The sequence below is a fragment of the Vibrio sp. S/42/10 genome (assembly GCF_029890535.1).
Lineage (GTDB): Bacteria > Pseudomonadota > Gammaproteobacteria > Enterobacterales > Vibrionaceae > Vibrio > Vibrio cyclitrophicus.
The window spans coordinates 1-57,671 of sequence record NZ_JAKMZC010000010.1 but is presented as its reverse complement, the minus strand read 5'-3'; the positions used below and the strand labels follow the sequence as shown (position 1 = coordinate 57,671).

Genomic DNA, 57,671 nt, shown 5'->3' with positions numbered 1-57,671 from the left:
CTTAACCAGCCATTCCCCAAAACCATCAAGAATCCCTATTACCGAACGTTTAGGAATCGGTTTACCAGAAAGTAAAATGCCTAACCTGTGGATTTCGACGTCTTTATCTGGGTGATACTTCAAGAACTGTTGACCACACTCTATTGGGTCATCGAACCAATATTTGTCACGATACATCACCAAAGAATAACTCGCTCGCAGTAGCTTTTTAGCAATGACCACTTGCGCGGCCACTTGTTGTTCTGGCGTTGTTGCTCGGGCGATCTTATTGCGATACACCGCTAACCAGTTTTCCGCATCCATATTCCAGTGCTTAGCGATTTCCCAACTTGTTTCAAAATCACCATAACAATCCGATAAGTCTTCACCATGCACGCACACAGCTAAATGTTTCAGCATAAAGCCCCATGTGAATATGTTGTCGAAATCAACGATCTCGCTCACCAAGGTGGTTTTGATCGCCACTTGTGTGACCTGAGGGAAGCTCTTTTGAAAACGCCACTTAATGGTGTTTAACAACGTGGTTCGTTGGTCTGGGAAAGGACGATGAGTAACCACAACAACATCAAGGTTCGACCGACCGACGACGGCTTGCTTACGCGCTACACTGCCATAAATATAGACACTGTGTAGATTAGAACCTAACCCACCTTTTAGAAAGGTAATCAGATCGTTAACCACAGGTTGGAATTCAGGTTGAAAAGGCTGTGTTGGGTCAATAACAGGTAGCTGCATAGGTCGTTTCGGTAAATAAAATAATGATTTAACTGTCTCTCTATGATCGCTTAGGTGACTTTATGATTCAAGCTATTCCTATTTATAGCGTCTACGAGATATAATCACCGGATAGACCCAATAAGGACAAACACAAAATGCCTAGAGCAAGTGAGATTAAAAAAGGTTTTGCGATCAATGTTGATGGTAAAACAATACTCGTAAAAGATATCGAAGTAACAACACCAGGTGGCCGTGGTGGTCAAAAGATTTACCGCTTCCGAGGTCACGATGTAGCAACTGGCGTTAAAACAGAAGTTCGTCACAAGGCTGACGAAATCGTTGAAACTATCGACGTGACTAAGCGTGCAGTGATGTTCTCTTACGTTGATGGCAACGAGTACATCTTCATGGATAACGAAGATTACACACAATTCATCTTCAACGGTGAAATGATCGAAGACGAACTGCTGTTCATCAATGAAGAAACGCAAGGTATGTACGCTATTCTTATCGATGGTAACGCAGCTACTCTTGAGCTTCCTTCTTCAGTTGAACTAGTGATCGAAGAAACTGACCCTTCAATCAAAGGCGCGTCTGCTTCAGCTCGTACTAAACCAGCTCGTTTATCTACCGGCCTTACTGTTCAAGTTCCTGAATACATCGCGACTGGCGACAAAGTTGTAGTGAACACCGCTGAACGTAAATACATGAACCGCGCAAGCTAAGATACTTATTATGACCGAAGCTAACGACCTTATGTCTTACGACGATGCAATTGATACTGCATATGACATCTTTCTAGAGATGGCACCTGACAATCTTGAACCTGCAGACGTGATTCTATTCACAGCGCAGTTTGAAGATCGTGGCGCTGCAGAACTTGTTGAAACTGGCGATGATTGGGTTGAACATGTTGGCTTTGAAGTCGACAAAGAAATCTACGCTGAAGTGCGCATTGGTCTTGTGAATGAAGCTGATGACGTTCTAGACGATGTATTTGCTCGCATGCTAATCAGCCGTGACCCAGAACATAAGTTCTGTCACATGCTGTGGAAACGCGACTAATACCACTGTCGACGCTCATCTGCATGAGTAAACAAGTATTCATGTAAGCGAGTTAAAAGTTAGCCGAGCCGATTGCTCGGCTATTTTTATCACGCTATCCCCATCGTGATTACTCACTTTCATCATCAACTTTAGATTCACTGATTATGACCAAAGCAAAAACAGACACACAATCAAAAGGCTACGCCTGCATTGGCCTAGTTAACCCAAAGACACCTGAAAACGTAGGCTCAGTTATGCGAGCGGCTGGCTGCTACGGCGCCAACTCTGTGTTTTACACCGGCACACGTTACGACCATGCGCGAAAATTCCACACAGATACCAAAGAAAAGCACCTAGCGTTGCCTTTAATTGGTGTTGAAGAGCTAAAAGATATTATTCCAGTAGGCTGCGTGCCTGTTGCTGTTGATCTGATTGAAGGTGCTAAGCCTCTGCCTGATTACAAGCACCCACCACGCGCGTTTTACATTTTTGGTCCAGAAGACGGCACGCTAAAGAAAGAGATCACCGATTTCTGTCGTGACACGATTTACGTTCCAACTAACGGCTGCATGAATCTAGCGGCCTCTGTGAATGTTGTGCTCTACGACCGATTGGCGAAAGGCGATAACTTCTCGAATCACAAGTAAATAGAACGAGATACGAAGAGATTTGTAGCTTCACGCAAGAAAAGCGCAAGGCGCAAAGCACAATTGCTGTCGATTACTTCTGCGCTTTTCTCTACTCGATTACTCGCATCCCGCATCTTTTATTTCTTCTAGACGTAAAAAAACCTGCTCAATGAGCAGGTTTTTTAGTATTCAGTATTTTCAACTAATAAAGCTTTAAGCTTAAAAACTGAAGTAACTACTTGCGTAATTACTGACGTGTTCTTGGCTTAGCTGGTTTAGCCGGACGTCCATTGTTCAATTTAGGCTTGCTCTTGTTAGTCTGAGGCTTGCCTTTGCTTGCTGTTGGAGTGCTACGACCTGATTCTGGAGTTGTAGTACCGCGAGTTGCAGGCTTCTTACGCTTAGTCTGGTTACTACGGCCTTTTGGTGCATTTGCACGCTCTTCGTGACGCTTAACAGCACGACGAATTTTTTGGCTACGAGAACGCTCACGCTTACGAGAAGTATTTGAAGGATCAAGATCCAACAATGTTTCTTTCTCTGGATTTAGCTCAACCAACTGACGTAGGTAGTTAACTTCTTCAAGGTCTAGCTCTTTCCAACCGCCGCGAGGCAGTTTCTTATCAAGGTAGATATCACCGTAACGTACACGTTTTAGACGGCTTACTGTCGTTTCTTGTGATTCCCAAAGACGACGAACCTCGCGGTTACGACCTTCGTTAATCGCTACGTAGAAAGTATGGTTCATACCTTCACCACCAGCGTAAACAACATCTTCGAAACGAGCCATGCCATCTTCTAGTTCAACGCCGCGCACAAGGTTCTTAACCTTCTGCTCGTTCACTTCACCAAATACACGTACTAGGTATTCACGTTCAACCTGACGGCTTGGGTGCATTAGGCGGTTTGCAAGTTCACCATCAGTAGTGAAAAGCAAAAGACCCGATGTGTTTGCATCAAGACGACCAACTGAAATCCAACGAGAACCACGGATCTTAGGTAGACGATCGAAAACAGTACGGCGACCTTCAGGATCGTGACGAGTACACAGCTCACCTTCTGGCTTGTAGTAAGCCAGCACGCGACAAACTACTTCTTCAGAAGCTTTACCAGTAATAGTGTGACCATCGATACGAATCACTGAGTTCTCGTCTTCAAGACGCTCGCCCAGTTTCGCAACTTGACCGTTAACACTTACACGACCAGATTTGATTAAACCTTCTAGTTCACGACGAGAACCGTGACCAGCTCGCGCTAAAACCTTCTGTAATTTTTCGCTCATTTACTCTTTTCTACCTAATTGTCGTCTTCACAGACGTCGAATGAATTTTTTCGCGACCAAATCGCGGTCGCGTATTATCGCAAATAACCTGCCAAAAAGCACTTGTTATTTACTCAAGCAAGTTTGCTGTTTCGTTACAGACTGTTAATCAGTAACGCTATTATTCAAACGGTGCTGGATCGCCGGCACCACGACGTAAAACAACGGCGTCATCGTCGCTGAAGTCAATAACTGTGGTTGGTTGCTCACCTAAGTAACCGCCATTCAAAATGACATCAACCGCATGCTCTAGGCTGTCACGAATTTCTTCAGGGTCCGATTCAGTTGTCTCGTTCCCCGGAAGAATCAGTGACGTCGACATCAATGGCTCGCCCATCGCTTCCAACAAGTCGAGTGCAATCTTGTTGTCTGGGACACGAATCCCAATCGTTTTACGCTTGGCGTTCATCAGACGCTTTGGCACTTCTTTGGTTGCTTTAAAAATAAACGTGTAAGCACCGGGCGTATGCGCCTTAAGCAGGCGGAATGCGACGTTATCTACTCGTGCGTACAGAGACAATTCAGAAAGATCACGGCATAACAACGTGAAATTGTGTTTGTCATCGATTCGACGGATCTTACAGATACGTTCAAGTGCTTGTTTATTTTCAAGCTGACAGCCCAGCGCATAGCCGGAATCTGTTGGATAAACCACCACACCGCCATTGCGAATAATCGCAACCGCTTGGGTAATTAAGCGTGCTTGTGGGTTATCTGGATGTACATAAAAAAACTGGCTCATTGTTGATCCTCGTTATCGAATCTCTCGACTCTATCATCAGAAGGAGCTGGTTCACCTAAATACTGTCATCGGTATCAGATGGTGGAACCGTTTGAAACTCCCAATCTTTCCATACTTCTTCGACCCCAGAAGGTAGCCAGAGATTACGTCCAAGTTCCATCCACGGGGATGGATAATGGAAGTCGCTGCCTTGGGAGGCTAATAGTTTGTATTGTATAGCATAATCCGCAAGTGTGCGTCTTTCTTGTTGTGCTTGTTGAGGTTGAGCTACTTCCATAGCGTCACCTTTTGCTTCAACAAATGCGGCTAACAAACGCTTAACCCACTTTGCTGTAAGGCCATATCGCGCAGGGTGTGCTAATACAGCCTGTCCGCCGGCTGCATGAATTGCCGTGACAGCATCGCTCATAGAGCACCAAGTTGGCGGCACGTAGCCTGGGTTATTGCGAGTTAGAAACTTTTTAAACACCTGCTGCATGGTTTTCGCATAACCGTTATCAACTAGCCACTTAGCAAAGTGAGCGCGAGTAATCGGCGCATCACCAGCAATCAACTTAACCTCATCGAGAACCCCTTCTCGGGTCGCTTTCTCAAGGCGCTGAGCAATCATCTCTGCACGTCCGACACGGTGTTGCTTCTGTTGTTCAATTAACGCTTTCAATTCTGGTGATTCAGGATCGACGTTTAACCCAACAATATGGATATCTTTGTTTTGCCAAACGGTTGAGATCTCGATGCCGTTAATCAACTGAATAGGAAGATTGTTATCAGCAATATAGCTGCGTGCTTCTGCAAGCCCATCAGTCGTATCATGATCTGTAATCGCTAACGCTTCGATGTTAAAGCCTAGCGCTCGGTCAATCAGTTCAGGTGGAGTAAGTCGGCCATCTGAGGCTGTTGTATGACTATGTAGATCAATTCTCATATATTCTTTTTCATTGTTTTCAATTTTTATCGTTATATTTGTGTCAACGCACTTGACCTGCAAGCACAAAACTAGTTAACTAGTACGCAAATACGAAGTATCACATTTGATAGGTTCACTATGTTACAAGAATTTAACCAAAACCATAAAGATAAAGTTTTAGAACTTTCTTCAGTAGAAGCAAGTTCAGAGCTTAATTGGTGGCGCACTTGGACAAGTTCTTGGTGGGCTAACGTGTACTTCTAGTTAAACAGTTTGTTTATAAAAAAGTTATCACTAAGCCCGCTTTCATAGCGGGCTTTTTAATTTGTCGAACATCTCACATTCAACTGACTAACAAATCAACGAATTGACCATATTCTAGATTGGGTGAACAGTATCTTTATGCGACTATGTACGACAGGAAATTTAAAGAATCATAAAGGAGGTCTTGTGAACAAGGCCATTGAAATCAAAAAGCTGGGAACCATTGAGGTCATCAATTCTTCCGTTCCTTACTCGCAAGATCCAACCAGCGTTTTTCATACTTTGTGTGAAAACAAAACAGACAGTCTGTTGTTGGAATCTGCTGAGATTGAATCTAAACAGAACCTGACAAGCCTACTCCTTATCGACTCTGCTGTTCGCATCGTATGTCGCGGACATGAAGTAACCTTTCAAGCATTGACTGAAAACGGTCAAGCGCTTATCGAACACCTAACTCAAAATGTGAAAGCAGAAATTAAATCTGACCTGACTGATAACGTTTTGACGCTGACTTTTATCGAGCCAAGCAACGAAGTAGATGAAGACTCACGTTTAAGAGAAGCCTCTTCATTCGATGCTCTACGTTTAGTGCAGCACAGCTTTGAGCAAGACGCAGATAACAAACACGCACTATTCATGGCGGGCTTATTCGCTTATGACATCGTGGCGAACTTTGAACCGCTAGGTGATGCTGAAGCAACCAACAATTGTCCTGACTTTGTCTTCTACGTAGCTGAAACACTATTGCGTTTCGACCATCAAGAGAACGAAGGCCTACTTCATGCGAGCTTGTTCGCTCAAGATGACAGCATCAAAGTACGGCTAACTGAGCGCTTAGCCGACATTCAAACTCAGTGTCAATCACTGAAAGCCATCACAGAAGTAACACCGCTCAACAACGTTGAAGCGGTACCAAGCGTTTCAGATAAAGACTTCTGCCAAACGGTTCGTGACTTAAAAGAATACGTAGTAAAAGGTGACGTATTCCAAGTGGTACCTTCACGCCGCTTCACACTGCCTTGCCCTGCTCCACTGGCTGCTTACAAAGAACTCAAGCAAAGTAACCCAAGCCCTTACATGTTCTACATGCAAGACGAGCTGTTTACTCTGTTTGGTGCTTCTCCTGAAAGTGCTCTGAAATACGAAACAGAAACTAATCAAATCGAGATTTACCCAATTGCCGGTACTCGTCGCCGCGGTAAGCGCCCGAATGGCCAAATCGATTTCGATCTAGACAGCCGTATTGAGCTTGAACTGCGCACCGACAAGAAAGAAAACGCAGAACACATGATGCTAGTAGACCTAGCGCGTAACGATGTGGCTCGTATTGCTGAAGCAGGCACTCGCCACGTAGCAGACTTGCTAAAAGTAGACCGCTACAGCCATGTGATGCACTTGGTTTCTCGTGTTGTAGGTCAGCTACGTGAAGATTTAGATGCCCTACACGCTTACCAAGCTTGTATGAACATGGGTACGCTAACGGGCGCACCAAAAATCCGTGCAATGCAGCTTATTCGTGACGTAGAAAAAACGCGCCGTGGTAGCTACGGCGGTGCAGTCGGTTACCTAACCGGCGAAGGTACTTTAGATACTTGTATCGTAATTCGCTCTGCTTACGTTGAAGATGGCATGGCACAAGTACAAGCAGGCGCGGGCGTGGTGTTCGACTCTGACCCACAAGCAGAAGCTGACGAAACTCGCGGCAAAGCTCAAGCGGTCATATCTGCGATTCAAGCAGCTCATACTAAAAACCTAACAAGTAAGAAGGAGTCGTAATCATGGCTGATATTGTATTCATCGATAACTTCGACTCGTTCACTTACAACCTTGTAGACCAGTTTCGTTCATTAGGTCACAGTGTGAAAATTTACCGTAACAACATTCCTGCAAAAGTAGTTGAAGCGGCGATCAACGAACTAGACAACCCTGTTGCACTGCTTTCACCAGGCCCTGGCGCTCCGGCTGATGCGGGCTGCATGCCTGAGCTGATTCAGCTGCTAAAAGGCAAAGTGCCAATGATTGGCATTTGCTTAGGCCACCAAGCGATTGTTGAAGCCTACGGCGGCACCGTTGCAGGCGCTGGCGAAATAATTCATGGTAAGGTGTCGATGATGGAACACCAAAACCATGCGACTTACCAAGGCTTACCTTCGCCACTGGCTATCGCTCGCTACCACTCTTTAGTAGCAACGCATGTATCTGATAGCCTAACGGTGACAGCTGAAGTCGATGATTTGGTCATGTCTGTGGTTCAAGAACAAGACAAGGTGTGTGGATTCCAATTCCACCCTGAATCAATTATGACAACTTACGGTGCAACGCTTCTTGCGAACGCTATCGAATGGGCTCTTGAGAAAAAGACGATATAGGAAACGATCATGGAACAGATTAATAAACTTTACGAACAGCAGTCTCTTACTCAAGAAGAAAGCCAACAATTATTTGATGTCATCATCAAGGGCGAACTAGACCCAATCCTGATGGCTTCTGCACTGACTGCACTTAAAATCAAAGGCGAGACGCCAGACGAAATTGCTGGCGCGGCGAAAGCACTGCTTGCCAATGCAAACCCGTTCCCACGCCCTGATTACGATTTTGCAGACATCGTAGGTACAGGTGGCGACGGTCATAACACCATTAACATTTCGACGACTTCAGCATTCGTTGCAGCCGCTTGTGGCCTAAAAGTCGCGAAGCACGGTAACCGCAGTGTATCGAGCAAATCAGGCTCTTCTGACCTACTGGATTCGTTTGGCATCAACCTAGCAATGACTGCGGAAGACACGCGTACGGCTGTCGATGAACTTGGCGTCGCATTCCTATTTGCTCCGCAATACCACGGTGGCGTGCGTCACGCGATGCCTGTTCGCCAAACCATGAAAACACGTACTATCTTCAACATCCTTGGCCCACTGATTAACCCTGCTCGCCCTAACATCGAGCTAATGGGTGTTTACAGCAAAGAGCTTGTACGCCCTATCGCGGAAACCATGCTGCAAATGGGCATGAAGCGCGCGGCGGTTGTTCACGGTAGCGGACTTGATGAAGTAGCGATTCACGGCGAAACCATCGTTGCTGAAATCAAAGATGGTGCAATTCACGAATACACAGTGACACCGGCAGATTTTGGTTTAAACACTCACCCTCTTGAAGCTATCAAGGGCGGCGAGCCAGAAGAGAACAAAGCCATCACAACCGATATCCTGACGGGTAAAGGCACTGAAGCTCAAGTTGGCGCAGTAGCCGTGAACGTTGCTCTGCTGATGCGCCTATTTGGTCACGAAGATCTAAAAGCTAATGCACAGCAAGCGATTGACGCAATGAACTCTGGCAAAGCATACGAGCTTGTACAAAAGCTTGCTGCACACGCCTAATGAACGACGGAGTTGAGACAAAGAACATGACACAGACTACCGATAAATTGTCGACCCACGTTTCAGTCAAAGAAGCTGAAATGGCGGAAGTATTAGCAAAAATCGTTCGTGATAAATACCTATGGGTTGAAGCGCGTAAGCAGACTCAACCATTGGACGAGTTTAAAGCGTCACTAACTGCAACAGACCGCAGCTTTTATGACGCTCTGAGCGGCGAGCAAACTGCTTTCATCACTGAATGTAAGAAGGCATCACCGTCAAAAGGTTTAATCCGTGACGAGTTTGATTTGGACTACATTGCATCGGTTTACAACAACCACGCAAACGCAATTTCAGTGCTGACAGACGAGAAATACTTCCAAGGTGACTTCGAGTTTTTACCTAAGGTTCGTAGCATTGCTAAGCAACCTATCCTGTGTAAAGACTTCATGGTTGATACCTACCAAGTCTACTTAGCTCGTCACTACTCAGCTGACGCAATTTTGCTAATGCTTTCGGTATTAGATGACGAAGAGTACAAAGCGCTGGCTGAAGTCGCTCACTCACTCAACATGGGTGTGCTTACTGAAGTCAGTAACGAAGAAGAACTTCACCGTGCTGTGGCTCTAAACGCTAAGGTGATCGGCATTAATAACCGTAACCTACGTGACCTTTCGACGGATCTGAACCGTACTAAAGATTTGGCTCCGCTGATTCGCGAACTGGCTCCAAACGCAGTCGTGATTTCAGAGTCTGGCATCTACACACATCAACAAGTTCGTGACCTTTCAACATTTGCAGACGGCTTCCTAATCGGCAGCTCTCTAATGGCTGAAAAGAACCTAGAATTAGCGGTTCGTAAAGTAACACTGGGTGAAAACAAGGTGTGCGGTCTAACGCATTCAGATGACGCGGCGAAAGCGTATCAAGCGGGTGCAGTATTCGGTGGTTTGATTTTCGTTGAAGCGTCTAAGCGTCATGTTGATATCGAAGCAGCTCGTTTAACCATGAGCGGCGCACCTTTGAACTACGTGGGCGTGTTCCAAAATCATAGCGTTACTGACGTTGCGAAAACGGTTTCTGAGCTAGGCCTGTTCGCTGTGCAATTGCACGGTGATGAGTCTCAAGCATATGTCGATGAGCTAAAACAATCATTACCTGAAAGCGTTGAGATTTGGAAAGCTTACGGTGTGGCTTCTGGTGATGAAAACGGTGCTAAAAGCTCGCTGCCAGAATTGCTGGAAAGCAACGTGACTCGTCATCTGCTAGATACTAAAGTGGGTTCTCAAACAGGTGGCACAGGCCAAGTGTTCGATTGGAGCCTAATCAACAACCAAAACGCAATCATGTTGGCGGGTGGCCTAAACCCAGAAAATGCTAACCAAGCGGCTAAGTTGGGCTGTTTAGGATTAGACCTCAACTCTGGCGTTGAATCCGCTCCAGGTAAAAAAGACGCAGACAAGCTGCAGCGTGCTTTTGCAGCGATTCGCAATTACTAGTCCAAACTCGGCGCTAGAAATTAGAAAGCTGAAACTAAAAACATATTTGTGAGCGTTGCCTTTTGCGAAGCTCAAGCAAGATTAAATGACTTGGTGTTAATACACACCAATAGAATTGAAGGAATAACACAATGGCTAAACTCGATGCCTACTTCGGTGAATACGGTGGTCAATACGTACCGCAGATCCTAGTGCCAGCACTAGACCAACTTGAACAAGCATTTATCGATGCACAAGCCGATCCTGAGTTCCGTAGCGAATTCATGACGCTTCTGCAAGAGTACGCAGGTCGTCCAACGGCACTAACGCTAACGCGTAACCTGACTAAAGGTACAAAAACCAAACTGTACCTAAAGCGTGAAGATCTACTTCACGGCGGTGCTCACAAGACAAACCAAGTACTTGGTCAAGCATTGCTAGCAAAACGTATGGGCAAGCAGGAAATCATCGCTGAAACTGGCGCAGGCCAACACGGCGTTGCAACCGCTCTAGCTTGTGCTCTATTAGGTCTTAAGTGTCGTGTTTACATGGGCGCAAAAGACGTTGAGCGTCAAAGCCCGAACGTGTTCCGCATGAAGCTAATGGGCGCAGAGGTTATCCCTGTTCATTCTGGCTCTTCAACACTAAAAGACGCATGTAATGAAGCACTACGTGACTGGTCTGCAACTTATGAAGACGCGCACTACCTATTGGGTACTGCGGCGGGTCCTCACCCATTCCCAACCATCGTTCGTGATTTCCAACGCATGATCGGTGAAGAAACTAAGAACCAAATTCTAGCTCGTGAAGGTCGCCTTCCTGATGCGGTTATTGCTTGTGTTGGCGGTGGTTCAAACGCTATCGGCATGTTCGCTGATTTTATTGAAGAAGAGTCTGTTCGCCTAATCGGTGTAGAGCCTGCTGGTAAAGGTATTGATACCGACCAACATGGCGCGCCACTTAAACACGGTAAAACCGGTATTTTCTTCGGCATGAAAGCGCCACTGATGCAAGATGAGAATGGCCAAGTAGAAGAGTCTTACTCTGTTTCTGCGGGTCTAGATTTCCCATCAGTTGGTCCTCAACACGCTCACCTAAATGCCATTGGCCGTGCTGAATACGACAACGTGACCGATGACGAAGCGCTAGAAGCGTTCCAATTGATTGCACGTAAAGAAGGTATTATCGCAGCGCTAGAGTCATCTCATGCTGTAGCTCACGCTGTCAAAATGGCTCACGAAGACCCTGAGAAAGAACAGCTATTAGTGGTTAATCTATCTGGTCGTGGTGACAAAGATATTTTCTCTGTACACGACATTCTTAAAGAGAAAGGAGCATTATAATGGATCGCTATCAATCACTCTTCACTCGCTTAGCTGAAAAGAATCAGGGCGCATTCGTACCATTCGTAACGGTTGGCGATCCTACCCCAGAGCAGTCTCTTAAGATCATGGAAACGCTAGTTGAAGCGGGTGCTGACGCACTTGAGCTTGGTATCCCATTCTCAGATCCGCTTGCAGATGGCCCAACAATCCAAGGCGCAAACATTCGTGCTTTAGATTCTAAAGTAACGCCAGATGTATGTTTTGATCTTATTGGTCAAATTCGCGCTAAATACCCAGAACTACCAATCGGCCTACTGATGTACGCAAACTTGGTTTACGCACGTGGTATCGAGAACTTCTACGAGCGTTGTGCTAATGCAGGTATCGATTCAGTATTGATTGCTGATGTTCCAACCAATGAAAGCGGCGAATTTGTTGCTGCTGCGAAGAAGTTTGGTGTTCACCCAATCTTTATTGCCCCACCAACAGCAAGCGATGAAACACTTCAATCAGTTTCTGAGCTAGGTGGCGGTTACACTTACCTACTTTCTCGCTCAGGCGTAACGGGTGCTGAAACAAAGGCAAATATGCCAGTAACAGCGCTGCTTGACCGCTTGAACAAGTTCGACGCGCCACCAGCATTGCTTGGTTTCGGTATCTCGGCACCAGAGCAAGTAAAAGAAGCCATTGAAGCAGGCGCTGCCGGTGCCATCTCTGGCTCAGCTGTCGTGAAAATCATTGAGAGTAACGTAGAACAACCTGAAGAAATGCTAAAAGCATTAGCTGAATTTGTTACACCAATGAAAGCTGCGACGCAAAAATAATAAATAGACTCCCACTAGTGCGATAATTTGCGCTGTGGGAGTTTTTCTCCGAGAACACGTCCAAACCCTCTAAATTGTTAAATTTATGCTAAAAACAACACTTCATACAAACCTGTAGCACATCTATAACACCTCACCAAAACATCACTATTATTTATAAAAAATAATGGCAAATTAAAAAGCAATCGTTTGCCTTAGTGCAAAAAATCATCAAGTGACATTTGATTACTGCTTTTTGATAGACTTTCACATCCGCTCATATTGATAAATGTAAAGGATACGTGTAAAACTCTTCACGAAATAATTCGCCAATGGTACATCGTACATTGGTGGGTAGTTCTGGGATTTTTATATTTAGTAGCACAGAGGTTATGGAAGTGTTAAAAGAAAAGAGTTTACTAAGCAACATCGGCGTTCAAGTCGTTATTGCAATGATCATCGGTACCCTAGTCGGAGCGATGATGGGTGAGAGTGCAACAATGTTCGCTCCACTGGGTGCTATCTTCATCAATTTGATCAAGATGCTGGTTATCCCTCTAGTAGCAGTTGCACTAATTTCAGGCGCTGCTGGCTTAGGCAATAGCTCATCTGCAGGTAAAGTTGGTGTAACTACACTGGGTTACTTTGCACTAACATCTGCACTTGCTGTAGCACTAGCACTTGTTATGGGTGAAATATTCGAACCAGGTCGTGGTATCGATGTGACTGGCGTTGAAGGCATGTTCTCTTCTGAATACGCTGCGAAGGGCGAACTTCCAACGTTCTGGGCAACCATCACTGGCATGATCCCTACCAACGTTTTCCAATCACTGAATGAAGCAAACATTCTGCAAATCCTAGTTTTCTGCTTGTTCTTTGGTATTGCGATTTCTAAACAAGCAAAAGAGAAACGTGACCCAATCATCAATGGCGTAAACGCGATTGTTGACGCTATGGTTTGGATGATCAACAAGGTTATGATCATTGCACCACTTGGCGTATTCGGCCTAATGGCAGAAGCAGTTGGTACATTCGGTTTTGGCGCACTAATGGTTGTGTTCAAACTTTTCGTCGTGTACATCGCTGCGATTCTGATCTTCGGCTTTGTGGCTTACCCACTGATGATTCAAATCTTCACTAAGACTTCTGCGAAGAAGTTCCTCGTTGCAATGAAGAAGCCTCAAGCGGTTGCACTATCAACAGCCTCTTCAATGGCGACACTACCAGTAACAATGGAAACGGTAGAGAAGGAACTTGGCGTTCGTAACTCAACGGCTTCATTCGTTCTTCCTCTAGGTGCGACGATCAACATGTCTGGTAACGCAATTTACTACGGCCTAGTTGCTATCTTCTTCGCACAGCTGTTCAACATCGACCTGTCTATGGGTGCTTACGTTGCTATCATCGTAACCTCTACGTTAGGCGCAGTTGGTCAAGCCGGTGTTCCAGGTCCTTCTTTCCTAGTAGTTGCGGTTCTTCTAGCGGCTGGTATCCCTATCGAAGGTCTACCTCTGTTGTTCGCTCTAGACCGTATCTTCGACATGATCCGTACTGCTCTGAACATCACTGGTGATGCAGCATGTGCAGTCATCGTTGACTCTCTGATCGAAGACGAAGTACAAGAAGCTGAGCTAAAGAAGCAACAAGCTTAATTAAAAGCCAATCGGCTTAATCGTAAGTTAAGCAAATTAACAATGATGTCTTTTAATAAATAAAACCGCCTTCATTGAAGGCGGTTTTTTAATTTTAAATAATCAGCAGTCCCTGAAAATCACTCGTTAACTTTCGGTATAGAACTGTCACTATTTATTATCTGCCATTAGTTTATTAAACCAAATGCGCGAGGCAACGCTAAACTAATTTCAGGAATGAACGTAATAGCCAGCAATGTGACGATCAATACGGCACAAAACGGCATGATACTTCTTATAACATTCTCAATCTTGGATCCACTGACACTACAACCTACAAATAGCGCGGTACCAACGGGTGGCGTTGCAATACCAATACATAAGTTGAAGATAATCATCATCGCGAAGTGAATTGGGTGCATACCTAAATGTTCAGCAATCGGCATAAAGATAGGGGTAAAGATCAATACGGCAGGCGTAAGATCCATAAACATCCCCACAATCAGTAGAATCAAGTTCATCAGGATAAAAATGATGATCGGATTATCTGAAATAGAGAGCATCCAATCACTGATCATTGTTGGTAGACCGGTAAAAGCCATAGCCCATGACATGATGGTTGAAGCACCAATCAAGAACAGCATGATACCCGTGACCTGAACGGTTTCTCTACAGATTATCGGAAAATGCGCCCATTTGAGGGTTCGGTAACAGAGTGACAGAATAAAAGAGTAAAGAACCGCTATACATGCCCCTTCTGTTGCAGTGAATATACCACCAATAATACCGCCAATAACAACAACAATAAGCCCTAAGCTTGGCGTTGCTTGCCAAACAATATTCAACACATCTTTCGTTGTGAAGCCGTCATTCGCACTTGTTTTGTAGCCTTTCTTTTTAGCAATGAAATAGGCTACGACCATACAGCTCAAGCCCATTAAAATACCTGGGACATAACCCGCGATAAACAGAGCCGCGACAGATGTTCCGCCCGATACCACTGAAAATACGATCAATGAATTACTCGGCGGTATCAATAATCCTGCTGGGCAGGATGCAACGTTTACTGCTGTTGCTAAATTTTTATCATAACCATCTTTTTCTAATTCAGGGCCTAAGGTTTTACCCACTGCTGCTGCTGCTGCAACGGCGGATCCTGAAACAGCGCCAAACATCATATTTGCAAAGATGTTAACGTGAAAAAGTGAGCCAGGGATCCAACCAACCAAGAGCTTTGCAAGGTTGATAAGCCGACTAGCGATACCACCCACATTCATTATATTGCCAGCGAGGATAAAGAAAGGGATTGCTAATAAACTGAAACTATCAATACCGGTAATAATTTTTTGACCCGCAGTAATACTGGCGACTTCAAACGGCAAAATGAAATACATGATCGTTAAAGATGACATGGCAATTGCAATCGCAATCGGCATGCTTATCGCGATCATGAATAAGAATAGGCCTAACAGCCAAACACCAATGGACAAATCCATAATATAGAGTCCTTTTAAAACTTACTTTTTGTTGGGTTCACAAAAAAGATCAAACGTATTCATGACCAAATAGATGAGGATAATAACGGCTGAAATCGGCAATATTGAATAAACCGTCGACATCGGTAATTGTAATGCTGGAGAGAGTTGTTGCGTGGTTCTTCCCATTAAAGCGATGCCACCTTGAAGCATGGCTAAAGAGACAAACGAACCAGAGATCACATTGATAAGTACTTGTAATGCGATATGTGCTTTACCCTTAAGATAACCATCCAATAACGTTATTGCTAAGTGTCCTTTGATACCGAATAAATAACTTGCCCCTAATAAGCCAAGCCAAACCATCGCATAACGAGCAAGTTCATCAGTCCAGTTGCTTGGGTCATTCAAAACATAACGACTAAAAACCTGCCAAGTAACTGTAACGACAAGTAACATTAATGCAAAAGAAGAGACAAAAAGAATCAACCTATCAAGTAGGTTTCTGAAAGTTGCTAACATGGTGTGATACCTCAAAAAATTTTGCCTTAGCAAAGCCAAGGCAAAATTATATTTTCACTAATACTGATTAAAGAGCTTCAATTTTTTCAATGAATGGAGCTAGTTTTGGATCTTTTTTCGCTTCATCAATCATAGGTTTAACAGCAGCGCGGAAAGGGGCTTTATCAACTTCAACAAACGTTACGCCTTCTTTCATTCCTTTCTCTTTGTTCATGTCATCTGTTGCGTCCCAGATTTTAATCTGCTCTTCAAGAGACTCTGCTGCTGCTTCTTTTAAGATTTTCTGCTCTTCTGCAGTTAATGAACCCCATTTATATTCTGAAATAATGATCACATCAGGTGTCATCATGTGCTGATCCATAGAATAAAATTTAGCGACTTCACTGTGTTTCATTTCAACTAAGCTAGAAATATTGTTTTCAGCACCATCAATTACGCCTTGCTGAAGTGCTGTGTAAACCTCATTAAAAGGGACAGGTGTCGCTTTACCACCTAATAGGTTCACCATTTCCATCATGGTTGGAGAACCAGGGACTCGAACTTTCATGCCAGCAAGATCGGCAGGTGAGTTAATTGCTTTTTTAGCGTAGAAGCTACGTGTACCTGAATCATAGAATGTAAGACCAATGAAGCCTTTACCTTCACTTGAAAGCAACATCTCTTGTGCAGCTTCACTTCGCATGAACGTTCTCATGTGTGGAACATCACGGAATAAGAAAGGCAGTGCATTAACTTTAAAAGTTGGTTCAAAAGATTCTGCTAATCCACCGTTGATTTTAGCCATATCAATCGCACCGGTAACAACTTGCTCAGCTTGGTCACGTTCAGAGCCTAGTTGACCGTTTGGGAAGATCTTAATCGTAAGGTCACCATTCGATTTTTCTTTAACCTTATCAGCCATGATCACCATCCCTTGGTGAGCCGCGCTTTCTAATGACATTGCATGCCCTAAAGTCAACGTTTTTGCTTGAACGCCAAATGCCATAAGAATTGATGCCGCTGTAATCGTCAGTAGGTGTTTTTTCATGTTCTTCTCCAGAATCCATTTTTGTAAGAGGTACAGTTTGTATATGGCACGTTATAGCTGAGCTTGAAATCTAACGTTCAATTGCATATCGCTCATAGCAGTAACGTTTCATTACAATATTCTTACCCTTATGATTTTTGTATTACAATACGATGTGAAAATAATGTGGTCTGAAGCTCATTAATCAACCAGAGAGATGGTTTGATTGTGATATCAATCATACTTGCTATACCACCCTGTCATTTAGATCGTAAAACGACCTAATTTAGCGCTAATTTGTAATTTTCGTTGATTTTTAAAGCAGACACAAAAAGCCTTAGTTACAAATAGCACAATATCTTTGTGTTATTTTAAGACTTAATTTGTACAGGTTACCTAGAGATATGGCATAAGTTGGAAAGGTCTCTAACTAGAAACAAGTGAGTTAGAAATAGCTTGAAATAGAACATAAGTTGAAGATTAAGCTGAAAAAGTACTGATTTAAACTGACTATTCGAGCCAGAGTTAACATTCCGTAACAGAGCAACAGAAGACGTCTTGCCATATTTGACTATCCATATTTAACCATATAGATAGAATAGAAAATCCGAGGGCCAACTTGCCCTCGGATTAAGCTTTCGAGAAGAAGGTTTCAATCAACTGAAACCACCCCATTCATTATGTTGGATCTAAAAAAGCTGTCTGATCTTTGGCTATAAATCACTGCCATAGATATCAAACGTGAAGTACTTGGCAGCAATTTTGTCATAAGTACCGTTAGCTCTGATCTCTTCAATCGCAACATTGAATTGATTAGCTAGCTTCGAATCCTGCTTTCTAAGTGCTAACGCAGTACCCTCACCGATATAGGCTTTATCCGTTACGGCTTTACCCTTGAATTCAAAACCCTCACCTTCTTTCTTATCTAAGAAAGCCAGTGAAAGTTGATCTGAATTACCAAAAGTCACATCTAAGCGACCATTTTGCAGGTCCAAATAAACTTCATCTTGCCCAGTATAACGCTTGATGTTTGCGACATCCCCAAACTTGTCGGTTACGTAACGATCGTGAATCGTTCCTTGCTGTACTCCAATAGTTTTACCATCGAGACCTTGCTTATCAATATCAAACTTTGCACTTTTGGCTGCAACAAACACAGCGGGTGTTTGGTAGTACTTATCCGTAAACAATATTTTGCTTTTACGTTCTTCGGTAATGCGCATAGACGCCATAATCACATCTGACTTTCTTGCTAATAAGCTAGGAATTAATGAATCCCAGCTTTGCGAAACCCAAGTACACTCTAATTTTGCCTGTTCACACAAGGCGTCAGCTATTTCAATATCAAAGCCAACAGGTACGCCTTCGCTATTTTTATAATTGAATGGCGGATACGTAAAATCTGACGCCAAACGGATTTCTTTTGCCTGTACAGTGGTACCAAGTAAAGCGGCCGCACAAGCGATTCCTAGTATTATCTTTTTCATCATTGCCATCCTAGATATGATTTTTATCAAGTTGAAATTGAGGTTCTTGAGATTGTTGTTTCTGTTGTAACTGTGCTTGGTAGCTTGCTAGTGACGCTATAACTTCAGTCATACTCTCAGGGCTACCAATAGTGATACGAACACAGTTGCGTAATGCAGGTTCATGGTTTTGGTTCCTGGTCACAATGCCATCTTTCGCCAATACACTGAACACTTCATGCCCTGGCTTTTGGCGTAATAAAATGAAGTTGGTCGATGATGGATAGACATGTTCTATGAAATCAAACTGCGTTAGCTCGTCAGCAAAGCGGTCACGTAACTCCACAAGCTTTGAAGTTGCATCTGACATCACCAAGATTCGTTCAGCAGATAAAGCCTCCAATACAATTTGAGAAGAGCAATCAGGCATTGGGTAAGGCGGAATAAGCTTAGCGACATACTGCATCACATTTTTACTCGCCAGAATAAAACCACAACGAACAGCTGCTAATCCAAACGCTTTCGACAAAGTACGAATCACCACTAGATGAGGATAACGCTCAATAAGGCTCACCGCCGACGTCTGAGGTTCAAATTCAATATACGCTTCATCCACCACCACCAAAGATTTACCTTCGGTTCCCTCAAGCACCTGAATCAAATCTGATTTAGGAATCACGTTACCCGTCGGGTTATTTGGTGAACACAGAAAAACAATATTTGCTCGATCGGCTTTTTTGACGATATCAGCGACATCTAGGCTAAAATCTTCCTGTAATGGGGAGTCGAGTGTTTCAATCGCCAATGCGTCGGCACAAAATTCATACATCGCGTACGTTGGGGAGCAAATCAGTATATTATCGCTCGCTGGTTTGCAGAATGTTCTGATCAGCAAATCAATCGCTTCATCTGCTCCTCGAACGGCTAAGGTCTCGGCATCAGTTCCACAATAAGCTTGGTAAGCCTTGGCAATATCTTGCGGAAAAAAATCTGGATAACGGTTATAACTAGTCTCGTTTTGAAACAAAGCGCTTTCCAACTCGTTGGCATTTAACCAAACACGTCCGTCACCACCAATTCTTCTTGCCGATTGATAAGGTATTAATTTTTTTACAGCCTGAGGCACTAAGTTGTCAATAAATGATGTCAAAGAACTATCCCTTCCACTCAATCACAATGTCTTCACCACTTGCCTTCATATTCAAAATAGATGCGTTATACACATATTGAATCACAAATGATGAGTAAGTATTTGCATTCAAACAGAACACTATTGATAAATGAATCGAAATAATTACATAATAGCCATGATTAAAATTCATAGGTATAGACATGAATAACACGTTGCCTTCAACTAAAACCTTGCTCGCCTTTCTGTCAACGGCAAGGCATCTCAACTTTACACGCGCGGCACATGAACTCAATGTCACGCAAGGCGCGGTGAGTCGGCAAGTTTTGACGTTTGAAGAAAATCTTGGGTGCGACCTTTTCTATCGTCATGCTCGGGGGTTGTCATTAACACCCAAAGGAGAAGAACTGGTTCCGCTCATCCAAGATACAATTCAGCGACTGCAATCCGCACTGAACCAAGTGGCGAGTTCCCCTTCCAAAATTAAGCTAAACGCACCGAGTTGCATTACCTCTTGGTTGCTACCAAAACTGATGTCTTTTCAAGAAGCCTACCCTGAGATTGATGTTGAGCTCACTTCTACCATCAAGCATGTTTTTGAGCCAAGTTTTGACCCGTTCGATGCCGTGATTACCTATGGCAAGAAGCCGAGCCAACAATCGATCGTCAGCCAGTTATTGTTCAACGAGCAACTCGCACCCGTCTGCCAAGCGCAAAGCATCAAACCCAATCACCTTACCAGTGGTTCCTCTTCTCTAATCAAACCGCACCAACTCGCTCACTACACGTGGTTACACGCCAACAATGAACAAAGTGATTGGCGACTTTGGTTGGAGCACATAGGAAGTCATGACCTTTCGAGCAAGAATAACCAACAGTTCGCGACACTCGATCAAGCGATGAATGCAGCTATTCAAGGATTTGGAATTGCGATAGGCGACATCACGCTTGCCAAGCAAGATATTGATTTAGGCAGATTAGTCAAAGTGAGTGAAGACAGTGTCTTTTCAGGAAATGGTTACTTCTTAATTCAGCCCAAGAATCGCCAAAATGTATCCCTAACTACATTGGTCGAGTGGCTTGTCGGTTAACAACGGGGAAATTGCCAAGCTCAAAGACCATAAGGCTTCAGTAAAGCGTCATAATGAGAATGACAACGTTCTCAAAATAAAACTATTTTCCGTCAGCGACGTATTGTTTGGTTGAGAACAGAATTAGCTTTCATTTAACTGATTGAAAAAAGAATCAATTCAATTTGATAACAGAAATATTCTGTGTCTGTGACCCAAATGGCATTCGAATTGCTTTGTCATAGATAACCCAAACAATTTACAGCAGGTTGTCTTTTCTTCGCACCCTGTCACGGAGGATAGGCTATGACCTTACAAAGACATACATATTACGGCTTAATTCACCATGGGGTTAAAACCTTATTAATGGATAGAATCGGCCACTTCACAGAGCGTGAATATCACGAGTTTCTCGACCTAACGACTGGCAAATCAACCTGTTTTGCGATGAGCGAGCAAGAACTCGAAAATACGCTAGATGATTTGAAAAGTGAGGGTTACCTTGAAGACATCAAGAAACTGATACCTCGCTACCAAACCACATCAATGCGATAACTGGCTTGAAATCGTTATAAACGATTAGCGGTTAGATGGAATTAATTGTTACCCAATTGTCTCGGGCTATTTAGCATCGGGACAGTTTTCGTTAGACTGTTGGCAACTCAACTAACTGGACATTCAGTGCCACATGAAACAAATTCTTGATTTCATTCCTCTCATTATTTTCTTTGCGCTGTATAAGATGTACGACATCTACACAGCTACAGGCGCATTGATTGTTGCTTCCGCAGTACAAATCGTTTTGACGTACATTATCTACAAGAAAGTAGAGAAAATGCAGATCATCACATTTTTGATGGTTGCCGTATTTGGTGGCATGACCATCTTTCTGCATGATGATAACTTCATAAAATGGAAAGTAACCATCGTTTATGCATTGTTCGCTATCGGCCTGACCGTCAGTCACCTAATGGGCAAGTCAGCGATTAAAGGCATGCTGGGTAAAGAGATCACACTTCCTGAAGCGGTATGGAGCAAGATCAACTGGGCTTGGACTTTATTCTTTACTCTATGTGCCATTCTCAACGTTTACGTTGCTTTCAGCCTACCCTTGGATGTTTGGGTAAACTTCAAAGTGTTTGGCTTACTGATCGCTACTTTTGCATTTACCTTGCTAACGGGTGTCTACATCTATAAGCATCTACCAAAAGATCAGCAGAACGAGTTAACGGATAAAAATACCGACGAGAAGTAACCCTAAGGGATGAGTCCTCATCCCCTTTTTGATACAATTATTATCAATATGCTATTTAACAGTGGCCAATGATACTCGTGATCATTGGCCACTGATTGTTTGTGTTCGGTGAATACGTTAAAAATACGACCACCGCGAGCGCGGCAAACACATCTATTTAAATTTAAAACAATCAATACCATTAAGAGTACAACAATGACTATTCAATCAACTTTGAACCCGATTGGTTCTTTACTTCTTCGCACATTGGCGATGCCTTCTGATACCAATGCAGCAGGCCAGATTTTCGGTGGTTGGATAATGTCTCAGCTTGACCTTGCTGGCGGCATACTGGCGAAGGAGATCTCTAACGGCAAGATTGTCACTGTTTCAGTATCGAGTATTGAGTTCAAACAGCCGGTTTCAGTGGGTGATGTTGTGTGTGTTTATGGTGACTGCACCAAGATTGGCCGTAGCTCGATGAATATCGACCTAGAAGTGTGGGTTAAGCCTGTACTTGATCACGGCATCGGCGACCGATATAAGGTTTGTGGAGCAACGTTCAACTACGTTGCTGTCGATGAGGGTGGTAAGCCTCGCCCGATCAATAAATAGTACTTTTCACCAAGCTGCTAATGTAGACGGTCTTTAGTTTCAACGAATGAAATCGCTAAAGACCATACTTCTCTCTCGCACCATTTCACAATTTCTTATCATTAGCTCTTCCAATACCAATTAGTTCGCGTAAATTAGCAAGATAGCGAATTTAAACGCCCCCAATTCAGTGAAGTAAAATAAGGATATACCAATATGTGGTACGTGATTTTTTCTCAAGACGTCGAAAATTCATTAGAAAAGCGCCTAAGTGTTCGCCCACAACATCTAGAACGCCTGCAAACACTTCACGATGAAGGCCGACTTTTGACTGCTGGCCCAATGCCTGCGATTGATTCAGACAACCCTGGTGAAGCCGGCTTCACTGGCTCTACTGTAATTGCTGAGTTTAATTCTTTAGAAGACGCACAGGTATGGGCAGACGCAGATCCGTACATTGAGGCAGGTGTCTACCAAAATGTCATTGTAAAACCATTCAAGAAAGTATTTTAACGTGAAAAAATGGATTATTGGCTCTCTGGCTTTAGCTCTGCTCGCAGGCTGTGCTTCAAGTGAGCAAGACCAACAAAGACAGCTTGAAATGATGGCGCAACACCGTGCTGGCGTTTTATCTGCCGGCCTGCCGATTGAGTATGGCCCACTGTCAGTCATGCGTGTACTGGCAAAAAATACCGTTATCGAGATCATGATGATCTACAACCAAGACGCTAAAGGTGCTAAGCCTTTAAACCAAGTCGTAGATATGAGTGTTAACAGCTACTGCACCAACTCTGAAGTTAGAGCAAACCTTGACATGGGCTTGGCTTACAACATTAAGGTTCGCAACACTCGCGGACAACTGATGGTTGAAAAGCTAATCAGCAAAGAGACATGTCAGAGCATTAACTAGATTTGATTTCTAACGTTAAGCTAGTACAAACAAAAAAGGCCTTGCAGATGCGAGGCCTTTCTTTTCTCAGACTTTTGTTTTTAGAACGATAACACCCTAGCTTTAATTATGCTGATGCTTCTGCCGACTCCCACTCTTTACGCAGCATTTTAGTCGCTGAAACTAAATTAGCCAGTGCCGCTTCTGTCTCTGCCCAGTTACGCGTCTTCAGCCCACAATCAGGGTTTGCCCACAAACGTTCTGCTGGGATTTTCTTTGCCGCTCTTTTAAGTAAATCAACAATCCACTCTTCTGAAGGAATGTTTGGTGAGTGGATGTCATAAACGCCAGGCCCAATCGCATTCGGGTAGTTGAACTCTTCAAACGCTTTCAGCAGTTCCATGTTCGAACGAGAAGTCTCTATGGTAATCACATCGGCGTCTAGCGCAGCGACTGAATCAATGATCTCGTTGAACTCGCTGTAACACATGTGGGTGTGAATCTGAGTTTCTGGTTTAGCACTCGCAGCTGAAATCTTAAAGGCATCCACTGCCCACTCTAAGTATTCTGCATGGTCACGCTTTTTCAATGGCAAACCTTCACGAATGGCAGGCTCATCAATTTGAATAATGTTGATACCTGCGTCTTGCAAATCAGACACCTCATCTCGCAACGCAAACGCCAGTTGATTGGTTATCTCTTTGCGTGAAATATCTTCACGTGGGAATGTCCAACACAAGATAGTAACAGGCCCAGTTAGCATGCCTTTCATCTGCTTTGAAGTCAGAGATTGAGCATAGGTCGACCATTCCACCGTCATTGGTTTTTCACGCTCGATATCCGCAACCACAATCGCAGGTTTCACGCAACGAGAGCCATAACTTTGTACCCAACCAAATTTGGTAGTTTGGAAGCCTGCTAGATTTTCAGCAAAGTACTCCACCATATCATTACGTTCAGCTTCACCATGAACCAGTACATCCAAATCAAGTGCTTCTTGTCGTTTCACCGCATCCGCAATATGACCTTTCAACGCGGTGTTGTATTCCGCTTCACTCAGTTTGCCAGTGCGGTAAGCACTACGCTGAACACGGATCTCTCCGGTTTGTGGAAATGAACCAATTGTTGTGGTTGGCAATAATGGTAAACCTAACACCTCAGACTGATGTGAAGCGCGTTCGGCATAAGGAGCACTTCGCTCGGTTAGGGTTTTGGTAATGGTGTTAATACGAGCTTGAACCTGCGGCTTATTCACATGAGTCGCGCTCTTGCGTGCAACAATCGGCTGGCTGTAAGTTTCACACGCCAAGATAGCATTGTGGTTACCGTCTAGTGCCGCACCCAATATACTCACCTCGGTCACTTTCTGTTTCGCGAAAGCAAACCAACTCTTCACTTCATCGCTGAGTGAATCTTCTAACTCAAGGTCGACTGGACTATGCAAAAGTGAACATGAACTTGCTACCCAAAGTTTGTCTCCTAGCTTCTCTTTCACTGGTTGTAGTAACTCTAGTTGAGCGGCTAAATCAGCTCGCCAAACGTTTCGTCCATTAATCACCCCTGCTGAAAGTACCCAGTGTTCAGGTAACTTACCCACTACTTCATCAAGTTGCTGTGGTGCTGCTGCTAAGTCGATATGTAGGCCATTAACTGGTAGCTCTACTATCTTATCTAAGGTATCAGTCACCGAATCAAAATAAGTAGTGAGCAGCAGTTTTACATCACCTTGAATCACTTGATACGCCAACTTGAATGAATCTGCCCATTGACTCTCAAGATCAAGAGAAAGAATTGGTTCATCGATTTGAACCCACTCAACCCCCAACTTAGCGAGTTTTGCCAAAATTGCTTGGTAAGCGGTAAGAAGGCGCGGAAGAAGAGATAAACGATCAAAACCCTCCTCCACTTCTTTACCAAGATATAAATAAGATAACGGGCCTAACAAAACTGGCTTCACCTTATGCCCGGATTTTATCGCTTCACTCACTTCGTCAAACAGTTGTGGCCAGCTCACTTCAAAGGAATCGTCTTTGCTGAACTCAGGCACAATGTAATGGTAGTTGGTGTTGAACCACTTAGTCATATCAGAAGCCGCAGAGCTATCTTTAGTGCCGTCACTAGACGTATGCGTACCACCGCAACAAGTCGACTGAACCTGAGATTGACCACGCCCCACACGGAACAAAGTATCTAAATCTGGGAAGGATTTTTCATCTTCAGAACCACCAGTATGGCGCTTTGGTACGTGGCCTAGAAGTAAAGTCGTTGTTAATACATGGTCGTACCATGCGAAGTCACCCGCAGTTGCAAAGCTAAGATTCGCGTCAGCTTGTACATTCCAGTTACGATTTCTTAGTTCGCTACCGAGTTGCTTTAAATCTGATTGGTTAATCTCACCGCGCCAGTATTTTTCTAAAGTGAATTTGAGTTCGCGTTTTTCGCCGATACGTGGGTAGCCTAAAATATGCGTTGTCGTAGTCATGAACCTGTTCCTTATTCAATAATTTTTAGTGTTCGATCAAACTGCCTAGCTTATGGTTTAAGTTCTTTATAAGGCGTCTGGATGGCTAAACTATCTCCCTAATCTGAACGATGAACAACGTCCAAATATTCATCTTGTTTATTAAAAATATTCATCTTGAATAATCTAAAGCTGAAAAAATTAAATCCATCTGGACATCTAGACGTTTACAAATGGAAGAAAACCCCGTAGGGTGATTATTAAGAAATATTGAATTGGCTTAGGGAATATGAGGAAAACTCATGATAGAGCTTAAACACCTTCGAACATTGACTACCTTAAGAGACAGCGGCTCGCTAACAGCGACGGCAACTTCTCTTCACTTGACTCAGTCGGCGCTTTCTCACCAACTGAAAGATCTTGAGGCGCGTATCGGTGGTCAGCTTTTCCTACGTAAAACTAGACCAGTTAAGTTCACCTCTGAAGGTGAGATTTTGCTTAGGCTTGCCGATGAGATACAGCCAAGAATAGCTAAAGCGGAGAACGAACTCGCGAGCCTGAAAGAGGATGTGAATGGTCGTTTGCACATGGCGATTGAATGTCACTCATGCTTCCAATGGTTAATGCCTGCTTTGAAGGAATATCAAGTGGCTTGGCCAAGCGTAACGCTAGATTTCTCGTCAGGCTTTGGGTTTGAGCCGCTACCCGCGCTAATGGCAGGCGAGCTAGATTTGGTGATCACCTCTGATATACAGCCTCGCTCTGAGGTTCACTACGAACCACTCTTTGATTTTGAGATGCGTTTGATCACCGCAATCAACTCACCTTTGGCAGAAAAAGCGAGCATTGAACCGCAAGATCTTAGCGATCTCACCATGCTCACCTACCCTGTTCAAAAACAGCGTTTAGATGTCGTGAAGCACTTTTTACAGCCTGCGGGTGTTGAACCTAAAAAGTGGAAACAAGCGGACAACACGTTAATGCTAGTTCAAATGGTATCAGCAGGTTTGGGAGTAGCGGCTCTACCAAACTGGGCGATCAGTGAATTCTCAAGACAAGGGCTGATTGCCAGCAAGCCATTAGGCAAAGGACTATCAAGAAGACTGTTCGCAGCGGTAAGAAACTCTGAGAAAGATAAACGTTACCTGCAAGCTTTCTTTAGCACGGCAAGACAGCAAAGTAAGAGTCACTTAGATGGCATAGAGGTCGTTTAAAGATGATTTATGGCTAAGTTAAGCTCGATCGATTCGTCAGAAACAAAAAAGTCACAGATAATCTGTGACTTTTTTTCTCTCAACACCCACAACACGCGATGCATGTCATTTTCGATAAAAGATGCGCTAATCTTTAGCTTATCTCGAGTAAGACTTAAACTGGTTAGTCAATGGATCGTATTGATAGCCAAGCATATCGAGCTTACCCACAACACTTTCTGTATCCATTTCATACATGCTGATCAGCTCTTCAAAGCTATCGCATTCTAGGCGAAGTTTTTCATTAACGATTCCTAGCAAAATAATGCTATCGAAACCTTTGACGTTGCTTAAATCCATCTCGTACTCCTTACGAACACACTGACTAGAGTTAAGTTTAGAACGCTTACCAACGTCACGCTAAAAAACAGATCACACTTCTTAACAAGAATACGTAATTAATGAAAGTGCGTGATTAAAGCGCCCAAACTGGCGTTAAACCCACAACGGCCACCAATAACATCAACAACGAAATACTCAGTTGAAGCTTTTCAGGCGTTCTTGCGAACAGTAAATGCCAACACCACACCACGATTGAGGAGATCAACAAAGCAAAACTAAATAGCAAAGTGGAAATCACAGGTTCTAATTGAGCTTCAGACAAAGAGTAAACACTCACGACGGTCGCCAGTACTACCAACATACCGGTTAGCACGCCCACAACAGGAAGCACTCGATGAAATGCCTGCAACCGTGTCCTTGCAATCGTCAGTAGTAGATGGCCAAACGCTGCTCCTAACAGTACCACTAGCAGCAAAGTAGTAATGATACCAACAGCGGTTGCTTGCTCAGTCGCTTGTATAGCAACATATGACAACGCTAAACCACAGGCCAAGTACATCACCCAGATAGGACCAGAATCGCGAGTCTTCTTGGTTTGAACTTGAGAATAGAAATAAAAGATCGCGAACACGACCAGAAAGGCTTCAATTTTTACAGAAGCAACAGCAAGCCAAAGCACGCCAATCGCAGGTAACATCTTGTGGATACGACCACGCTGTCCTGGGCAAATATCTCCTTTCACCAAGATGAGAGTTAAGATCAGTTGGGCTCCTAGAAGCATCGGAGCAAATTGTACTAATAACGTTTCGACCATTGTGGATCTACTTATTCAGACTTATTTTCGCCGAATAATATCAAAAACTGCTGCGAACACTAATCAAAATCACAAATTAGCGACGTTACTCAAAGCTTAAACTATGATGTTGTATGGCTCTTTTGTCAGTTACATGACCAAAATGACGAAAGACATCAGAACTAACAGGGGCATGTTCTACTGGCTAGTCTAGTCTCATGCCGCTATAATTCCCGCCTCAAAAATCAGAGGTTGAAATATGTACAGCGATATCACTCCTATTCACGAACACAAAAAATACTGGGCCGAGTGCTACGGAACTGCACCCTTTTTACCGACCAGTAGAAAGGAGATGGATGCTCTTGGATGGGATAGCTGTGACATTATTATTGTAACAGGTGACGCGTATGTCGATCACCCGAGCTTTGGTATGGCTATCATCGGCCGCCTTCTTGAAGCTCAAGGTTTCCGCGTCGGCATTATCGCCCAGCCTAAGTGGGATAATAAAGATGCATTCATGAAGCTAGGAAAACCTAACCTATTCTTCGGCATCACCGCGGGTAACATGGACTCCATGATCAACCGCTACACCTCTGATCGCAAATTACGTCACGATGATGCTTACACGCCAAATAACGAAGGTGGTAAACGTCCTGACCGTGCAACTCTGGTTTACTCTCAGCGTTGTCGCGAAGCCTACAAAGGCACGCCAATCGTGCTTGGTGGTATTGAAGCAAGCTTACGTCGCGTAGCTCATTACGATTACTGGTCAGATAAAGTTCGTCGCTCTGTATTGTTTGATGCAAAAGCTGACATTCTTCTTTTTGGTAACGCTGAGCGTGCACTGGTTGAAGTCGCGCACCGCATTGCTGATGGCGAAGACATGTCTACGCTAACGAATATCCGTGGTACTGCAATCAATATTGCTGCAGCCCCTGAAGGCTTCAAGATCATTGACTCTTCTCGTATCGAAAAACCGAACAAAGCGTATGTTCCGGTTAACCCATACGAAGTTGAAACGCAGTGTGATACCAAGAAAGACGAAAAAGAAGAAGTAAAAGCACAACCGATTACGATTCGTCCTTCTCGCCACGATGCAAAAACAACAGCGGTTCGTATCCCAGGCTACGAAAAGCTAAACAATGACCGTATTCTTTACGCTCACGCTAGCCGTATTCTGCACCTTGAGACAAACCCGTACTCAGGTCGTGCTCTAATCCAACGTCACGGAGATCGCGAACTTTGGGTTAACCAAGCGCCAATTCCATTGACCACAGAAGAGATGGACTACGTGTTTGGCCTTGCTTATAAGCGTGTTCCGCACCCTATGTACGGCAAAGCGAAAATCCCTGCATACGACATGATCAAAACCTCGGTTAACATCATGCGTGGTTGTTTTGGTGGTTGTTCTTTCTGTTCAATCACAGAGCACGAAGGTCGTATCATTCAGAACCGTTCGAAAGAATCTATCTTGGATGAAATCGAAGACATTAAAGATAAAGTACCGGGCTTCACAGGTACTATTTCTGACTTGGGCGGCCCAACGGCGAACATGTACCGTTTAGGTTGTTCAGATCCAAAAGCAGAAATTAACTGTCGTCGTCCATCATGCGTGTTCCCGAAAATCTGTGAAAAGCTAAACACAGACCATCAACACACCATCGACCTGTACCGCTCTGCGAGAAAAGTACCGGGCGTTAAGAAGATCATGATCGCTTCTGGTGTACGTTACGACTTAGCGATTGAATCTCCAGAATACGTTCGTGAGCTTGTGACTCACCACGTTGGTGGTTACTTGAAGATTGCTCCAGAGCATACTGAAAAAGGCCCGCTGGATCTGATGATGAAGCCGGGTATGGGCACTTACGATCGTTTCAAAGAGATGTTCGAGAAGTACAGCGCTGAAGCCGGTAAGAAACAGTACTTAATTCCTTACTTCATCTCTGCTCACCCGGGCACAGAAGATGAAGATATGCTTAACCTTGCAATGTGGCTTAAAAAGCACAACTACGAGTGTGACCAAGTACAGAACTTCTATCCATCGCCAATGTGTAATGCAACGTCGATGTACTACTCAGAGACTAACCCTCTGAAACGCGTGAAATATAAAAAGCGTGAAGATGTTCCTGTACCGAAAGGTGATCGTCAACGTCGTCTGCATAAAGCTCTGCTTCGTTACCACGATCCTGAAAACTGGAAAATCATCCGTGAAGCGCTGATCAGCATGGGTAAACAGCACCTAATTGGTGACAAAGCAAACTGCCTAGTACCCGCAGAAGACTTTGATGCGCAAACACCGGCACAACGTCGTAAATCTGGTCGTCACGGCTCACAACGTTTTGCAACTAAGCACAGTAAAGCTCAACCGGGTCTTGGCGGCGAAAGCCCACGTAACCATTCTAAGCCTGGTGGCAATAAGCCTAAACCGGGTGGTAAGAAGCCAACAGGTAGCCAAAACAACGGCAATCAGGGTAACGGAAAGCAGAACGGTAATGGTAATAAACCAGCGACTGGCTTCATCAAAAAAGCCCCTGGTAGCCAGCAATCGCAAGGCAATAGCGGCGGAAATAGCAAGCCAAACCGCAGTAAAGCGGGCAATGGTCAAGGTGGTAAACCTGCGAGTAACGGCAAGAATCGCCAACGCGCAACACAGCGTTAATATAGCTATAGCGACTTCATTTACTTGGTTATCATATTAATAAAAAGCGCAGCTATTTAGCTGCGCTTTTTTGTATCTTGAAACATGACGACATTATCTTGAGTTCCACCAACTATGACCGCTGCCATTGATTAGGGTAATGGATAATATTGTGGAAAATGGCTTTTTCTTGCCCTGTATTTTTATAACCATGACGCTGTTCTGCATTAAAACGAACGGCTTGTCCCGAGCTTAACTCATGCCAACTATCATCAAAGAAAACCGCCATTTGACCTGAAATACACAAAATATGCTCCGTCACACCGGCACTATGAGGTTCAGAGAAATGTTGATAGTTTTCTGCCAACCTAAGCTCATACAATTCGAAGCCTACAGATGGCTCAAAAGGGAACACAACACTTACCGAGAAACCGTCCTTCAAGCTTTCGTCGCGTAATATATTCGCATCTCGGAACAAGCTCACCAGTTCGTTGTTTGAAGAAGGCAAAATCAAACTTGAGAATGACACATTAAACCCAGTAGCTATTTGCCATAGTTTTGCGACCGTTGGACTAGACTCACCACGCTCAATCTGACCAAGCATAGCTTTGCTTACCCCAGTCGCTTTCGCGGTCGCATCGAGGCTCCATCCTTTTTCTTTACGAATCCGCTTTAGATTTTGGCTTACCTGTAATTCGGTTTTCACGTTCAAGTTATTTTGTACACTTAAAGCTTCTCCTGCATTCGAAACTTCATCTGCTTTCAAACGACCTTCGGCATTCAGGCTACCCATTACATTCAAGCGGTCTTCTGTATTAACGTTTTTCGACATGTTTTCGTTCATCTACCTATTTGAGTTTGCTCGTATATTAAATTGTTACGAATAGCTATTACGAACAAGTTTATACAAATAGCACTTGTGCGCTATAACGCACAAGTGCTAAGTTACTCCTATGTATGTTATAACGCACAACGAGAGTGGTTAATATGGATCAAGTTAAGTTTTCTCACATCAGTACTGGTTTCATTGCAGTATTTATCGGTTATGCGAGTGCGGCGGCGATCATTTTCCAAGCTGCTAGCAGTGCTGGCGCGAATCAAGAGCAAATTGCATCTTGGTTTTGGGCACTTGGAATAGGTATGGGCATGTCAACTCTTCTACTGTCATGGCGATATAAGCAACCGATTGTGACGGCTTGGTCTACACCGGGTGCGGCTTTACTCATCTCATCGCTGGATGGACTCACCGTAGAACAAGCCGTCGCGATCTTCCTATTTAGTTCGCTCCTCATCACCATTACAGGTCTAACAGGGGTTTTTGAAACACTTCTTAAGCGAATACCTACGTCAATCGCCTCTGCAATGTTAGCTGGTGTGTTGTGGATGTTTGGCATCGGAATGTTTTCTTCTATGTCTCAAGAAGCTGTCATCATCAGCACTATGCTAGCCGCTTATATTCTCGCTAAACCTAGGTTTGGGAATCTTTTGATACCTTTTATTCTACTACTCGCAGCCATGATGAGTGGCATCGCGGGAAAGTTGGATTTATCGAATGTGAACTTAACGCTGACTCAACCTATGTTCATCACACCCGATTTTGACTGGTCATCTTTATTGAGTGTAGGGATTCCCCTATTTATTGTGACAATGGCATCCCAGAACTTACCGGGTTTCGCCGTATTAAAAGCCAATGGTTATAACCCACCAGCATCTCGAATTATAACCACAACAGGCGTTACCGGTTTATTGCTTGCGCCATTTGGCGGTTTTGCTTTTAATTTGTCGGCACTGACAGGGGCAATATGTATGAGCCCAAACGCGGATCCGAACCCGAAGAGCCGCTACAAAGCGGCTTTAGCTGTAGGCGGTTTCTATTTATTGGCAGGAGTATTCGGAACAACCTTTGTCTCTCTGTTTTCGTCTGTTCCTCAATCCATCATCGTAGCTATCGCTGGGCTAGCTTTGCTACCGACATTGGCTAACAGCTTAACAACCGCACTTTCGGATGAAACACATAGAGAAGCGGCGTTATTCACTTTTTTACTGACCGCATCTGGGATTAACTTTGCCGGAGTCGCCAGCGCATTTTGGGGGCTTTGTTTAGGTTTAATTTGCTACACAATCAAAAACTGGCAGTTAGAAGTCGCTAAAACAAAACAAACCCAGCCCAAACGGGCAAACACAGGAAAATAGCAGAGTCAAAGCTACCGTTCTCCTCGCTTAGCAATCACCTTAAATGGAAGGCAAGTCATTGGATGGCTTGCCTTCCATTTACTTGCCTAACGAGTAAATACCCAATATTGACTGAACAGGTAGTTAGTCACCATACCAACCAAGGTGCCGACGGCCATTGCGATAAATACAACCCCAGTAATAGGGGGAAGCAGACCCGTCATTAGTTTGAAGCACAGTATATTAGGTACTGCAGATATCGATGCCGAAAACATGAATTTTTGCCACTGAATCAATTTTTCAGACCAATTACCCTGCCCTCTAAACCCAAAAGTAAGCACGCGATTACCAAACCATGTGGTCGTTGCAGCGGCAATGAAAGAACCAATTCGTGCAATCATTAGGGGTACTCCAAAGACGTAATGAAGCAATGCAAACACTAAGCAATCAACAACAAAACCGCCAACACCAACCACTGCGAACCGAACCATCTTGTGATGGGACTGCAGCCTTTGACTGTGTATCTGCAGCTTGTTATTGAGCATTCGTAGCCCTGAGTTAACGCTGAACATCACTTTGGCTTTTAATATGACTCAACGACAAAGTTGGTTTGCTCGCTTGGCTATGACAGCTGAACAAAGCGCGTTTTATTTTCACCGTAGGTTCCAAAATACAGGTTAACGCGTTGTCTTTAATCTTGGTTTCTACTTCCACCCTTTTACCTATCAAATAGAACTTGTCGATTCCGTCTAGTTGCTCTACATCAAGTAGCTTTTTCGCTTGTCCTTGGCTATAAAATTGCCCAGAGAACGGTCGTTTTCCTACATAAAAACTTGGCGCTGAATCGGTGATCTGTTCGAAGATAATACGGTCACTCTTCTCGTTCGCCTTACCTAAGTTTAGGTAAACCATCGCAATCATCAGCAACACTGGCAGAACTAAAGCTACGCTCGAAAACCACTTCTTATCTTTTTCCACAACAAGTATCGCGACCAGTAAACCAAGGGCTGGAATACCCGGCAACACATAAGCGGGAAGAATATTTCCCGCCATAGTAAAAAGAATCAGAGGTGAAATTAACCAACACACAAGGAAGGAAAATAACCCACGATTTTTGGCATTAATCTCTGCAATTTTCTTACGTCGAGTAAACGCCAATACAGGTAATACAAGCGACCAAGGGACAGCAGCTTGAATCCAGAATACCCAGATCATACCTCTCGCTTGATCATGTGCAGAACCGTATAAATCTCCCTCCCAACCACTCACCACAAAACGCTTAAAGTGCTCGCCAACAATGAAGTAATCAATAAAACCCGGTGTTGCCATTTCGGCCATGATGTACCAAGGTAAAGCGATCACTAGCATCACACCTAAGCCAGACAACAATGGAAAGCGTTGCCAAAGTACTTTAAAAGCACCAAACAAGCCGTGTTGTAAAACCAACCAAGGGAATACAGCGATCCCCATAATGACAATTGCAACAGGCCCTTTTGCAAGCAGACCTAGTGCTAACCCAATAAAGCCGACATAGCCCCACAAAACTCCATTAGGCTGCGGACTTCCTTCTCTTTCCCAATCCTCTCCACCTAGCCAACATAAGTAAAAGCCCAGCATCGCAATAGTCATAGCTAACGTTAATGCCATGTCTGTCATGACGGCACCTGCCGCGATAGAGAAAATGCCGCATGTCGCCAATACAACTGCAGCGACCAAGGCACTTTGACCGGTTCGCTTAGCCATGTACGCAACCAGCAAAATCGTCGTAAAACCAGCTAACCAATGCGGAGCACGCACAGCAAACTCACTCAGGCCGAACAACTCAATACCAGCCGCACTCATCCATGTGAACAACGGTGGCTTGCCCCAGAAAGGAATGCCGTAATCAAACTGAGGCGTTAACCAATTCCCAGTTTCAACCATCAAGCGAGCCATCTCCCCGTAGCGCGCTTCGGTGGTGTCCATTAACGGGTATGTCGCCAAAGATAAAAGTCTTAAAATCAGTGCAAAAGCCAACAAATACCATAGGTGTGTTCGGTTCAGGCTCATGCTGACTCCTCTAATTTAAAATGTGTTTTTAATGCAGGGGTATCGACCACCGATTGGATCAGATAAAGAGGGCGATTCTTGGTTTCAATGAAAATACGACCTATGTACTCCCCCATTAAACCAATACTCAGGAGTTGAATGCCGCCAAGAGCCAGTTGTACGACCATCATTGATGGATAACCCGTGGTTGGCTCACCAAACATCATGGTTTTAAACACGATGACCATTCCATACACAAAAGCAGTCAGCGCGACTAAGCCACCCAATGCTGTAGCAAGGCGCAGTGGTCGAATTGAGAACGAGGTAATGCCATCCATCGCCAATCCAATAAGCTTCAGGTAGTTCCATTTGGTCTCACCACAGAAGCGAGCATCACGCTTAAATTGGAGCGTTGCTTGTCGGAAACCCGGCCATGAGAAAATGCCTTTCATATAACGGTTACGTTCTGGAAGTTGATTAATATGGTCGACAACTTCTCGGCTTAACAGTCGGAAATCACCCACATTCTCAGGAACATCGATCTTCGCAGCCACATTCATTACTTTGTAAAAGCTCGCTGCTGAAAACTTCTTAAACCATGTTTCACCGTCGCGCTGGCTACGCTGCATATTGACGACGTCATAACCCTCGCGCCACTTGGCAATCATTTGCGGGATCAGTTCGGGTGGATCTTGTAAGTCAGCGTCTAGCAAAATCACCGCTTGTCCACGACAGTGCTCAAGGCCTGCGCTCATCGCTGATTCTTTGCCAAAATTACGGCTTAAACCGATAACAGAAATTGAGCTATTGATTGAAGTGAATGAACTCACCAACTCCAAGCTGTTGTCTTTACTTCCATCGTCGACATAAACGATCTCGCTCGTGATCGGCAAGCTATCAAGAACTTTAGTGAGCCTAGAGTGGAACTCTTCCAACACCTCTTGCTCATCGTAAAAAGGCACAATAATAGACAGAGATACAGCAGGGTTGCTCTGCGATGTAGATATCTTAGGGCGGCTAATATGAAGTTCAGACATAATACATTCTTCCATTGACTAATCTGCAGTCAATCTACTCGCCCATAAGTGAAAGTTATGTTATTGACATATTTTTCACGCTCACTCAGGATAATGTTACCGTCTATTTCTGTATGAGAATCAAAATGAAACGAGTTCTATTAGTCGAAGATAACCGTGAAATTGCCGGGGTCTTATTTGATTATTTTGAGTGTATTGGTATGGAACTCGATTACGCGGACAATGGCGAACTTGGACTGCAGCTCGCAATGGAAAACTCATTTGATATCATCCTATTGGATCTAATGTTACCGAGAATGGACGGCCTAACGCTTTGTAATAAATTACGAGAGCAAGGCAATGCGACACCGATTCTGATGCTGACCGCCTTGGATAGCCGCGAAGATATGTTGAAGGGTTTTGCACATGGTGCCGATGACTATCTCACTAAGCCTTTTGATTTGGATATTTTGGAAGCGAGAATGAACGCATTAGTTCGTCGCTACCGCGGAAAAGTAGCCTCTTCTAAACTTCAATTCGATGAACTCACCATCGATCAAAAAACCCGTAAAGCTTACCGTCAAGACAAACTGCTCGCACTCAACCCAACGACTTACACCATACTTGAGATGCTGTGCCAAAGTGCACCTGAAGTGGTCACTCGTGAAGCTATCTCATACCAGCTTTGGGAGGAAGACGAGCCCAATAACGATGTGTTACGGAGTCACATCTATCAATTACGAAACCAACTCGACAAGCCCTTTAACAACCAAATGTTGATTACTGTCCCTAAAGTAGGATTCCGTTTGGAGTCTTCAAATTGATTTTGAACGTTCTCACTAGCACTAAAACTCTAACTGGCCGCCTAGCGGTTTTCTTTGGGGCAATGGCGGTCATTGTCTCGGTCTTTACCTACATAGTGTTTATGTCTGCACTTTATCTATCAGAAGATCGGGTGGGCGAAAGACGTATCTTGATTGACCGAAACTATGCGGTTGAGCAATTTCAGTCAGGGGAGAGTGGTAAAATTCGCATCGATGGTCTTACCATGGCATACAATGACCCTTCATTCATCCCTATCGAATACCGGAAATACATTGAAGGTAAAGAGAGCTTTGTTGGTGAGGTAGGAGAAGAGCCTGATTCACGAATGGTGTATGTCGGTGAGTATTCTGACAAAGGGAAAACCTATCCAATCATCCTTTTATCTGAAGTTGACCGCGTCGAGTTTAGCCATGACGAATTAGTGTACGCAACAACATTCGTTTTAACATTACTTTCCATTTTAATTTTTAGCTTTGGCGCTTTGCTCTATCGATTATCGAAACGACTGATAGAACCTTTCAACTTACTTTCAGAGCAACTCGAGACAAATAAATTAAACCTAAGTGAAGAGTTCGGTGTAAGTGATAACGCCGCCGTTGAGTTTCGCCAATTAACTGATCAGCTGAATCAATATCGTCGTGAAATTAATTCATTACTCAAACGAGAACAAGCCTTTGCTCGATACTCTAGTCATGAGTTAAGAACGCCACTGACGGTTGCTCGTGGTGCAAACAAGTTATTACTAAGAAGCGAAACAACGGAGTTTCAATCTCGTCAGGTCGAACGGATAGATGATGCGATTGTACAGATGTCAGAAATGGTCGATGCCTTACTGGGCCTTGTGCGTTATGAAAGAAACAGTGATGACGCGCCGCTGCGCTTATTTTGCCAACAAGAGTTAGAAAGCATCATTTCGAAGAACTCGTTACAGGCAAATGACAAACAAATAGAAGTATCCTTACAGGTTCAATCAGAACCCACCATTCAAGCCACCAGTGCTATCATGAATATGCTGGTCGGCAACCTATTAAGGAATGCCATTGCAGCGACCAATAGTGGCACTGTCATGGTTTCTTTGTCCGAAGAAAGTATTATGATTGAAGACCAAGGTGAAGGCTTACAGGAACAGTACAACCCCAATGGCCATGGATTAGGTTTATTGATCGTCGACGACTTATGCCAACGCTTCAATTGGGGCTTTGAGCTCGTCAATCGTAATGGAGGTGGATGTAGCGCCAAGATCACCTTTGAAACGAGCTCAGCTTCATCGACGTCGATAGCAACTGAGCAAGTAAACTCTTAACATCGAACTCGATATCCAATGAAAACTTGATTTAGTTGGTTTACAGCGCTTGTAGGCTACTAGATACTCATTAGTCCTATTTGATATAAAAATGCTGGCTTCTTAGTCAGCATTTTGTTTAAGTGCAATGAAACTAAATAATAGCCCTGTAACTCAACATCTATACAACGACCACACCTTTTTCTTGAAGCGTGACGATCAGCTCCACTCTCATTTTTGCGGCAATAAAGCGCGAAAGTTCATGAAACTTCTCGAAGACGAACACCCTAATACGACAACCTTAATCAGCTACGGTTCTGCGCAAGCTAATTCGCTATTCTCTCTCGCTGCACTGGCAAAGATTAAAGGATGGACCCTTGAGTTCTACGTCGACCACCTGCCTCAATGGCTACATGAACGCCCAATCGGTAACTATCGTGGCGCTGTAGACTTGGGCGCTAAAGTCATTTCAGTGAGAGATGCTGGGTCGCAGCTACATCCAAAAGAGTACATTGAACAAGTTAGACAACCTGACTGCCATTGTATTGTGCTACCTGAAGGTGGACGCTCTCAACTGTCTGAATATGGCGTAAAACAACTGGCGATGGAAATACTCAGCTGGACACGTTTCGAAAGTCAACATGAGTTCGTCGTTGCCTTGCCAGCAGGCACAGGTGCTACTGCACTCTACCTTCATAAACATTTAAAGTTACATAACATCCCTGTATTAACTTGCGCCTGTGTTGGTGGTAGCGACTATTTAACGCAGCAATTCAATGAACTTGGTGAAGCCGACCATCCACAGATCTTACCGCTCAAAACTAAACATCACTTTGGTAAATTATATAAAAAGGATTATCAAACTTGGTTGGATCTTCAAGAACAAACCGATATTGAGTTTGATCTACTTTATGACCCATTAATGTGGCAATGCTTAGAACAGTGGCAACAAGACAACCTGACTAAAACCATTATCTATGTCCATCAAGGTGGCATATTAGGTAATGAATCTATGCTGCCACGCTATCAACGCAAGTACCCTGATATCTTCAGCAACAGTAACAACGCATCTTGGTAGTCGTTTTTTTACCCTCTCTCATAATCAAATAGCCACAGCATCTCATCACGGTGGCTTTTTATTGATCGTACTATCACTCTATGTCTACCTTAAAAATCAAACATCAAACATCAAACATCAAACATCAAACATCAAACATGAAGAAGGAATCTGGCGAGAATCCTAGCGTTATCTATACTTTTGATTGAATTATCATTTGTCATCTAAAGGATTAACGCATGCGAACACTCACTACGCTAAGTTTACTTGCAACTCTACTTCCCTTTTCTGTGATTTCTGGAGAAAACGTTACTTACCAAGTTGACGGTGTGGACTATGAAGGTTATTGGAGTGAAGCCAGCGACCAAGCGCCTTTGGTGCTGCTAATACATGATTGGGATGGCTTAACCGACTACGAAAAGAAACGTTCCGAGATGCTCAATGAACTGGGGTACAACGTGTTCGCCATCGATCTATTTGGTAAAGACATTCGTCCAACCGAAGTGAAAGACAAAAAGCAACACACAGGCGAATTGTATCAAGACAGAGAAAAAATGCGTACGCTGCTCAATGCTGGAGCCATGGAAGCGGAAAAGCTAGGTGGTAACTTAGATAACAACGTGATGATGGGGTATTGTTTTGGTGGCGCAGCCGTATTGGAGGCCGCGAGAGAAGGTATATCCTCCAAGGCTTACGTCACCTTCCACGGTGGCTTATCGACACCAAAAGGACAAGATTACTCTCAGACAAAAGCGCCAGTTGTTGTGTTCCACGGAACCGCTGATGCCATGATATCAATGGAAGATTTTGGCAACCTCGCAGCTCAACTCGAAACAACCAAAGTCCCACATGAAATGATCACCTACAGTGGTGCTCCGCACGCATTTACCGTGTTCGGCTCAAATAACTATCAACAAGAGGCCGACCAGAAATCGTGGGAGCGCTTCACTCATGTATTAGAAACAACCACGAGATAAATATTCGATATAAAACTTGAGCCAGTACCCCATTCTTAACGATGAAGATACTGGCTCGACCATGGCATCATTCAGTTACAAGTAACGAGCAATATTCAAATCATCGGCTTCAATATCAGTTGTAGAGCCACTGACCACACTCGCTAACAACTTTCCCGAGCCACACGCCATTGTCCAACCTAGCGTCCCATGTCCTGTATTCGTAAATAGGTTTTCGATTGGCGTTTTACCGATAATAGGCGTGCCGTCGGGTGTCATTGGCCTTAACCCTGTCCAATATTCTGCCTTAGTAAAATCCCCCGCCTGAGGGAAAAGATCTTTTATCACCATATCTATCGTAGCTTTGCGTTTTTCAGGAATATGGTAGTCGAAACCAGCCAGCTCAGCGGTACCTGCAATCCGAATACGGTCATCAAATCGGGTCATCGCGACTTTGTAGGTTTCGTCCATCACGGTAGAGGTTGGTGATTTCTCTTCATTAATGATAGGCAATGTCAACGAATACCCCTTCACTGGATACACAGGAATTGTCAGGTTGACCTGCTTAAGGAGATCTCGAGAGTAACTGCCAGAAGCCACCACATAAGCGTCCGCTTTAAATTCACCTTGGGTGGTGGTGATGCTTTCAATAATTTGATTCTGATGATTTAACTTAACCACTTCGGTATCAAATTCGAACCGGACTCCCAACCTCTTGGCTTTCTCGGTCAAATTTAAACAGAACTGATGACAATCGCCCGTTTCATCGTGAGGTAGATAAAGGCCGCCAACGAGCTTATCTTTAACATCTGCTAAACCCGGCTCTACAGCTAAGCATTGAGCGACATCAAACAGAGAATGTTCGATCCCACTCTCTTTTAACAGCTTCATATCCTGCTGAATGAAGTCCAATTGCTTCTCGCTGCGAAACACTTGCAATGTACCTTTCTGCCTACCTTCATAAACCAAGTCTTCACTGGTTCTTAGGTGAGTCAGGCAATCTCGGCTGTAGTTGGCTACCCGCAACATGCGCGATTTATTCTGGGCGTACTTGGCTTCATTGCAGTTGGTGAGCATCTTAGTCGCCCAAGAAACTAAGTCAGGAGACAGTGACGGTTTCACTTTCAAAGGCGAATGCTCTTGAGTGAGCCACTTCATTGCTTTTAATGGAATACCAGGAGCAGCCCATGGTGAAGAATAACCGTAAGAGATTTGGCCAGCATTAGCAAAGCTGGTTTCCTTACCACTAGAATCTTGGCGGTCGATTACCGTGACAGAGTGCCCCTCTTTCGCTAGATACCAAGCACTGGTCAATCCAATAACGCCACTACCAATAACAATAACTTCCATGCTCTTCCCCTAATGCCCAGCAAAAACTCAATTTTCTGGGCACCGCTTTCAATTCAGATACTACTTTCGTTAATGGCTTGTAACTTATTCGCCAGGCGTTGACTTAACAATAGTTAAACTGTTGATAAAAAGTCAATTTAGCTTAGAGGCCACCCCAGAAGTTTAGAACTGTGAGGTTGAGTACGTAGTTAACTTGTAGTTAAGTGGAAGAATAAGTTGCTCATACCGTTAGAGGGTTAACTATAGGAAGACACGAACTGGTAAGCTATGAATAAATACACAAAGGTAACGATTTAGAGCATCTCTATATCAACCTAAATATTATAAGCATCATGACTCAAAAACGTCACATTCTCGAGTAAGAAATCTAACAGCGTTTCGGCTTGAAGCGTCAGTGCTCTGCCTTTTAAAGACTGAACCTTAACGGTCGCTTTCGAAAACATTTCCAACTCTGTGGTCACCACTTCGATTTGCCCCGATTTAATCTCATCAAGCACGGTAAGCTTTGGCATAAACGTGACGCCCAACCCTGCTGACACAAAGTTAGTGAGAGCTGTTACCGAGTTAGTTTGAAGCTTTGGTTGCAAAGTAAGGTGAGACATTTGTTCTGCATGCTTCACTAACCGTCCCATGCCAGTCGAGTTATCGATTAATGCGACAGAAACATCTTTAACGTCTTGAAGTGTTACTGGCGCTTCTTTCATCGTCAAAAAGTGCCCTTTGGGAGCGATAAGCTCCAACGGATGACTACGCTCAACGTGTGAATGCAATTTAGGGTGTGGAGCAGACGCGTAGGTAATCGCAAAATCTATCTGTTGATCTTCCAGCATTTTAACCGCATCTAACGCTCCAGCAATCTCAATCGACAAATTAATATCCGGATAACGAGTCATGAAAGTTTGCATCGGCTGAGAAACCAAGTTGGTTATAAAACCTTCACCAATTGCGATACTGACATTGCCACCTTTCAGGTTTTTCAGCTTAGTTAGCCGAGTTATTAACGCCGTCTCTCCCCGAACGATTGAACGGTAGTAATTCAGTAGCTCGTTACCCGCTTCTGTTAAAAGCGACTGTCGATTATTACGTTCCCATACTTTCATTTCCGCTTGCGCTTCGAGCTGCGTCAGCATTCGACTCATCGCCGCAGGATCAACGTTCATCATCGTTGATGCCTTGCGTAGTGACCCATATTTTGATAACGCATTCAGATATTCAAGTGCTCGAATATTAAAGTGGTGCATTCAACTTCCTTGTGGTTCGACTAACACAAAGTAAGCCTCTCATAATTCTCTAATTTACCCATCTAGGAATTGAGATGGCAGCGCGGCAAGTTTGGAAGTTGTGGGCTGAGTCACCAAGAAAAGCATTCAAAGCAGGCAAAAACGCTATACAAAAAGTGAACATACACATCTTCATAAAACAAAAACACAACTCAATTCAGTAAAGAAGTGAGTTGTGTTTGATGTCTATAGTCGACAGTTCAAAGACTACAGCCACGAGCTATTTTATGGCAAGCAGCTTATCGACAAACTCAGCGAAACCGTACCCACCCGGCTTGCTCATCACCACTGATGGATGATGCTCTAAACGGTTCCAGTAATGCTGAATATTCGCCACACCGACACTGTTAGGCAAAATTTCAAACATGTATTGGTCGTTCATCGAATCTCCCACATAGCAACTACGTTCAACTATCTCTTGGTTAGATAGCCCCTTCTCCTTAAGAAAAGCAGTCGATGTCGCTTTCTTAGAGTGCTCACCATACCAAGCATTAATGTGAATAGAGCTTGCTGTAGCGTGAGCGCCTAGCTCGTGAATCTTAGTTACGATTTCTTCAATAATAGCGTCGTCGACTTTTGGACGATTTTGACCAATATCGATCGCTACCTCACACAAACGATAAGACTGATCTAGCGTTAAATTGAGCCCTGGGTAATCGCTCAAAATAGCCAATACTTGTTCTTTTAGTTTACTCTGGTTGGCACTGACTTCTGGTAAAGGGATATCAGAGCGCAACGTAAGAAAGCCGCCTTTCTTTTCCAGAATAAACGCACCGTTCTCACCGAGAACCGCATCAACAGGCCACAACTGAGCAATGTGATCACACCAACCGGCACAAGCGCCTGTTACTGCAACCACTTTTCTCCCCGAATCACGAAGTTTACTCAGTGCTATTAGGGTTTCCGGTGGCAATTGACCTTGCCATGTTAAGGTGTCATCCACATCGGTTAACACCCAATCTATGTTTTTCCATTTTGGGTTCAATTCATTCGATACCGAATTCATTTCTACACCTCTAAATAATTAATCACAAAACAGTGTTAAAGCAAATTCGGTAAAAACATCACTAAGCTTTCAGAGAAAGTCAGCAACATCAGAACCGTGAGTAGTGCTAGCAACAACGGAGCCACTTCTTTCACGAAGTCGACCATACGAACTTTTAAAATCGCGCAAACCGTAAACATCATCGAACCAAATGGCGGAGTCACACCACCAATCATGATATTCACAATCACGATAATGCCGAAATGAACCGGGTTAACGCCTAGGTTAAGCACAGCAGGAAGCAGCAATGGCGTGAGTATGATCATTGCAGCGCCGCCTTCGATGAACATGCCAACCACTAATAGCAGTACGTTAATCAACAACAGCAAGACTAACTTGTTGTCGGTGAGCTCTATCAAAGCAGACGCGACATTGTGCGGGATTTGCTCTAGGGTCATGTAGTAACCGAAGACCATCGCTCCGATAATAATGAACATCACGCTACTCGTACCCTGCACCGTTTCACGCATGATTAGCGGGATATGTCTTAGGCCAAGTTGACGATAAACAAAAATACCAATAATCGCACAAAGCAATACTGCGATTGCACCCGCTTCTGTCGGTGTAAACAAACCAAAACGCATACCAAGAATAATGCCGAATGGAATCAGTAACGCGGGAATCGCTTTTAGAAAGTAATGAAAACGCTCTTTCGCAGAAGCAGGCTCAGAACGAGAAGGCTTATAACGACGCTTGCGTGCGATAAACGCGATTGTCACCATCAGCGATAACGCCATCAAAAATGCAGGTACATAGCCAGCAATAAACATCTGATGAACGGAGACATTCGCTAACAGCGCAAAGATGATTAAGTTAATACCCGGTGGAATAACAGGGCTGATACTTGATGACGCCGCCGTCACTGCAGCTGTAAATGGCAGATCATAACCACGCTTGGTCATTTCAGGCGCAAGAATCTTCGATTGCATCGCGGCATCGGCATTCGCAGAGCCAGAAATACCGCCCATTAACGTACTCAGCGCCACATTAACCTGCGCGAGACCGCCCGTTTTATGGCCAATCATCGAATCTGCAAAAGCCAATAAGCTTTTACTGATCCCCGCATAGTTCATCACCGAACCAACCATGATAAAGAATGGAATAGCCAACAATGGAAATGACTCTGTCGAGCTAATAAAGCGCTGCATTACCAAGCTGACGGGAATTGAGTCATTGATAAAGAGAAAGTACACCATTGCCGATGCGATCAATGAAAACGCAATGGGTATATTCAATAGAAACAGAACAAAAAGAATGAGGATTGGAAGATAGCTTTCCATTAATCGTACCTACTTAAAAGAGCGCTTTAGAGAAGCAATATCGCTGACGATGAATCGAACCGTGTGGATTGCCATCAATGAAAAACAAACTAACAGCACACCATTGATAGCAAAATATGACATGCCCATCACTGGCGTTACCTTGTTAGATAACATCAGGTATTGATAACTCAGAACAGCCATCAAGATGTTAAGAGCCAGTAGGAAGAGGGAAACACATAACCTAAACGGGGTTTTGGCTTTTTCCGGCAGCATGGCTACCACCACATCAACACCCATGTGGAGCTTGTGTTTATAGCAGGAACTAATGCCTAAATAGACAGCCCATATGAAGCAAATAACTGAGAGTTCTTCGCTCCATGGGACAACAAATCCAAAGCCATAACGTAAAACAACATTAATAATGACTACTAGAACGGTAATCGAAATAGCAATAGAGGCGAGGATTTCTTCAATATTTTTCAATAAAAACAAAAGACTTCTCCTGTGAAATATCCAACATAACGTCGGTTACTTCAGGAATAAAACGGCCTGAAGGGAATCAGGCCGTTTTCATTAACGAATTAATCTACATTCGCAGAGTTACTGTGCAGCTCGAATCGTTTCCAACTCTTTCATGATCGTTGCGTGTATGCCTTCGCTCCATGTTGGGAATTGGTTGTATACGTCAGCCGTCAACTCATTGAACTCGTCAGAGTTAACTTCATTAAACGTAACACCTAGCTCTTCAAGTTTTTGCGTGTATTCAACATCCAGTTTAACTAGCTCTGCAGTATTAGATTCTGCGCCTGCTTCGAGCTCTTCATTGACGATTTGCTGTTGCTCTGGCGTAAACTTGTCCCAAAGAGTCGGTGAAATGTAGATACCAACCGTGCCTAGGAAGTGTTTAGTCAAAGACATATTCTTCGCTACTTCGTAGATTTTAGTTGAGTACATCGTCAGGATAGAACCTTCAAGACCGTCAACAACGCCTTGTTGAACACCTGCATAGGTTTCTGGGAATGGCAGAGAAGCTGGAGCCGCCCCCATTGCTGAAAGCGTGCTGATAAACAACTGGCTTTGTGGAACACGGATACGCATCCCTTTCATGTCTTTAGAGTTCACGATCTCTTTATTGGTGATCATGTGACGGAACCCAAACATGTAGTCAGCATTCAATACTTTAATGCCTTTTTCTTCAGCTTTAACCTTCAAGCCCGCGACAAATTCCGTATCCATCATCGCTAAGTATTCATCATACGTGTTGTACAACATTGGGCCTGCCAGTGCTGCAAAGTCGGGTACGTAATCGCCTAGGTAGGTTAAATCCTCAACGGCAATCCAGTTTGCGCCGTTAACGACTTGCTCCAAGTTGTCTTTATAAACCGGTAATTGACCACCAGGGAAAACTTTAATGTTTACAGAACCATCGGTTCTTTCTCGAATTTTATCGGTCGCTTTAATTAGCTCCTGTGTTAATAACTCATTTTGAGTGAACACAAGGCTCATGTTGATGTTGATCGGATCGTCTTTGACTTCAGTTCCAGCCTTGTCAGCTTCACCACAACCAACAAGCAACGTTGCCGCCATAATTACTGTACCTAATAGCTTTTTCATTTTTAAATCACCTTATCGTGGCTATCTTGTCTAAATATAGAGGGTGTTATTAAGTTTTCGTAGAGTATGTAAGTGAATTATTACATTCATATGAACATTTATCTTAGTAACCTGAACACACTGAGGATGAGGTCTCACTATTGTACAAACTCTATACAACTTATTTTAGCTAGATCTCATTTAAAATAGCTCGATATAGAAGGTAAATAATAAATCTGTAATAAAGTGGAGCTACTGTCTCCTAAATTTTCAAATGAACATCGAGAATAAATTATGCTTACAGCCCACCGTGGTGCCGCTTCTTTAGCACCAGAAAATACCTTAGCCAGTATTGAGCAAGCGGCAAAAGTAGGCGCTAACTGGGTTGAAATTGATACCCAGCTCAGTGCCGACGGTATCCCTATGGTTTTTCACGATAAAACGGTGAATCGTTGTACTAACGGTACAGGAAACATTGCCGACTTAGATCTAACAATGCTCAAGACTTTAGATGCTGGCAGTTGGTTTGGTAATGAGTTCGTAGGCACTTCAATTCCTACATTAAATGAGGCGTTAGACAAATGTCTCGAACTTGATTTAACACTGAACCTTGAGATCAAGATTTATAACGATAAAGCCATCAAGCCTTTAGTTAAAGAAGTGATCGCATTGATCAAACAAAAACACTTCCCAATTGAAAAACTGCTGATCTCTAGCTTTAAAAAGGAAGCATTAAGTATTTGCCAAGAGCTAATGCCTGAAGTTAGACGAGGATTTATATGTGAAGTATGGAATGATTTCAGCCTTGAATCACTCCAGCCGCTTGACCTATATAGCATTCATATTGACCATCGAATCCTTGATGAACCGATAGCCAAAGCTATCAAGACTTCTGGTGCGATCCTTAAAATATGGACGCTAAATGACCCACTATTGGCCAGCAAATATCTCAACCTCGGTGTCGATAACATCATCACCGATGTACCACATAAATTTTAGTGAGCTTCTATGGAACTGAACCACCGTCAAAAGCAAATACTCGCAACACTTAAAGCGAACCAAGACATTCAGATCGACCATTTGGCTGAACTATTTTCCGTAACCACTCAAACCATTCGTCGTGATGTGAATCACTTGTGTGAGCAAGGTTTGGCGCGAAGAGTGCACGGAGGTGTCAGCTTACCGACAACATTGACTAACACCAGTTATCGATTCCGTTCAGGTGTTGAATCTGAAACAAAAGACAGTATTGCGATGGCGGTTGCAGACGCGATACCTGAAGGTTCAACGGTTATGATGGGCATTGGTACAACGGTCACCCGTATCGCACAATACTTAGTGGCAAAGCCGGCATTACGAGTGATCACCAATAATCTGCAAGTCGCTCGTATCCTTGAAGCAAACGAGCAGATTGAAGTGTATTTAGCGGGTGGTTTGTACCGAAGAGAACATCAAGACATGGTGGGAAGTAGCGTAGTTCACTTCTTCTCAGATTTTGAAGCCGACATTGGCATTTGTGGTTGTGGTTCAGTAACTGATAGCCATTTCGCAATGGAACATGAACAAGTTGAAGCCGACCTATCCAAATCAATTATCAAAAACAGTAGAGAAAGTTGGCTTGTCGCAGACGCAAGTAAATGGGGACGCTTTGCCGCTCTAAAAGTCGCAAAGCTGGGTGATTTTGATCGTATATACACGAATTACACCCAATTACCTTCTGAACTAAACAGTCATTTAGTCGAAGGTGAAGCGTAAGCTTAGACAAAAGTGCTAACCATCTAAAATACCGAGCAATCTGAGAAAATAAGTTTAAGCATCAAGCACTAAGTTAGGTCGAATCAAGTCATAAACACAAGTAAGTTCATTACTGAATTCAAACTGTTTATTGATGATACCGCCTGCCATATGAGGGTGACCGCCACCAAAACCGATCCCTTTTTCGTTTAGAGCTCTTCTAACTATCTTGGCTACGTTGTTTTTAGAGCATTCTGAACGAAGAGAAATAAAGGTTTTCTCTCTATTTCTAGCGGTGAGAACTACGATATCGAGCTCATCAACACTCAGCAGAAAATCGCCTAGTACACCAAGCATATTTTTAGGGCAACCTTCAGGAAGCACAGCAAATGCAGCATTTTTTTCACGACGTAAACTATCGAGCATTGAATAGAAAAGCTGTAATTCGTGAAACTCAACTTGATTGCGACAAATCTTATTAACCATATCATTACAGGACTTCGCTCGAAGATAGAGCAGTGCTTTTAGATCTGCAGCCCCCACCCCTCGGGTAAAGTTTGCGGTATCAAAGCTCAAGCCAACCAATAGAGCTGTCGCAATACTTTGTGGCATCTGTAGAGAAAAATAGCGGTAATACTCAACCATAATGGTTGCAGTTGAGCCATAATTTGATCGTATATCGGAATACCATACAAAATCAGGTGCTTTCACTTGATGGTGATCGATCACTCCCACCTCTATTCCCGGAAAGTCGATAACATTCCTCTCACCAATGCAACCGTCAACAACAATAATTTTATCATCTGGTTGTAATTCTAAATCTTTTGGTTCGTAGATTGGAATTTCTAACCAATCTATTAAATTTCTGAGTGACACTCTATCTATGTAACCATGAAATGTAATAAATGGGCACAACCCCTTCTTTTTTAATAGGTATGCTAGTGCGTATGCGGAAGAGATCGCATCGTGGTCAGGAAAATCATGAGCTTGAATAATGATTCTGCTATCACCCTTGAGCCGCTCTAGAAAGCTTTCGAACTTTAAATTTGCCATAATCCGACTTCTATAAAGTTCTAGCTTCGTAAAAGCTAGAACTGGTGTGTTAATGGTTAACTCTTGTGAATTAAACGATATTCTGTATTGGACAAAATAGCTTCTTCTAGAGCACCTACGCCTAATGTACTGTAACCATAGAAATTAGGTGTCGTATGCAAACGTAAAGACTGCACGCTCTTTGCGATATTTTCATCCATGGTTAACGAGTCAACAACTTCAGAGAGTAATTTTCTATTACCCTCTGCCATTGGAGAAATAAATTCACTAACTCCACTTACTGAAGAATATAAGTAGCCAAATTCACCACCATTATTTTCTTCAATGTAATAATTTCCAGTTCTAGCGAACGACGCTCGAATTTCATTGACACTTTCAATAGCATTAAAAGGCTGATTGAAAAACTCAGCACCACCTGCATGTTCTAATGTCTCGGGTTCAAATCCATCATCTGGAAATACGAGGTAAGCAACAATGGCATTATCTCTAGTAATAGACGAAATAATAAAGTTATCATCTTTATAATACTTAATAACATCATTGCCTGTTGCGCGTTTAATATAAACAGGGGCACCAAATGTTTGATCTAATATTTCAGCGGATGAGCGAATGTACACTTTTTCAAGTTTTTTGTGAGACGGAATATCAGTCATTTGTGAAAGACCAAAATCAATCATCTTTTCGATCGCATCAAAACTATCGTTAAAACCGCCCAAGGCAATTGAGACGACTGACAACAAACCAATAGTGCGCGCTAGATTTCCATTACTTCGAGCCTCTAGCAACGATTCTTGGTTATCTTGAAGCTCTTTTAATTCGTCTTTAATTTCTTTTTGAACATCATTGTTCTTATCTTCAGGAATCATTAACTTTTAATCTCTTCAATTTTGTCCATCAATGCATTTTTACCGTCTTCAGCTCGTTCTTGCACTCGCTCAAAAGTATCTGTATCCATTATATTGTTAATTTCATCGCTATAATTTAAGCCAAGGTAAATACCAATAACGATGAAAAATAAAGCAAAAATCTTAAACATTGTTACTCTCAACAACTCTAAAAAGGGATTAAAGCACACGCTTTTTTCATGTGCTTACTAAAAGTCTTATTTATATAGTGCGATACGGCTGTTCACTTTCTTCAAATAATTTTTTGTTTCATCGTATGGCAACTTCGCAACTAACTGGTTGTACACTTCTTCCGGGGTCATCTTATTGATCACTTTAGATGCTTTACCAATGCTAGTTGAGCGGTCTTTATTAAAAGCACGAGCAACGTTTCCCGCACCTGTGTTGTAAGCCGCTATCATGCAATACAAACGACTTTGATCACTCTCAATCTTACGTAAATATTTACTATTTAAGATGTCTAAATAAGCAGTACCAGTTTCAACATTGATGAGGGGTTGATATAAATCTGCAGCCTTCATTGGCGCATCAATATTTCTAACTTGTTTATTCACATCATGCCCCGCACTGGTCGGGACAACTTGCATAAGACCAAATGCAGGTACGTGGGATTTAGCGTCTGGGCGGAAAGCTGATTCAGAGTGCATGATCGCCATAATCAATGCTGCATCTATTTCCCAATTCTTGCTTTCTTTCTCTGCAAGAGAAATGTATTTGCTCGCACGAGATTTCAAACTATTCTCAGGAAGCTTCACTTTATAGCTAACCACCTTCTTTGACTGAGTGGGAACAGATACGATTTCAGGAATTGGTTTTTGCTTCACAATTTGAGTCTCAAATGTAGTGTTATTACTCACCACCTTTTCAGCTACTTTCGGAGCTTCTTGTGCAGTTGGTGATTCTAACTTTGCAACTTCTTCTGTATGTTCAGTTGCGAACTTCTCTGATTGATCAACCGCTATGCCATATTTAGCTCGCATTTCGTTATAAAGCTCAGTTTGAGCAGCGATACGCTCTTGTGCTTTAGTTAAAAGTGCCAATTTTTTATTGTGAGCTCGTTGGTAAATAAATGAATCCGGGATACCTGTATTTGATTGAATCAATCGTTCCGCTTGAACATCAAGCTCATTCATTTGGCTCTGCGTTTGTTCAATAACAAAGTTCTTCTCTTTTTGCTCTTTATCTAAAGAGTACAAAACTGTATGGTCTTCGGGCTCTAGCTTAGCTAGTTCGACTGTTTGACCCTCAACGGTAACTGGGATTTGTCTTACAAGTGCTTCAATCTCTTTTGGGCTACTGTCTTCATCAACCAAAACAGAAACCGTTGCAGTATTGCTTTCATAATCCACAGCGGTCTTAACTTGATCGTTTTGTGAATAGTCTACTTGTTTTGTTTGAGAAGAGACCTCTCCCTCCCCCCAAGTTTTGATAAGATCTGTACGTCGCTCGTCAAGCTTATTGGTATATTCGTCACGCCATTGTTCATACTCATCCAAGTATGCATTTACATAATCATGAAATTCTTTAAGTTTTTCTTCTTGAGATTGACTTGCTTTTATCACCGCATTATTTAGTTGCTGTTTTTGGCTGTCTGATACAGCATGTGTTGGAAAACTAATAGCTGCTGAGATTGCAATAGCCAACCCTGTCTTGGTGATCGTTTTATACATAACTAACTCCGCGAGTGTATAGAAACAAAAGGCCACTCTATAGGCGGCCTTTTTCACTTTAAATGATCGTTAAATAACAACTACTTTTTCAAAGCATCGAATACTGCTGCAAGATCTGCGGCTGCTTTTTCATCATTAAACTGGTTCCAAAGCGCAGAATCTTCACCGCTTACTTCGTCGATAACCTTATTCATATTTGAGTCATATGCTGCTTGGTCCATACCAATTAGTACATATAAGCCACCAGTTGGGCTTGCTTGGCTTACCAATACTCGGCTATTTGTAAGTCTTTTGCTCACTACCGATTTAGTGATGTTTTCAAATGCCTCTTGAACATTCTCAGTTACTAGTGTTACGCCTTCTCCAGCCGATGTTGAAACAGCACCGTCAGTAGCAGATTGAAATAGATTACTCACATCTGTTTCGAATTCCGCAGCAAGGTTGACACGAGCGTCGTTCACGGCAATTTTGCGCATAACGCTCATACCTGCTGCACTTTTCTTCGCATAACCTGTTGCACCAATAGCTACATCCGTAGGTACTACGTCACAGATCCAGCTAGGGGCTTCGACCGCAGGTGCATCAGGGAACGTACATGACGCAAAATTCTGAGCTTGCTCTAGTGTATTGTTGTTACTTTGACAACCAGCAAGAGCAGCAACTAGTGAAGTTGCAATAATTAGTTTTTTCATATATTAAAAGCTATCCATAACGTTTTATGTGTATCATTTTCAATTAGTAAATCTGCAAATGATCATTTGATATTTGATGCGTCATCTTACCTGTGATGCATTTCTCTACTCTTTGTGACATTTCTGAATTAATCACAACCCAGTAGAAATTATAAAAATCAGTTAACCTTTTATGTTTAATAAACAATGCTTTTTAAACATAACAAGTCCTATCAGAGTAATGCTTAAAGCACTCTGATTTGGTATTCATTAAGCACATCAACTTTCGAGCGGTAGTTTGGCTGATGGGTACGTAACACAGGCTCAATGTCTTGAACTAGATCACTTGCATCGCTAAGAGACCTTAACTGAATAACAATATTGCCACCCTGTTGACTTGATTTAATATCAGAAATCCCATTCATATCACCAATCAAACGATACAACTGCCCCTGTTTGCCTGCGGCTTTCTGTGAAAAAATAAGCTCTCGAATAGGCCCACCACGACTTGCCATTATTTGCACCGACGATTGAAGTTCACGCTTTAGGGCAATTTGGTTACCTTCAACAGCCAGATGAACAGCTGCAAGCTCATTGAGCATGCCTGCTTTGTTCGGTAACGTCATGAAAGTCGGGTCGTTGTGCCAACTACCATAGCGGTTGCCAGCACGGTCGATTACGGTTGCCGATAGATCAAGCTGAAGACCAGAAGACGTCACTTTTTGGGTTTCTTGAACATCAAGAATGATACTAGACTGCGCCGGGTTCGAAGCAAGATCAAAGCCCATCTCTGCGAGTGCATTTGAAAATGTATTTTTTACGACTGGGAGATCTGCATCAACATAGATTGAAGGTTGGCCAAGGCTTTTTATCAATTTTGCTATTTTCGCTTCCATCTTCTGTCGCTCAACAAACACATCAAGCGTAACGGTTACAGAGCCGTTAGGTTTTTCCTGATAAGAAATTTCATTCCAACTGGAAATCATGCCTTGAGGTTCCATCGAAAGTGATTGCATTGCGATTTCTTGCAAATCGAAATCATTACTGCTTTCTGTTCCTGACAGGGTATCGTAAGATTTTTGCATGTGACCAGAATTGACCATAGCGCCAAGTACCTGACTGATAGCGCGTTTGAAGGCGTCTTGCTCCGCCGCTTGCCTCGCACTCAATGCAAACTTGTTACTTTCGCGGCCTTCACCAACAACTACGACAGACATAACCGGTGAATCATCCCATTCAATACCGTCGTCAATATCGGCAAACCCAGTATTATGTTCTGGTGCTAGACGCACTGTTACACAGGTATCATCCCCTTGAATTTCAGGTGCACTGAAGTCGGCATTGATATCACCAGCGATAATGCTTGTCAGCAGTAAATCTCGGCTCTCTTGATCAAATTGTTCCTCAACTAGCGCACTATCTTCAGTTGAAAAAGAAACTGAGATTTTCCCCTGTAAAAACAAGCGAAGATTATTTAAACCGTCAGCTTTTGCTGACTCAATGGCCATTGCCCCTCGACCATATGCGCATCCTTGCTCAATAAGAACCAACGTAGGCTGGCTCTTATCTAATTCCAATGCAGGAATGGACATACATACAAATAAGGTACTAATGGCAAAGCTTGCGCTTAGCCTTTTGCCGCCCATGTACTACGCTCCTTCATAAACTCCATAGGCACACCAACGCTTACAGCGAAAATACGACGTTGGCGATCAGGGTGATAAATTCCTTCCTCAGCGATGTCTTTCACTTCGTCGGCTATGCTGCTGTCTTTCCAGCGAACAATTTTCCCTTGGGCACTTTGTTGGCTTGGGTTAACAGTAGCAACCCCAATAGGTTCAACAAAACCTGCACTGTATTCGAATATAACCATGGTCTCGTTAGGTAATACGCCTGCGTTTTGACCACGGTCTAATGAAATTCGGTCGCCTTTAATACCCAGAACCTGAGCGGTAGCCGGCATTTCTTTAAGCAAACGCGTTAACATAATGTCGAAACCACGTGATGACATTTCATTAAGAACGGCATCAACATCTTTACCACTGGTATAGTTAAAGCCGCGATAATAATCGCCATTTGCAATCACTGTGGTGTAACTGTCTTTATCACGTACATCGAAGTTAGAAACACGTATCTTACCGATATTCGGATAGCTCAATTTTTCACGTGTATATGGGTCAATCACACCTGTCGTCATTTCCATTGACGTTTGGAACAAAGACTGGGTTGAACCAAACAACATGTCAGCGGTTTTGAGTACATCGACTTTCATAATGTAATCGGTAGATAACTTGCCACGACTGCCTGCTTTTTTAGCTACGTTTACCGCGCCTTCGTCTATCAGAATTTCTTCCATCGCAGTGTTAACAGCATCGGTATCACGCGTCAAAATGCGGAAGCGGTTAACGCCCGCAAACTGGTTTTCTAAAGTATTCTCTAACGCTTTGGTTTGGAATTTACTTATGCTTGAGTGCATGGAATTAAAAACATCAGCAGATTTTCCCTGAAGATTTTCATTCACATCCGTTTCTACATCACCGAAATACAAACGAATTGTTTTTTTCGCGAGTGGGCAACGAGTGTCTTTTTCTTCTGCTTCATAGGTACAGAATTGAAGACCTTGGGTATTGAAGTACGCTGGTACTTCAATATCTTCACTGCTAAATTCGTGTGCTGATTTGCCAATAATTAGAGATGAATTTCCCGCATTACTTTCGACTGAATACGTTTGGCTACCTTGATTACTCTGGCAACCCGTTAGCGCGACGGCAGCAGTGACTAAACCAGCAATTCGAGAGAGTTTCATTATGATTTCACTTTGTCTGCAACAACTTTGTCTAAGTTCTCAAGTTGTTCGATAGTATTTTTGTCCATTGAAATAAGCGAATTAGCATCGAATGCTAGTATCGAGCGAGCTTCCATCTCATGGTAAGCTTCAACAACAGGTACCGTTTCCTCTTCGCTCGCTTCGCCTTCCTTCTCGCTTGAAAGAGTCGCCATAAGGCTCTTCATTGCGCCACCAGCAGAATCGTGTGCAAGTGCCGAAGCGTGTTGAGATGCAATGTAAGTTAATTCGCCGGCTTGAAGTGCGATATCTGCTGCCAGTTTTAGATTTTTCTGGAAAATTTCGTCAGATGCTTTTTTGTAAGCTTCTACTTGAGGTGTGATCTTTTTGTTAGCAGGTTTACCTTCATCGAATTCATTCATTGCAACTCGAAGTTCTTCATCAGATTTGTCAGCATTTACTGCTAAGAAACCAGCGACATCACCGTGCTTAGATGCAAGCGTACGGTAGTCATTAAACACCGAACATTGGCGTTCTTGAAGTGACACCATTACTTTTGACGCCTTATCAACGGCAAATGATACTGGTGTAAACTCTGTTCCTAGTTCTTTACAGTTCTGAGTAAGCTCCTTGCTTACAGCTTCGCGATCTATGGTTGCTGATTCCATGCCTGGAATTGATGAACAACCAGCCAAAACTGATACAACTAAACCTGCAAGGATTGTTTTCTTAAGCATTTTTAAAGCCTTTAATTCAAGAGAGTATAAATAGAATTGTTATTGAGTATTTCTGTTATTTTTGTATGAGCAGCATCGAGTGCTAATTTTTTGCTCGACGACGATTTCCCAATCTCAGACAAAATCTTTTGGCTAACTGCGACATTGGGGTTTTTGGCTTCAAAGACTTTCAATATTAGGTCTTGCCTAGCAATGTAAGTGTTATTTTTTTTGCCTTGTCTTACATTGCCTTTGATATAAACAATAATGTCGCCTTGCGAAGTCGTTGCTAGATTTCTAGCGAGCTTTGCTTTTGTTTTCGAGGAATACGAATCTGAAGCAGAACGAATGGAAATACTAATATTTTGAAGACGTTCAATCGTATTCCTCTCAAGTACTATTTGCTGTTCATGAAATCTTTTCGCAACACCGTTATTTATCGATGACAACACTAAAAGTGATTGTTGGCTGCTCTTCAACAAGTTCTTAGCTTTGTTGGTAAATACTGCACTCTTCCAATCATTACCTTTACTACTCATATATTGTTGAGCGAGTTTGTGTTGTTTACGAATATCAATTGACAGCTGTTCAATCCAAACATCAACATTAACTCTAAATAGGTAGGTACACCCAGAGTCATCACACTTTGATGTCACTACTTCCATATTTTTAATACTGATAGGTGCCGAAGTGATTTTAGATGTAATGTCGGTAGTCTGATTTAATTGACCGTCAGATCCAATCAGCTCTCCATCCTTATATTCTTCCTTAAGTCGGAATTCCTGGGAAGTATTCTCAAATGCTTGCACATTACTATTAACTCGAAACGCCAAATTTTCTTTTGCATTTTTCGTAGCTTCTGGCTTGTTTGCACCAAAACCTTCGACTTCCCAATAAGATTGAGCGAAAACTGAAGTCGATAAGCCAAATAAGCAACTAGCTAATAGTAGCTTGACTAATAAGTTATTTATGTTCACGTGACGCCCACCAATGTTTGTTGTTGCATAGTACGAACTTAGTTGCTAATAATCAATAAGATAAACATATGGTTGAAATGAACACATTTGCGTTTTCACTGATAATTCCAGGAGGAAAAATGTGACACCAGTTCCAAGTGTCAATATTTCGGCTCCTTTATCCAGCAATGATGGAAGGGCTGTTTCAGATAACTATTCCGGACGAAAAACCAAAAGGTCAAAATACTGACACCGTCAATTTGTAAAAAATATATAGGTTATAGTG

The 57,671-nt window shown here is 43.2% G+C and carries 57 protein-coding genes and 1 other annotated feature (1 of these 58 running past the window's edge); of the genes, 26 read left to right on the top strand and 31 right to left on the bottom strand.

The genetic code is table 11. The features are described 5' to 3' along the window. A protein-coding gene (locus L8S15_RS12545) for a hypothetical protein (protein WP_016768367.1) crosses the window boundary here: on the bottom strand, positions 1–735 show its 5' portion. 33 nt of this gene lie to the left of the window's left edge; only the first 735 of its 768 coding nucleotides appear in the window; the start codon lies at positions 733–735; its stop codon lies off the left edge, out of view. A gap of 137 nt (positions 736–872) precedes the next feature. On the opposite strand from L8S15_RS12545, the gene yeiP reads away from it, so the two are divergent. The 3 genes from yeiP (at position 873) to L8S15_RS12530 (ending at position 2,411) form a co-directional block, all read left to right on the top strand. Then, the gene (yeiP, locus tag L8S15_RS12540) at positions 873–1,442 is read left to right on the top strand and encodes an elongation factor P-like protein YeiP (RefSeq protein WP_010438058.1); all 570 of its coding nucleotides are present in this window, start codon (positions 873–875) and stop codon (positions 1,440–1,442) included. Between the two features lie 10 nt (positions 1,443–1,452). Further along, on the top strand, positions 1,453–1,782 hold the full coding sequence (locus tag L8S15_RS12535; protein WP_004741258.1) for an HI1450 family dsDNA-mimic protein: 330 nt from the start codon (positions 1,453–1,455) through the stop codon (positions 1,780–1,782). Between the two features lie 146 nt (positions 1,783–1,928). Continuing rightward, entirely contained in the window at positions 1,929–2,411 is a 483-nt protein-coding gene (locus L8S15_RS12530) for an RNA methyltransferase (RefSeq protein ID WP_010438051.1), read from the top strand. Between the two features lie 229 nt (positions 2,412–2,640). Here the strand turns inward: L8S15_RS12530 and rluB are convergent, their stop codons facing one another. The 3 genes from rluB to L8S15_RS12515 all read right to left on the bottom strand — a co-directional run bounded on the left by rluB (position 2,641) and on the right by L8S15_RS12515 (position 5,381). Then, the gene (rluB, locus tag L8S15_RS12525) at positions 2,641–3,675 is read right to left on the bottom strand and encodes a 23S rRNA pseudouridine(2605) synthase RluB (protein ID WP_016768368.1); all 1,035 of its coding nucleotides are present in this window, start codon (positions 3,673–3,675) and stop codon (positions 2,641–2,643) included. 160 nt (positions 3,676–3,835) lie between these two features. Beyond that, entirely contained in the window at positions 3,836–4,456 is a 621-nt protein-coding gene (locus tag L8S15_RS12520; RefSeq protein ID WP_009848751.1) for an L-threonylcarbamoyladenylate synthase, read from the bottom strand. A gap of 55 nt (positions 4,457–4,511) precedes the next feature. Next, complete coding sequence (locus tag L8S15_RS12515) at positions 4,512–5,381, bottom strand: PHP domain-containing protein (protein WP_016768369.1); 870 nt, start codon at positions 5,379–5,381, stop codon at positions 4,512–4,514. A 120-nt stretch (positions 5,382–5,501) separates the two neighbouring features. On the opposite strand from L8S15_RS12515, the gene L8S15_RS12510 reads away from it, so the two are divergent. The 8 genes from L8S15_RS12510 (at position 5,502) to L8S15_RS12475 (ending at position 14,238) form a co-directional block, all read left to right on the top strand. Next, positions 5,502–5,627, top strand: coding sequence for a trp operon leader peptide (locus L8S15_RS12510; RefSeq protein ID WP_009848753.1), 126 nt, complete (start codon positions 5,502–5,504; stop codon positions 5,625–5,627). Beyond that, positions 5,574–5,688: a sequence feature (Trp leader region), on the top strand. (Overlaps the previous gene by 54 nt.) Positions 5,689–5,813: 125 nt before the next feature. Continuing rightward, positions 5,814–7,403: an anthranilate synthase component 1 gene (locus L8S15_RS12505; protein WP_016768370.1), complete on the top strand. Its 1,590-nt coding sequence runs from the start codon at positions 5,814–5,816 to the stop codon at positions 7,401–7,403. Positions 7,404–7,405: 2 nt separating this feature from the next. Next, complete coding sequence (locus tag L8S15_RS12500) at positions 7,406–7,996, top strand: aminodeoxychorismate/anthranilate synthase component II (RefSeq protein WP_010438041.1); 591 nt, start codon at positions 7,406–7,408, stop codon at positions 7,994–7,996. A gap of 9 nt (positions 7,997–8,005) precedes the next feature. Then, positions 8,006–9,001 carry an anthranilate phosphoribosyltransferase gene (gene trpD / locus L8S15_RS12495; protein WP_012604340.1) on the top strand — a complete coding sequence of 332 codons (996 nt, stop codon included), beginning with the start codon at positions 8,006–8,008 and terminating at the stop codon, positions 8,999–9,001. A gap of 26 nt (positions 9,002–9,027) precedes the next feature. After that, positions 9,028–10,479, top strand: a complete 1,452-nt coding sequence (trpCF, locus tag L8S15_RS12490; protein ID WP_280573349.1) for a bifunctional indole-3-glycerol-phosphate synthase TrpC/phosphoribosylanthranilate isomerase TrpF — start codon at positions 9,028–9,030, stop codon at positions 10,477–10,479. 131 nt (positions 10,480–10,610) lie between these two features. After that, positions 10,611–11,801 (top strand): tryptophan synthase subunit beta, encoded by a 1,191-nt coding sequence (gene trpB / locus L8S15_RS12485; RefSeq protein WP_102392579.1) that lies wholly within the window; start codon positions 10,611–10,613, stop codon positions 11,799–11,801. Further along, positions 11,801–12,607, top strand: a complete 807-nt coding sequence (trpA, locus tag L8S15_RS12480; protein WP_280573343.1) for a tryptophan synthase subunit alpha — start codon at positions 11,801–11,803, stop codon at positions 12,605–12,607. Before trpB ends, trpA begins: the two co-directional genes overlap by 1 nt. Positions 12,608–12,978: 371 nt before the next feature. Further along, on the top strand, positions 12,979–14,238 hold the full coding sequence (locus tag L8S15_RS12475) for a dicarboxylate/amino acid:cation symporter (protein WP_010438028.1): 1,260 nt from the start codon (positions 12,979–12,981) through the stop codon (positions 14,236–14,238). Positions 14,239–14,405: 167 nt separating this feature from the next. Here the strand turns inward: L8S15_RS12475 and L8S15_RS12470 are convergent, their stop codons facing one another. The 5 genes from L8S15_RS12470 to hisC form a co-directional block, all read right to left on the bottom strand. After that, positions 14,406–15,713, bottom strand: a complete 1,308-nt coding sequence (locus L8S15_RS12470) for a TRAP transporter large permease (protein WP_010438025.1) — start codon at positions 15,711–15,713, stop codon at positions 14,406–14,408. Between the two features lie 21 nt (positions 15,714–15,734). Further along, positions 15,735–16,214 (bottom strand): TRAP transporter small permease, encoded by a 480-nt coding sequence (locus tag L8S15_RS12465; protein WP_010438022.1) that lies wholly within the window; start codon positions 16,212–16,214, stop codon positions 15,735–15,737. Between the two features lie 67 nt (positions 16,215–16,281). After that, complete coding sequence (locus L8S15_RS12460) at positions 16,282–17,241, bottom strand: TRAP transporter substrate-binding protein (RefSeq protein WP_010438019.1); 960 nt, start codon at positions 17,239–17,241, stop codon at positions 16,282–16,284. A gap of 692 nt (positions 17,242–17,933) precedes the next feature. Further along, entirely contained in the window at positions 17,934–18,707 is a 774-nt protein-coding gene (locus L8S15_RS12455) for an ABC transporter substrate-binding protein (RefSeq protein WP_010438016.1), read from the bottom strand. 10 nt (positions 18,708–18,717) lie between these two features. Continuing rightward, positions 18,718–19,836, bottom strand: coding sequence for a histidinol-phosphate transaminase (gene hisC, locus L8S15_RS12450; RefSeq protein ID WP_016783865.1), 1,119 nt, complete (start codon positions 19,834–19,836; stop codon positions 18,718–18,720). 182 nt (positions 19,837–20,018) lie between these two features. Here hisC and L8S15_RS12445 point away from each other — a divergent pair, with 182 nt between their 5' ends. The 6 genes from L8S15_RS12445 to L8S15_RS12420 all read left to right on the top strand — a co-directional run bounded on the left by L8S15_RS12445 (position 20,019) and on the right by L8S15_RS12420 (position 23,623). Continuing rightward, positions 20,019–20,906 (top strand): LysR substrate-binding domain-containing protein, encoded by an 888-nt coding sequence (locus L8S15_RS12445; RefSeq protein WP_010438010.1) that lies wholly within the window; start codon positions 20,019–20,021, stop codon positions 20,904–20,906. Positions 20,907–21,191: 285 nt separating this feature from the next. After that, a complete protein-coding gene (locus L8S15_RS12440) occupies positions 21,192–21,440 on the top strand; it encodes a hypothetical protein (protein ID WP_010438008.1) in 249 nt (82 codons plus the stop codon). A 133-nt stretch (positions 21,441–21,573) separates the two neighbouring features. Then, positions 21,574–22,140 (top strand): septation protein A, encoded by a 567-nt coding sequence (locus L8S15_RS12435; protein WP_016768375.1) that lies wholly within the window; start codon positions 21,574–21,576, stop codon positions 22,138–22,140. Between the two features lie 195 nt (positions 22,141–22,335). After that, positions 22,336–22,734, top strand: a complete 399-nt coding sequence (gene yciA / locus L8S15_RS12430) for an acyl-CoA thioester hydrolase YciA (protein WP_010438001.1) — start codon at positions 22,336–22,338, stop codon at positions 22,732–22,734. Positions 22,735–22,929: 195 nt separating this feature from the next. Next, complete coding sequence (locus L8S15_RS12425) at positions 22,930–23,226, top strand: YciI family protein (RefSeq protein WP_010437999.1); 297 nt, start codon at positions 22,930–22,932, stop codon at positions 23,224–23,226. Between the two features lies 1 nt (position 23,227). Further along, positions 23,228–23,623 carry a GspS/AspS pilotin family protein gene (locus L8S15_RS12420; RefSeq protein WP_010437997.1) on the top strand — a complete coding sequence of 132 codons (396 nt, stop codon included), beginning with the start codon at positions 23,228–23,230 and terminating at the stop codon, positions 23,621–23,623. A gap of 106 nt (positions 23,624–23,729) precedes the next feature. Here L8S15_RS12420 and metE read toward each other — a convergent pair whose 3' ends face one another. Further along, on the bottom strand, positions 23,730–26,084 hold the full coding sequence (metE, locus tag L8S15_RS12415; protein ID WP_102286053.1) for a 5-methyltetrahydropteroyltriglutamate--homocysteine S-methyltransferase: 2,355 nt from the start codon (positions 26,082–26,084) through the stop codon (positions 23,730–23,732). A 281-nt stretch (positions 26,085–26,365) separates the two neighbouring features. Between metE and L8S15_RS12410 the strand changes: the two genes are divergently transcribed. After that, a complete protein-coding gene (locus tag L8S15_RS12410) occupies positions 26,366–27,277 on the top strand; it encodes a LysR substrate-binding domain-containing protein (protein ID WP_010437993.1) in 912 nt (303 codons plus the stop codon). A gap of 138 nt (positions 27,278–27,415) precedes the next feature. Here the strand turns inward: L8S15_RS12410 and L8S15_RS12405 are convergent, their stop codons facing one another. Both L8S15_RS12405 and L8S15_RS12400 read right to left on the bottom strand, forming a co-directional pair. Continuing rightward, positions 27,416–27,616 (bottom strand): DUF4250 domain-containing protein, encoded by a 201-nt coding sequence (locus L8S15_RS12405; RefSeq protein ID WP_010437991.1) that lies wholly within the window; start codon positions 27,614–27,616, stop codon positions 27,416–27,418. A gap of 115 nt (positions 27,617–27,731) precedes the next feature. Next, the gene (locus L8S15_RS12400) at positions 27,732–28,412 is read right to left on the bottom strand and encodes a hypothetical protein (protein ID WP_016768378.1); all 681 of its coding nucleotides are present in this window, start codon (positions 28,410–28,412) and stop codon (positions 27,732–27,734) included. Between the two features lie 238 nt (positions 28,413–28,650). Between L8S15_RS12400 and L8S15_RS12395 the strand changes: the two genes are divergently transcribed. Further along, complete coding sequence (locus tag L8S15_RS12395; protein ID WP_081275284.1) at positions 28,651–31,050, top strand: YgiQ family radical SAM protein; 2,400 nt, start codon at positions 28,651–28,653, stop codon at positions 31,048–31,050. 112 nt (positions 31,051–31,162) lie between these two features. Here the strand turns inward: L8S15_RS12395 and L8S15_RS12390 are convergent, their stop codons facing one another. Next, positions 31,163–31,873 carry an XRE family transcriptional regulator gene (locus tag L8S15_RS12390; RefSeq protein ID WP_010437972.1) on the bottom strand — a complete coding sequence of 237 codons (711 nt, stop codon included), beginning with the start codon at positions 31,871–31,873 and terminating at the stop codon, positions 31,163–31,165. A 143-nt stretch (positions 31,874–32,016) separates the two neighbouring features. On the opposite strand from L8S15_RS12390, the gene L8S15_RS12385 reads away from it, so the two are divergent. Then, positions 32,017–33,222 (top strand): benzoate/H(+) symporter BenE family transporter, encoded by a 1,206-nt coding sequence (locus L8S15_RS12385; RefSeq protein ID WP_010437969.1) that lies wholly within the window; start codon positions 32,017–32,019, stop codon positions 33,220–33,222. Positions 33,223–33,308: 86 nt separating this feature from the next. On the opposite strand, the gene L8S15_RS12380 is transcribed toward L8S15_RS12385, so the two are convergent. Genes L8S15_RS12380 through L8S15_RS12370 form a run of 3 tightly spaced genes read right to left on the bottom strand, consistent with a single transcriptional unit; the run spans position 33,309 to position 36,266 of the window. Continuing rightward, the gene (locus L8S15_RS12380; RefSeq protein ID WP_016783858.1) at positions 33,309–33,773 is read right to left on the bottom strand and encodes a GtrA family protein; all 465 of its coding nucleotides are present in this window, start codon (positions 33,771–33,773) and stop codon (positions 33,309–33,311) included. Then, positions 33,760–35,250: a glycosyltransferase family 39 protein gene (locus tag L8S15_RS12375; protein WP_016768381.1), complete on the bottom strand. Its 1,491-nt coding sequence runs from the start codon at positions 35,248–35,250 to the stop codon at positions 33,760–33,762. The genes L8S15_RS12380 and L8S15_RS12375 overlap by 14 nt, the downstream gene beginning before the upstream one ends. Beyond that, positions 35,247–36,266 (bottom strand): glycosyltransferase family 2 protein, encoded by a 1,020-nt coding sequence (locus L8S15_RS12370; protein ID WP_280573324.1) that lies wholly within the window; start codon positions 36,264–36,266, stop codon positions 35,247–35,249. The genes L8S15_RS12375 and L8S15_RS12370 overlap by 4 nt, the downstream gene beginning before the upstream one ends. 125 nt (positions 36,267–36,391) lie before the next feature. Here L8S15_RS12370 and L8S15_RS12365 point away from each other — a divergent pair, with 125 nt between their 5' ends. The 4 genes from L8S15_RS12365 to L8S15_RS12350 all read left to right on the top strand — a co-directional run bounded on the left by L8S15_RS12365 (position 36,392) and on the right by L8S15_RS12350 (position 40,386). Next, a complete protein-coding gene (locus L8S15_RS12365; RefSeq protein WP_010437961.1) occupies positions 36,392–37,069 on the top strand; it encodes a response regulator transcription factor in 678 nt (225 codons plus the stop codon). Beyond that, positions 37,066–38,373 carry a HAMP domain-containing sensor histidine kinase gene (locus tag L8S15_RS12360; RefSeq protein ID WP_010437958.1) on the top strand — a complete coding sequence of 436 codons (1,308 nt, stop codon included), beginning with the start codon at positions 37,066–37,068 and terminating at the stop codon, positions 38,371–38,373. The genes L8S15_RS12365 and L8S15_RS12360 overlap by 4 nt, the downstream gene beginning before the upstream one ends. A gap of 127 nt (positions 38,374–38,500) precedes the next feature. Beyond that, positions 38,501–39,430: a pyridoxal-phosphate dependent enzyme gene (locus L8S15_RS12355; protein WP_010437956.1), complete on the top strand. Its 930-nt coding sequence runs from the start codon at positions 38,501–38,503 to the stop codon at positions 39,428–39,430. A 218-nt stretch (positions 39,431–39,648) separates the two neighbouring features. Next, the gene (locus L8S15_RS12350; protein WP_280573321.1) at positions 39,649–40,386 is read left to right on the top strand and encodes a dienelactone hydrolase family protein; all 738 of its coding nucleotides are present in this window, start codon (positions 39,649–39,651) and stop codon (positions 40,384–40,386) included. Between the two features lie 75 nt (positions 40,387–40,461). Here L8S15_RS12350 and L8S15_RS12345 read toward each other — a convergent pair whose 3' ends face one another. The 6 genes from L8S15_RS12345 to L8S15_RS12320 form a co-directional block, all read right to left on the bottom strand. After that, entirely contained in the window at positions 40,462–41,715 is a 1,254-nt protein-coding gene (locus tag L8S15_RS12345; RefSeq protein WP_010437950.1) for a D-amino acid dehydrogenase, read from the bottom strand. Positions 41,716–42,029: 314 nt separating this feature from the next. Further along, positions 42,030–42,956 (bottom strand): LysR family transcriptional regulator, encoded by a 927-nt coding sequence (locus L8S15_RS12340; RefSeq protein WP_010437948.1) that lies wholly within the window; start codon positions 42,954–42,956, stop codon positions 42,030–42,032. 259 nt (positions 42,957–43,215) lie between these two features. Further along, complete coding sequence (locus tag L8S15_RS12335; RefSeq protein WP_016783853.1) at positions 43,216–44,001, bottom strand: HAD-IIB family hydrolase; 786 nt, start codon at positions 43,999–44,001, stop codon at positions 43,216–43,218. A 35-nt stretch (positions 44,002–44,036) separates the two neighbouring features. Further along, on the bottom strand, positions 44,037–45,320 hold the full coding sequence (locus tag L8S15_RS12330) for a TRAP transporter large permease (RefSeq protein WP_280573317.1): 1,284 nt from the start codon (positions 45,318–45,320) through the stop codon (positions 44,037–44,039). Positions 45,321–45,329: 9 nt separating this feature from the next. After that, entirely contained in the window at positions 45,330–45,794 is a 465-nt protein-coding gene (locus L8S15_RS12325; RefSeq protein WP_010437942.1) for a TRAP transporter small permease, read from the bottom strand. 108 nt (positions 45,795–45,902) lie between these two features. Next, the gene (locus L8S15_RS12320; RefSeq protein WP_016768387.1) at positions 45,903–46,916 is read right to left on the bottom strand and encodes a C4-dicarboxylate TRAP transporter substrate-binding protein; all 1,014 of its coding nucleotides are present in this window, start codon (positions 46,914–46,916) and stop codon (positions 45,903–45,905) included. 273 nt (positions 46,917–47,189) lie between these two features. Here L8S15_RS12320 and L8S15_RS12315 point away from each other — a divergent pair, with 273 nt between their 5' ends. Beyond that, complete coding sequence (locus tag L8S15_RS12315) at positions 47,190–47,894, top strand: glycerophosphodiester phosphodiesterase family protein (RefSeq protein WP_016768388.1); 705 nt, start codon at positions 47,190–47,192, stop codon at positions 47,892–47,894. Between the two features lie 9 nt (positions 47,895–47,903). Next, a complete protein-coding gene (locus L8S15_RS12310) occupies positions 47,904–48,650 on the top strand; it encodes a DeoR/GlpR family DNA-binding transcription regulator (protein WP_016768389.1) in 747 nt (248 codons plus the stop codon). A 54-nt stretch (positions 48,651–48,704) separates the two neighbouring features. On the opposite strand, the gene L8S15_RS12305 is transcribed toward L8S15_RS12310, so the two are convergent. From L8S15_RS12305 to L8S15_RS12265, 9 genes are all read right to left on the bottom strand, one after another. After that, positions 48,705–49,682, bottom strand: coding sequence for a DHH family phosphoesterase (locus L8S15_RS12305; protein WP_016768390.1), 978 nt, complete (start codon positions 49,680–49,682; stop codon positions 48,705–48,707). A 56-nt stretch (positions 49,683–49,738) separates the two neighbouring features. Further along, a complete protein-coding gene (locus tag L8S15_RS12300) occupies positions 49,739–50,548 on the bottom strand; it encodes an ETEC_3214 domain-containing protein (protein ID WP_016768391.1) in 810 nt (269 codons plus the stop codon). Next, positions 50,548–50,718: a hypothetical protein gene (locus L8S15_RS12295; protein WP_016768392.1), complete on the bottom strand. Its 171-nt coding sequence runs from the start codon at positions 50,716–50,718 to the stop codon at positions 50,548–50,550. Before L8S15_RS12295 ends, L8S15_RS12300 begins: the two co-directional genes overlap by 1 nt. 66 nt (positions 50,719–50,784) lie before the next feature. Continuing rightward, complete coding sequence (locus tag L8S15_RS12290) at positions 50,785–52,257, bottom strand: transglycosylase SLT domain-containing protein (protein WP_016768393.1); 1,473 nt, start codon at positions 52,255–52,257, stop codon at positions 50,785–50,787. 80 nt (positions 52,258–52,337) lie between these two features. Continuing rightward, on the bottom strand, positions 52,338–52,949 hold the full coding sequence (locus L8S15_RS12285; RefSeq protein ID WP_016768394.1) for a lipoprotein: 612 nt from the start codon (positions 52,947–52,949) through the stop codon (positions 52,338–52,340). Between the two features lie 224 nt (positions 52,950–53,173). Next, positions 53,174–54,574: a hypothetical protein gene (locus L8S15_RS12280; protein ID WP_016768395.1), complete on the bottom strand. Its 1,401-nt coding sequence runs from the start codon at positions 54,572–54,574 to the stop codon at positions 53,174–53,176. Next, a complete protein-coding gene (locus tag L8S15_RS12275) occupies positions 54,556–55,734 on the bottom strand; it encodes a hypothetical protein (RefSeq protein ID WP_280573308.1) in 1,179 nt (392 codons plus the stop codon). The genes L8S15_RS12280 and L8S15_RS12275 overlap by 19 nt, the downstream gene beginning before the upstream one ends. Beyond that, the gene (locus tag L8S15_RS12270) at positions 55,734–56,450 is read right to left on the bottom strand and encodes a hypothetical protein (RefSeq protein WP_102277873.1); all 717 of its coding nucleotides are present in this window, start codon (positions 56,448–56,450) and stop codon (positions 55,734–55,736) included. The genes L8S15_RS12275 and L8S15_RS12270 overlap by 1 nt, the downstream gene beginning before the upstream one ends. Before the next feature lie 11 nt (positions 56,451–56,461). Continuing rightward, a complete protein-coding gene (locus L8S15_RS12265; RefSeq protein WP_102421030.1) occupies positions 56,462–57,406 on the bottom strand; it encodes a hypothetical protein in 945 nt (314 codons plus the stop codon). Between the last annotated feature and the right edge of the window lie 265 nt (positions 57,407–57,671).

Bases quoted from the DNA above. Each gene is read 5' to 3' on its own strand.
- L8S15_RS12385 (WP_010437969.1), top strand. From the start codon at position 32,017: ATGGATCAAGTTAAGTTTTCTCACATCAGTACTGGTTTCATTGCAGTA.
- L8S15_RS12335 (WP_016783853.1), bottom strand. From the start codon at position 44,001: ATGAATTCGGTATCGAATGAATTGAACCCAAAATGGAAAAACATAGAT.
- L8S15_RS12355 (WP_010437956.1), top strand. From the start codon at position 38,501: ATGAAACTAAATAATAGCCCTGTAACTCAACATCTATACAACGACCAC.
- L8S15_RS12445 (WP_010438010.1), top strand. From the start codon at position 20,019: ATGAATAACACGTTGCCTTCAACTAAAACCTTGCTCGCCTTTCTGTCA.
- L8S15_RS12345 (WP_010437950.1), bottom strand. From the start codon at position 41,715: ATGGAAGTTATTGTTATTGGTAGTGGCGTTATTGGATTGACCAGTGCT.
- L8S15_RS12425 (WP_010437999.1), top strand. From the start codon at position 22,930: ATGTGGTACGTGATTTTTTCTCAAGACGTCGAAAATTCATTAGAAAAG.
- L8S15_RS12270 (WP_102277873.1), bottom strand. From the start codon at position 56,450: ATGCTTAAGAAAACAATCCTTGCAGGTTTAGTTGTATCAGTTTTGGCT.
- yeiP (WP_010438058.1), top strand. From the start codon at position 873: ATGCCTAGAGCAAGTGAGATTAAAAAAGGTTTTGCGATCAATGTTGAT.
- L8S15_RS12380 (WP_016783858.1), bottom strand. From the start codon at position 33,773: ATGTTCAGCGTTAACTCAGGGCTACGAATGCTCAATAACAAGCTGCAG.
- L8S15_RS12300 (WP_016768391.1), bottom strand. From the start codon at position 50,548: ATGATTCCTGAAGATAAGAACAATGATGTTCAAAAAGAAATTAAAGAC.
- L8S15_RS12290 (WP_016768393.1), bottom strand. From the start codon at position 52,257: ATGTATAAAACGATCACCAAGACAGGGTTGGCTATTGCAATCTCAGCA.
- trpD (WP_012604340.1), top strand. From the start codon at position 8,006: ATGGAACAGATTAATAAACTTTACGAACAGCAGTCTCTTACTCAAGAA.
- rluB (WP_016768368.1), bottom strand. From the start codon at position 3,675: ATGAGCGAAAAATTACAGAAGGTTTTAGCGCGAGCTGGTCACGGTTCT.
- L8S15_RS12395 (WP_081275284.1), top strand. From the start codon at position 28,651: ATGTACAGCGATATCACTCCTATTCACGAACACAAAAAATACTGGGCC.
- L8S15_RS12460 (WP_010438019.1), bottom strand. From the start codon at position 17,241: ATGAAAAAACACCTACTGACGATTACAGCGGCATCAATTCTTATGGCA.
- L8S15_RS12370 (WP_280573324.1), bottom strand. From the start codon at position 36,266: ATGTCTGAACTTCATATTAGCCGCCCTAAGATATCTACATCGCAGAGC.
- L8S15_RS12315 (WP_016768388.1), top strand. From the start codon at position 47,190: ATGCTTACAGCCCACCGTGGTGCCGCTTCTTTAGCACCAGAAAATACC.
- L8S15_RS12520 (WP_009848751.1), bottom strand. From the start codon at position 4,456: ATGAGCCAGTTTTTTTATGTACATCCAGATAACCCACAAGCACGCTTA.
- L8S15_RS12405 (WP_010437991.1), bottom strand. From the start codon at position 27,616: ATGGATTTAAGCAACGTCAAAGGTTTCGATAGCATTATTTTGCTAGGA.
- L8S15_RS12280 (WP_016768395.1), bottom strand. From the start codon at position 54,574: ATGGGCGGCAAAAGGCTAAGCGCAAGCTTTGCCATTAGTACCTTATTT.
- trpCF (WP_280573349.1), top strand. From the start codon at position 9,028: ATGACACAGACTACCGATAAATTGTCGACCCACGTTTCAGTCAAAGAA.
- L8S15_RS12455 (WP_010438016.1), bottom strand. From the start codon at position 18,707: ATGAAAAAGATAATACTAGGAATCGCTTGTGCGGCCGCTTTACTTGGT.
- L8S15_RS12275 (WP_280573308.1), bottom strand. From the start codon at position 55,734: ATGAAACTCTCTCGAATTGCTGGTTTAGTCACTGCTGCCGTCGCGCTA.
- L8S15_RS12375 (WP_016768381.1), bottom strand. From the start codon at position 35,250: ATGAGCCTGAACCGAACACACCTATGGTATTTGTTGGCTTTTGCACTG.
- L8S15_RS12320 (WP_016768387.1), bottom strand. From the start codon at position 46,916: ATGAAAAAGCTATTAGGTACAGTAATTATGGCGGCAACGTTGCTTGTT.
- trpA (WP_280573343.1), top strand. From the start codon at position 11,801: ATGGATCGCTATCAATCACTCTTCACTCGCTTAGCTGAAAAGAATCAG.
- L8S15_RS12440 (WP_010438008.1), top strand. From the start codon at position 21,192: ATGACCTTACAAAGACATACATATTACGGCTTAATTCACCATGGGGTT.
- L8S15_RS12305 (WP_016768390.1), bottom strand. From the start codon at position 49,682: ATGGCAAATTTAAAGTTCGAAAGCTTTCTAGAGCGGCTCAAGGGTGAT.
- L8S15_RS12390 (WP_010437972.1), bottom strand. From the start codon at position 31,873: ATGAACGAAAACATGTCGAAAAACGTTAATACAGAAGACCGCTTGAAT.
- L8S15_RS12295 (WP_016768392.1), bottom strand. From the start codon at position 50,718: ATGTTTAAGATTTTTGCTTTATTTTTCATCGTTATTGGTATTTACCTT.
- metE (WP_102286053.1), bottom strand. From the start codon at position 26,084: ATGACTACGACAACGCATATTTTAGGCTACCCACGTATCGGCGAAAAA.
- L8S15_RS12530 (WP_010438051.1), top strand. From the start codon at position 1,929: ATGACCAAAGCAAAAACAGACACACAATCAAAAGGCTACGCCTGCATT.
- L8S15_RS12410 (WP_010437993.1), top strand. From the start codon at position 26,366: ATGATAGAGCTTAAACACCTTCGAACATTGACTACCTTAAGAGACAGC.
- L8S15_RS12535 (WP_004741258.1), top strand. From the start codon at position 1,453: ATGACCGAAGCTAACGACCTTATGTCTTACGACGATGCAATTGATACT.
- L8S15_RS12330 (WP_280573317.1), bottom strand. From the start codon at position 45,320: ATGGAAAGCTATCTTCCAATCCTCATTCTTTTTGTTCTGTTTCTATTG.
- L8S15_RS12515 (WP_016768369.1), bottom strand. From the start codon at position 5,381: ATGAGAATTGATCTACATAGTCATACAACAGCCTCAGATGGCCGACTT.
- L8S15_RS12475 (WP_010438028.1), top strand. From the start codon at position 12,979: ATGGAAGTGTTAAAAGAAAAGAGTTTACTAAGCAACATCGGCGTTCAA.
- L8S15_RS12500 (WP_010438041.1), top strand. From the start codon at position 7,406: ATGGCTGATATTGTATTCATCGATAACTTCGACTCGTTCACTTACAAC.
- yciA (WP_010438001.1), top strand. From the start codon at position 22,336: ATGACTATTCAATCAACTTTGAACCCGATTGGTTCTTTACTTCTTCGC.
- L8S15_RS12365 (WP_010437961.1), top strand. From the start codon at position 36,392: ATGAAACGAGTTCTATTAGTCGAAGATAACCGTGAAATTGCCGGGGTC.
- L8S15_RS12400 (WP_016768378.1), bottom strand. From the start codon at position 28,412: ATGGTCGAAACGTTATTAGTACAATTTGCTCCGATGCTTCTAGGAGCC.
- L8S15_RS12350 (WP_280573321.1), top strand. From the start codon at position 39,649: ATGCGAACACTCACTACGCTAAGTTTACTTGCAACTCTACTTCCCTTT.
- L8S15_RS12310 (WP_016768389.1), top strand. From the start codon at position 47,904: ATGGAACTGAACCACCGTCAAAAGCAAATACTCGCAACACTTAAAGCG.
- L8S15_RS12470 (WP_010438025.1), bottom strand. From the start codon at position 15,713: ATGGATTTGTCCATTGGTGTTTGGCTGTTAGGCCTATTCTTATTCATG.
- L8S15_RS12340 (WP_010437948.1), bottom strand. From the start codon at position 42,956: ATGCACCACTTTAATATTCGAGCACTTGAATATCTGAATGCGTTATCA.
- L8S15_RS12285 (WP_016768394.1), bottom strand. From the start codon at position 52,949: ATGAAAAAACTAATTATTGCAACTTCACTAGTTGCTGCTCTTGCTGGT.
- L8S15_RS12510 (WP_009848753.1), top strand. From the start codon at position 5,502: ATGTTACAAGAATTTAACCAAAACCATAAAGATAAAGTTTTAGAACTT.
- trpB (WP_102392579.1), top strand. From the start codon at position 10,611: ATGGCTAAACTCGATGCCTACTTCGGTGAATACGGTGGTCAATACGTA.
- L8S15_RS12465 (WP_010438022.1), bottom strand. From the start codon at position 16,214: ATGTTAGCAACTTTCAGAAACCTACTTGATAGGTTGATTCTTTTTGTC.
- L8S15_RS12435 (WP_016768375.1), top strand. From the start codon at position 21,574: ATGAAACAAATTCTTGATTTCATTCCTCTCATTATTTTCTTTGCGCTG.